The organism is Suttonella sp., assembly GCF_056855035.1.
This window is the reverse complement of the sequence record NZ_JBXGGR010000003.1, coordinates 1-40984: the sequence shown is the minus strand read 5'-3', so window position 1 is coordinate 40984 and position 40984 is coordinate 1. Positions and strand designations below refer to the sequence as shown.

Here is a 40984-nt window from a genome sequence, read left to right as displayed (position 1 = left end):
GATATTGAAATATTTTTCAATATTTTGAAAATTTTTATTGTCTCATTTTAATCTGAAGAAACTATACCAAAAGAAGGCTTGCAAAATTTAACGGTGTAAGCAAAAATTTCGAATGGCATTTGAAAGAATGCGAATGACGCTGGAAGCAGAGTATTGATGATTTAGAAAAACATTTATGGTCGCTTCTGCAATAAATTATACCAATCACTCTGCTAGTCTAGAGCCTTTTCAATTCTTCGACTATACGCAGAAAATAAAAAACCGACCGCATATGGGTCGGTTTTTAAACACGCTACAAACTTAGTGCTTATGCGCTTCTGCGGGCTTTTCCTCGCTTTTCGCTTCTTCGGCGGCAGGTTTTTCTTCCGCTGCTTTGCTGTCGCGTACTTCCACCACTTCCACTTTGCCTTCTTCGATGGCAGGGGTGCTGATATCGCTGACCGCCTCAGGTTTAGGAGCGGCAACCACTTCCACCAATTTCACATCAAAGACCAAAGCCGCGCCCGGCAAAATGCCTGCTGAAGGCTGACCGAATTCGCCGTAGCCTAATTCGGAAGGGATAAAGAAGGTGTATTCGCCGCCCTCTTTCATCAATTGGATGCCTTCCACCCAGCCGTCAATCACTTGGCTCACGCCGAAGCTGACCGGCTCTTCCGATTTGTCGAAGACTGTGCCGTCAATCAGACGACCTTCATAGGTAACTTTAACCGTATCGTCTTTACTCGGCTGCTTGCCTGTGCCTTCGGTTTTAACCACATATTGCAAGCCGGAGTCCGTGGTTTTCACGCCCTCTTTTTTCGCATTCTCTTCTAAGAATTTTTTGCTGGCTTCGACCGACTCTTTTTGTGCCGCTTCGATTTTTTCCTGCATTACTACTTGTACTTCTTTAGATAAGGCTTCCAAAGCGGCATTCATTTCATCATCAGTGAGGCGCAATTCTTTTTGCTCGAAAGCATCGCGGAACCCTACAACTACTGCATTGAAATTAATCAGTTCTTTAGCATCGCTGTTAAATTCCGACAAGGTGCGTCCAAAATCTACACCCACCGCATAGCCGGATTTTTCCGATTGGCTTTCCAAATTCGCCGCTTGCGCGCCGATTGCTGCCGCTGCCAAAGCCATTGCCAATACACTACGTTTCATAAAATATCCTCAATTATTTGTGAACCAGTCGGCGCAGTATCGCATATTTCGCCCTGCGCGAGTTTTACATAAGATTAACGCTTGCGCATAGTCAGCGTTTCGCCCTCGGCAATGCCGTAATCATTCAGCCATTGCAAGGCTTCCTGACCGTCGCCTGCCAGCCAAGCGTACACGCTGCCTTCGCGATAGCTGTATTCCCAAGCGGTCATATCTTTGAGCATCTGCTCGCGCCCCACATCAGACAGACGTTCGGCAAGCAGAATCTGCAAATAATTGACCGCGCATTCTTCTTGCACCGTGCCGCCGGCATCGGTGTGCAATTGATGGCGCCGCGCCTCATCCATGCAAATCCAATGCGAGGCTTCGTGCAAGGCGGAATGTACAGGGGTATCGGGGCGGATATAGAGCGTATCTTTGACCAATCCCGCCTCTGGCGCCCCCCAAAAACTGCCGGGGATTTCCGCATCAGGGGCTAAGATTTCGGTTTTCAAGCCGTAAATACGCAACAACGCCGCCAAAGCAGCGTTGTCAATCTCAGCTATCAGCTGAACGTTTACACTCATACCGGCTCGCCTAAACGCACCACCAGCACATCGCATTCCACGCCGGGCAGAATATCGTCTGCGGTCGCACCGAGCAAAGACGCCAAGCCCGTACGCTTATGTCGTCCGATAATAATCAAATCAGGCTTGCTGTTTTGCGCATAATCCAAAATGCCGCGTCGCGTGGATAAGGCGGTATCGATATGCACGGTGGCCTGCAAATCATGACGCTGCAACAACTCGCGGATTTTAGTCTGTGCTTGCGAAGTCAGCTCGTTTTCATCGCCGACCGGCACAATCGGCACGATTTCATAACCTGCCGCCAATACCGTTTCTTCCACAATATGCAAAACGCTTAAATGCGCGTCCTGCGTATGCAAAAGCGCTTTTGCGCGCGCAGCGACAATATCGCTGTCTTCGCGCAAATCCGTAACCAACAAAATATGTTTATATCCCAACATTTTTTCCTCCGACTGCGTTTAATGGCAGATTTTATTGTAGCATAGCCCTTCAATTCACTGCATAGGAATGCGTCATGCTCTCTATTCAAGCACTATGGGAAAAACTCTGGAACAATCGCGGTCCGCGCTCATGGCGTTGGGCAAAATTTTTACCCTTTGCCATTTTCCGTGCTTATATGAAAGAAAACATTGCCAAAGATGCGCAATCCTTGGTTTATGTAACCCTATTAACCCTTGTGCCGCTCTTGGCGGTTGCCTTCGCGCTCTTGCAAGGCTTCGGCTTGCGCGGCGTGATTGAACCTTGGTTGGAAGATTTATTTGCGCCGATGGGCGGCGCGGGTGCGGAAGTCGTCAATTATCTAATGGAATTCGTATCCAATACCAGCGCCGGCAATCTCGGCATCATCGGCGTGATTTTTCTCTTTTTCTCCGTTTTAAACATTTCGCAAAGCATCGAACAAGCCCTGCACGATATTTGGCGCGTGGAAAACGCCCGCTCGCTGCGCGCCCGCCTGATGGGCTATTTCACCACCCTTTTGCTCGCACCGCTTTTAATCAGCGCCATTATGACCATGATGCTGGGCATGAAAGACGCCTCATGGCTGCAGCCTTTTCTGCATATCCCCGGCATGTCCGCTCTCTTCAAATTACTGACCGGCTTTCTGCCGACCACCATGGTCTTCGTGCTGATTGCCGGCGTGTACTCATGGATTCCCAATTGCAAAGTGAGCTGGAAAGCCGCTTTTACCGGCTCGGCATTCTTTCTCTTGCTTTGGTATCCCGTCTCGAAAATGTTCAGCGTCTTCATTGCCGGCAGCGCCAATTATTCCGTGATTTACTCCAGCTTTGCCAGCGTGATTATTCTCTTGTTCTGGCTGCAATTTCTTTGGCTTATTTTCTTAATGGGCGCGAAAGTCGCCAGCCTTGTGCAAATCCCTTCCCTACTCTCGCCCTATAATGAAAACCAATGGTATGCCGACGAACAAATGAAACTCGGGCTGATGCTCTACGCGATTAGCCAAAACCGCTATAACCGCAACCAAAGCGCACCCGACATGGCATTTTTTAACCGCTGTACAGGCTCGACGCCCTATAAAATCCGCCTGATTCTCGACCGCCTGATTCAAGCCAAACTGATTAGCGAAGTCAGCGGCGAACCGCCGCGCTATATGCCCAGCAAACCCGCCGAACAATACCGCCTAAGCGAACTCTATCACGCTCTTGCCGCGCCCAAAGGCACATTCCCTGAATTTTCCGGCGCTTATCAGCAACTAGAACAAGAATTCCTCAGTCGTCTCGAGCAAAGCATGCCTAATGACGACAGTGAAAACCCCGTCAAACGCGACGAGGCGGAAGAATACCGCTCGCGCCGCCAAGCCCGCGAAGCCGCGCGTGCACAAAAAGCAGCCGAACGCGAAGCCTATTTCGCCGCCAAACGCGCGGCAAAAGCGGAGAAAAAAGCGCAGGGCAAAACGGCATGGTGGCGGTGGGGAAAATAAGCGGCAGACAATCGATTATTCCAGATGAATAATCCCCATTGCGTCCGCAATCAGTATCAGTACGAAAAATGCGATAAATACCGCCACATAAATTCCGATACCAATCAACACCGCCTTAGCCATGCTGCGGCGCGGATAATCATCGCCGAAGCGCTCCCGCACGGCAAGTTTATGCTTCTTGCCGACTCTCAGCCACCACAGAAGTAAGAGCACCAAGCCAATCACATTAGGAATTTTATCTCCGATGCTCGGCACAAAAACACTGAGAAAGATGATGACCGAGGAAAGCGCTATCATCGTATAAAACATGCTGCGATTTTCCTTGGCACCTTCTTCATCGCCCAAAGCCAAACAATTTTGCAGATGCAGATAACTGCCGAAAATCGGCGAAAAAAGCAAAGACCATAAACCGGCGGCATTCGGATTGAACAAAGGCGGCGCTTCTTCTTGAGTGATTTTCTGCAAATTAGTCGTCGGCGCCTGATAGGGATTGGCTTGCAATGTAGGCTTTGCCCTTTCGTCTGCCCTATGATTCTTATTTGGCGCAACATCCGTTTTCTCCGCCTGCGGCGCTACGGAAATCGGCTGCTGCTTGGCAGCCAAAGCCGCATCATAATTGCGCCGCCGCTGAGGGTCGCCCAAGGTATGCCGTATCTGCAAAAACAAAGATTGCAAATGTGAAGGAATCTCTCGCGCTGCCATTTCCGCCAAACGCTTGTCAATCTCTGCCTGCGTCGCGCTTTGAGGCAATTTGATGATGTCATAATAATTTTTACTCATGGCTTTTTCCTTTGCACTCTCTAAAAACTAATCCTTCCAACGATAAGCGCTGACGCCGAATTTATCGCCCAATTGCGTTTTCATGCGCAATAAAGCCTCTTTGGTTTTTTCCTCCACCACGCGCATATGATGACCGTTGGCATGAACAATCGTGTCGACGTTTGAAGCAATCATCACATGCCCCGGCACGAAAATTAAATCTCCGGCTTGTAGTTCCGTTCCCTTGACGCCTTGATGATGCAGCTGCATGAATTTCTGCTGCAAATCGCTGTCGCGCGGTAAATTGCGTCCGGCAAAGCGGTAGCATAATTGGCTTAATGCCGAGCAGTCCAAGCCGCCTAAGCCGCGACCGCCCCAGACATAGCTGCGCCCGATTTGTGCGCGTGCAGTGGCGACAATATCAAGCCTTTCCTGCAAATTCATCATATGCTGCTTATGTATCCAGCCGCCGTTAAGCACCTGCACATAGTCTTGCTCCTGCGCACTGACATAAAGCACGGAATCAATCGGCAAATAAGACAATAAGGGGCTTTTCATATCGGGATTACGCGTCATAGGAGCGGCAAAGCGCGTCCGCCAAGGGCTTAAGGCCGGCAACTGCTCAAGCTGGCGCAACATCGAGCCATGCACCCAGCCGCAATAAGCGTCAATCTGGCTTTGCACGAAATAAAAATCGCCCTGCTGATCGTGAACGGTCAGCGATTCGCCGTAAAGCATCTGCGTCAGCCGCGCCGATGCCGCTTCCGGCGCGGCAAAAACCCAAGCATCGCTGCTTTTGACTAAAGCATAGGCGCGGACAGGCAAATCGGTGCTTAGACGTTTATCCGCCAGCGTATGATCATCAAAATTAAATATATTCATCGTCATCTTCCTTATTAAGGCATTATTCGACCATTATGCCGAAAGAATGCCAAATCTGACAATTTGTTTAGGACTGAAGCACAATCTTCTCTACCCGACATTGCACTGCTCCGTCGGCAAAGCGCACGGAAATTTGCTCCTGCAACTGCACATCCTGCGCACGGCTGAGCACTTCACCCTGCGGATTCTCCACCACCGCATAGCCGCGCGCCAAGACCGCCAAAGGATTAAGCAAGGAAAGACGTTGCGCCAAGGCGTTAAATTGCTGCTGTTTTTGCCTTTGATAGCCGCCTTGCCGACGTTGTAAGGTCAGCGACAGATGCTGCAACTGCGCTTGTGCCGCCACTACGCGCGGCGCAAGCTGCACGCGCTCGAACCGTCCTTGCCGATAATGCAAATGCTGCTTTTCCAGCTGAAACCGTTGCTGCAAAGCTGCCACCAAACGTCGCTCTTTTTCCGCTACCGCATGATGTTCACTATCCAAACGACGCAAAGGCTGATGCGCCTGCAAACTTTGCGTCCAATGCGCTAATCTCTGTATTTCGCCGCTTAATCGTTTGTCAGGATGAGAAAGTGCCAAGCGCTGCGCCACATGCCTTTGCTGCCATGCCGCCTGTTGTAAGCGCCGCAGCATCGCCTGCTGCAAACGCCCCTGCAATTCATCGCTACGCTGCTGGCGTTGCTCAATCTGACGACGTGGATCTTGGCGCAGCAAACGCGCCTGCAATTGCCGCACAAAAAGCTGCTGTTGGCGGATAACTCGCGCCAAGTCTTGAGACAATTGCTGCTGCCGCCGCTGCAAATGCAAAACCTCATCAGCCAAAGGCGGTGAGACCATTTCAGCGGCGGCAGTCGGCGTTGCCGCGCGTCTGTCAGCGGCAAAATCCGCCAAAGTCGTATCCACCTCATGTCCCACGCCGCTAATCACCGGCAAAACACTTGCCGCCACCGCGCGCGCCAGCGCTTCATCATTAAACGCCCACAAATCCTCCAAACTGCCGCCACCACGCACTAAGAGCAAAACCTCACACTCTTGGCGGCGATTCGCCGCTTGCAAGGCGGCAATAATTTGTGCTGGCGCTTCCTTGCCCTGCACCATGCAGGGATAAATGACGATTTGCGCCGCAGGATTGCGCCGTTTCAAAGTATTTAACACATCATGCACCGCTGCGCCGCTGGGGGAAGTGATCACGCCGATGCGCATGGCGCGACGCGGCGGTTCGCGCTTTGTTTCTGCGGCAAATACTCCTTCCGCCTGCAAACGCTGCAAGCGCAATTGGTACTCGCGCTCCAATGCGCCCAAACCCGCCGGTTCCATCTGCGCGGCAATCAATTGATACTGTCCGCGCGGCGCATACAAACTCACCCGCCCCTGCAGCCGAACCTGCACACCATTGGCAATCTCCGCCCAATCCATGCGCAAGGCAAAGCGGCTGCCCTTAAACAAAGCGCAAGCAATGCTTGCCTGCGCGTCTTTCAAAGAAAAATACAAATGCCCCGAACTGGGGCGGCTGAGATTGGAAATCTCTCCTTCCACGCTGATACGGCTAAAGCCCGTTTCCAGCAAATCCCGCGCCGCCTCATTCAATTCGCTGACTTGATAAACTTTTTCACTCATGCGCGGACTCTTTTGTTGTCTGACGGGCACGCTCTTCCAGCGTATCGTCTAACAGCGGAATCATGGAAGGCGTATCCAAATCTTCAAATTGCCTGCTTTTCAAAGCCCAACGAAAAGCAAATACCGCCGCCACAACCAAAACCAAAGAAATCGGAATCAGCAAAAATAAAATTTCCATAAAAACCTCTTGAATAAATCCATACGCATCGCGGCAAAAATGGGAAAAGCAGCATTAATCATTATTTGGCAATAGCCAATCAGATAATGAGCGCATTCCCGCTTGCGTATAAGCCACTTTGTCAAAAGTCAGCGTACATTGACAAGTATTTTTCTCAGCGATGGCATGAATCAGCAAATCCGAAAAATCCGCTTTACTCTGACGATAAGCATCTAATACCTTAAGCAATAAGGTTCTATCTTCAAAAACGAATACCGGCATTGAAAACAATTCGGCTAGCACTCCGACAATGGCTTGGCGCGATTGTTTATAGGTACGGCTTAATACCCAAATCAATTCCACCACCACAATATTACTGATAAAGCCCTGATGCGTTTCTGTTAAATTTTCCAAAAACATACTGGCGATTGGGGATTGTGTTTCATCATCTTGGCAGATGTAGCGCAGCAATACATTCGTATCAATACCGACTAAAAACGCTTGTGCTTTATCTTTCTCCATATAGCGCACCCAATTCAATGCCGTGATTAATATCATCCATACCGGCTTGAATTTGCGTATTAATCATGCCTTTTAAGCGCCGCACATCGCCTTGCGGATAATTATCGGCTAATAAATGCTGTTGCTTGAAGCTATTGAGCATCAACTCGCTAACGCTGATGCCTTGTTTTTGGGCGGTTTGGATAATGATGGTTTCAATATGGGCGGGTAATTCTAAAGTAAGCATGGCGGCTCCTCGTTTTATGGACATGGCAAAGATAATTTTCATATCATTTCTTCTGTGAAGAAAGATATGGATACGCAACTATTTTGCAAAAAAATGCAGCAATTCCCCTGTAAAACTTAAAGACTATATGCTAAATCGGTAAAGCGCAAGATGCGGCTGCTTATGCTTAAGCCATCTCTTTCGGCGCAGGCATACGGCTGATGCGCAGGGCGTTCAGTACCACCAATAAAGAACTTGCCGACATGCCCAAAGCGGCAATCCACGGCGTGAGATAGCCGCAAATTGCCAGCGGCACAACCAAGGCATTATAAACACTCGCCCAAAACAGATTTTGCCGCATGATGCGCCGCGCGCGCTGCGCCAGCTCGAACAAATAAGGCAAGAGCTCCGGCCCGCCTTGCAGCAGCACAATATCCGCCTGCGTTTGCGAGAGCGGATTGGCTTTGCCCACCGCCACCGATACCGCCGCCGCCGCCATCACCGGCGCATCGTTAATGCCGTCGCCAATCATCAAAGCCTCTGCATCCAGACTCTGCAAATAATGCAATTTGTCTTGGGGCAGCATTTGGGCATGATAGTCGGCAATACCGCATATTTCGGCGATACGGCGCACATTTTCGCTTTTGTCGCCACTGGCAATATGCAGTTGATAGCCGCTTAATTTTGCCATGATATGGGCTAAATCGGCGCGCGGCGGATCGGCAAAAACAAATTGCGCCTGCAAACCTTGAGCATTCGCCAGATAAACCGCCACGCCTGTATCCGCTTGCAGGTTCGGCAGAGACAAATGCGAAAAGACTTGCCGTATCAATGCCGCATTGCCCACCGCCCATGTCTGCCCTTGGTAATCGCCGCATACGCCTTGCGAGGGCATTTGCTGCACATTATTCAGCGGCAAGGCGACAGCAGGGCTATGTCGGCTCATTGCCCAAGCAATCGGATGCGGGCTGTGCATTTGCAGGGATTTGACGATTTGCCACAGAAAATCCGCCTCTTGTTCATCGGCAAAATGCGCATCCATCAAGCGGAAATCGCCTTCGCTCAATGTGCCGGTTTTGTCAAAAAGGATATGCCGTACTGTCGGCAGACGGTCGAGCGTATCGCTTTGTTTAATCAATACACCGTGGGCATGGGCATGGTTCATGGCGGCGGTTAGGGCTGCCGGCGTAGCCAGCGATAAGGCGCAAGGGCAAGTCGCCACCAAAATCGCCAGTGCGATTTCAAATGCGCGTTCGGGCGCGATAAATTGCCACAGCACATAGCCGAGCGCCGCCAAAATTAAGACGGTGAGAATCGTCCAATTGGCAATTTCCTGATTACGCTCGATATGCACACTTTTATGCTGCTCCGCTCTTGCCATCAGGCGGCGGATGCCGGCAAGGGTCGTTTCCTGTCCGGTAGCGCTGACTTGCACGTCCACAGGACTGGCGAGATTATGACTGCCTGCCAAGACGCTATCGCCTACCGCCTTACTAACCGCCGTGCTTTCGCCGCTCAACATCGCTTCGTCAACCCGCGTGCTGCCCTGCACGATAATGCCATCAATCGCTATCGTCTGCGCCGGCAAGACACGAATCACGTCGCCGTTTTGAATCACCGCCAGCGGATAAAGGCGATAACTGCCGTCGGCTTCGCGCCGTTCCACCGCTTCGGGCAGCAGTTTGGCGAAGCGGATATCGTTCAGCCGCGCGCGGCGATGGGTCATAAATTCTAAAAAGCGACCGATAGAGAGAAAGAAAATAAACATGGTCACGGAATCAAAATAGATTTCCCCCTGCCCTATCAGCGTATGGTAAACACTGGCGAAATAAGCGCCGGCAATGGCAAAAGCCACCGGCACGTCCATATTCACGCGCCGCATTTTCAGCGCCGCCAAAGCATTTTTCAAAAACGGCAGCCCTGAATAAAAGAACACCGGCGTGGTACAGAGCAGACTAATCCAGCGCAGAAGCTGCGAATATTGCCGCTCGATGCCGTAATAATCGCCCGTATATAAGCCTGTGGCAAACATCATCACCTGCATCATGCCCAAACCCGCCACAATCAAACGCAGCAAATGCTGGTTGCGCAGGCGGTTTTGGCGGCGCTCGGTTTCTTCGGGGCTGAATAGATTCGGCACATAGCCCAATGAGGCAATGGCAGCAAGAATGTGCGAGAGTTTGACGTCTTCGCCATAGCGAATTTCCGCCCGCGCCGTACTGACATTCACGAAGACTTCTTCCAAGCCCAATTGTTCTTTCAACACGCTGCGAATCAGCCAAGCACAGGCGCCGCAATGAATGCCTTCGATATACAGATGAATTTCCGACTGCCCGTCTTGCTGATGCACATACTGTCTGGCAATTTCGGCAATATCGTAAGCCTGCCACTTGGCATCATTTTGGACTTGCGGACGCGGTGCGGCATTCTCGCGCACGGCATAATAACGGCTTAAATCGCAGCTGCTAATTAGCTCCGCTACCCCCAAGCAGGCATGGCAGCAAAATGCGCGTTCTTCTCCCTCAATCGTGGCGCGAACCGCCGTGCCGACCGGAATCGCTGCTTGGCAATGGTAGCAATGTTCGTTCATTTAATTGGCGTCAAGGGAAATCGGCAATTTCTGCCCGTTGACTTGTCCATGCGCTTCGCCGCTGATGCGCCATGTCAGAGCCTTGTCGGAGACTTGCACATACCAGCGCTGCATTTGCAAATGCTGCAAAATGGCGGGGTTGAGCGGATATTGACCTGCCGCATTGCGCGCGATTTCATAAGATTGGTCTTTGGCATCCAGCGTAGGATGTTCCAATTTCAACAGTAATACCGGCTCTTCACTGCCCTGCAAGGTCAAAATGCCTTGCGCGATTTCCGCCTGAATGCGCTGCGATTTGGCGGAAGCCGCCAATTGCCGCGGTGCCAAACCGTCTTTGTAATAACCCTGCATTACGGCGGATTCATCGCTTTTAATTGCTAGGACCAATGTCGCAATCGAACCCGCCACCGAAAACAGCGGCAGGAAAATCATCAGGATTAAAATATAGTTTTTATACCAAGGCAGCGGCGGCTTTTTCGCCGCCTGTATCGGGCTTATTTCACTCATCGTTTCAATTTTCCGGTAAAGACCGCTTCTTTGGCATGCACATTATCAGGCGCATCCTCAGGTGCCACAGTAAACTCAAATTTCGTCATCAATTTGCCGTTTAAAGAGGCTTGCGGCACATTCAAACTAACCACCATTTGGTGCACTTCGCTCGGCGCAATGCTAAATACCGCATTATTCTCGATTTCCGCATCGGGCAAACCGCGCGTGCCAATCATAAAGCGCCGCTCTTGCTCGCTCTTATTCAAGACCTGAATGGTGTAGGCATTTTGAATTTTACCACCGCGGATTTCGCGCGACAGCATATTGCGGTCGGCAATCACATCGATTTCCACATCGCTCTTGGTAATAATCATAAAAATAAACAGCACGAAGGCCAGGCTCAGCACTAGACCGTAACCCAAGGTTTTGGGACGTACAAAACGGGTCTTTTTGCCTTCCAAGGCATTGGTGGAGGTATAGCGGATTAGACCGCGCGGCGCATTGATTTGATCCATCATATTGTCGCAGGCATCGATACAGGCGGCGCAAGCAATACATTCCAATTGCAAGCCTTCGCGAATATCAATTCCTGTGGGGCAGACCTGCACGCACATGGTGCAATCGACGCAGAAACCGAGATGCTCGGGATTGTCGCGATCGGCTTTTTTCAAACGCCGGCGCGGCTCGCCGCGATTTTCATCATAGGCGATAATCAGAGTATCGCGGTCAAACATCGCGCCCTGAAAACGCGCATAAGGGCACATATATTTGCAGAATTGCTCGCGCACAATGCCGGCTTGCAGCCAAGTAAAGCCGCCGTAAAAGGCAATCCAAAAATAATGTGCCGGCGCTGCTTTAAGGGTAAAGAAATCCACGACTAATTCACGAATCGGCGTGAAATAGCCTACAAAGCCAATGCCTGTGCAAATAACCACCACGAGCCAAGAAAGATATTTACTGCCGCGTTTAAGCCATTTTTCCTTGCTCGTCCAAGGTTGGCGTGCTAATTTCAATTGCTCGGAACGGTTGCCTTCAAATTTCTGCTCCAGCCACATAAAGACTTCATTATAAACCGTGTGCGGACAGGCATAGCCGCACCAGACGCGCCCCAATAAAGAGGTGGCAAAAAATAAAATCAGCGCCAAGCCTAATAAGACAAAAGCCAATAAAATAAAATCTTGCGGCCAGATATTCAGTCCGAATACAAAAAAACGCCGCTCGCTCAAATCAAATAAAATCGCCTGCCGTCCATTCCATTGGAATAAAGGCAGAATGTGAAAAATGCCGAGTAAGACTAATAAGGATGTGATGCGCAGATTTTGAAAGCGTCCGCGCACAGGACGCGGTCTTATCTTGACGTGTTTTTCGTAAAGCGTTTGACTTGCCATGTTTACCTCATGATTTAACAAGCGGCGAAATTGATGTTATATAGAATAAACGCGCTGCGTTTTATGCCGCTTATGAAAAAAGCCCGACACAATGTCGGGCTTGTGCCTATAAATCATCTAGGCATCTTACTCTTTATTGCTTAATGAGTAAACGTAAGCAGCAACTACTTTAATGCGGCCTTCGTTTAACCATTCCTGCCAAGCCGGCATCACATTATTCACAGGCTTAACAATTTGCGCCTTAATATCTTCGATATTGCCGTCCACGCTGTAAAGCCAAATATCATCGGCTAAGTTCGGCCCGCCAAGCAAAGTGTTTCCTGTGCCGTCAGCACCATGACAGGCAATACAGGTTTGATCGTATAAGGTTTTACCTTCTGCCGCCAAAGTCGCATCAACGTCTTGATGACCGCCTAATTGACGAACGTAATGCGCCACCGCATCTAATTTATGCTCGTCATCCGGCTGCGGATTATTCACATCAATCAATGCGCCGCCTGCCGGCATACCTTGTCCGGGAATTGTGTTGCGGCCATGGGTAATGGTGGCAATCAAAGCCGCCTCGTCGCCGCCCCAAATCCAATCGCCGTCGGTTAAATCAGGATAGCCCAATGCAGCACCTTTGGCATTTTGTCCGTGGCAAACCGCACAGTTATTTAAGAAAATCCGCTGACCGGAAGCTACCGCCGCCGGCATTTTAGCCAGCTCTTCTATGCTTTTCTCCGCATATACTCTGAAATAGGTTTCCGAGCGTGAGTCATCTTCGGCTTTTTCCTGCTCATATTGTCCGACTTGCGACCAACCTAAAAAGCCTTGGAATTTATCGCCGAATGCGCCCGGATAAGCTAACAAATATACTGCGCCAAAAAGAATCATGGCGTAGAATAATACTACAATCCAACGCGGCGAAGGGTTATTCACCTCTCTTAAATCGCCGTCCCAAGTGTGGTCAATAATCTCACCGTCAGGCACATCTTCCGGTGATAGGCGCGTTGTCCAATATACAAAAACGGCATAACCCACGATATGTATAATCGTTACGATGCCAATAAAGAGCGCAACTGTCATGATTTTGTCCTCTTGTCTGATGTCGGATGCCGCGGCGTAATGAGTTCTGAATCATCATCTTTGAGCGCCAGTTTTTCGGCATCCTGATAGGGTTTTTTATTATCCGAAGTAGGCAGCATCGTCAGCAGGCAAATACCGATAAATGCCGTAAACACCACCACAGTAATAAAACTCCACATGTCCATAATTAACGTTTTTCCTTAAAGGCACGTCCCAATCCCTGCAAATAAGCCACCATCGCATCAAGCTCGGTTTTGCCTTGCAAAGACTCCACTACCCAGGCATCAATCTGCTCATTGGTCAACAAGGTATTGCCTGTTGCACCGCCGGCTTGCTCAGGGAAGTTTTGCGCCGTATAAGGTTCGCCCAATTTGATTTTGGTTTTAATGCTTTTTTGCGTTAAATCCACATTTGCCTCGGTATCTGCCAACCAAGGGAAGGAAGGCATATTCGATTGCGGCACGCGGCTGCGGGGATCAATCAAATGCAGCATATGCCATTCATCCGAATATTTGCCGCCCACACGCGCCAAATCAGGACCTGTACGTTTTGAGCCCCATTGGAACGGGCGGTCATAAGCGGATTCTTCCGCCAAAGAATAATGCCCGTAACGCTCGGTCTCCCAACGGAAGGGACGAATCATTTGCGAATGACAGTTATAGCAGCCTTCGCGTACATAGATGTTAAAACCCGCCAAACGCAGAGGATCGTAAGGTTTAACAAAAGTATTCTCGGCATCGGGACGTACCGATTTATCGTTAAGCAAAGGAACGATATGTACCAGTCCGCCCCAAATGACCGTTAAGGTAGAGAGTACGCCGAGCAATACGATGCTTTTTTCAACTTTCTCATGACTGAATTTCATTTTTTATTCTCCTTGTCGGCTTATGCTGTTTGCGGATTAGCCGTTTGCGCGCTGCGCTTGGCTTCGTCTTTGCGCGGCAAGGTCATCAAGCAGTTATAAGCCATTAAGCACATGCCTGCGAGGAATACCACACCGCCGATTAGGCGTACAAGCCAATAGATATACTTCTTATCTACGATTTCAAGGAATGAGTAGGTTAAGGTGCCATCCGGGAAAGTTTCGCGCCACAGCAAACCCTCCATGATGCCCGCCACCCACATAGACGTGGTGTAAAGCAAGATACCAATCGTTGCCAACCAGAAGTGAACGAAAATAAGCTTGGTCGAATACATCTCGGTTTTACCATACAAACGCGGCAGCATATGGTATAGAGAGCCCATGGTAATCATCGCCACCCAACCCAAAGCACCGGAATGCACGTGAGCAACCGTCCATTCGGTATAGTGTGATAAGGCATTAACCGTTTTCACTGCCATCATCGGTCCTTCGAAAGTACTCATGCCGTAGAAAGACAGTGCTAAGAACAGGAAGCGGATAATAGGGTCGGTAATCAATTTATCCCAAGCACCTGACAGCGTCATCATGCCGTTAATCATACCGCCCCATGAAGGCACCCACAGAATTACTGAAAACACCATACCCAATGATTGCGTCCAATCAGGCAAAGCGGTGTAGTGCAAATGGTGCGGACCTGCCCACATATAAATGGAAATCAGCGACCAGAAGTGCATGATGGAAAGACGGTAAGAGAAAATCGGGCGACCGGCTTGCTTAGGAACAAAATAATACATCATGCCTAAGAAAGCTGCGGTTAAGAAGAAACCTACCGCATTATGACCGTACCACCATTGTGCCATGGCATCGACCGCGCCGGAATAGACCGGATAAGAATAAATCCAATCGATTGGCAGAGCTAAGTTATTGAAAATATGCAAAACGGCGACCGCGATAATAAAGGCGGCATAGAACCACAAGCCTACATAGATATGCTTTTCTTTGCGCTGACCGATAGTAACAAAGAATACTGCTGCATAAGCCACCCATACGATGGTCAGCAGAATATCCAAAGTCCATGGCAATTCGGCATATTCTTTACCTTGAGAGTAGCCCAAAATATAGCTTAATACGGCTAAGACCAAGACTAATTGGAAGCCCCAGAAAGTGAAAGCAGCCAATTTGTCGGAGCATAGACGCACGCCGCAAGTACGCTGCACAATGTAATAAGAGGTGGCAAACAGGGCATTGCCGCCGAAAGCAAAAATTACGCCGCTGGTATGTACGGGACGCAAGCGTCCAAAATGTAACCAAGGAATATTTTCAAGAAAATGTGGATTATAAAGCTGATAAGCGATGATTACCCCGACGAGCATTCCCACCACTCCGAAAAGGATAGAAGCCCAAGTAAATTGCTTAACGACTTTGTAGTTGTAGGTTGTATCTACGGTCATGTCGCGCCTCATTTTGTAAAGTTAATGTCCAATGCAGCAGTGATGCTGCGTACTTGTCTAGATAACTAGCCAACTTCTAATTGGAAATGCCCGAGCTTTCCCAATTAAATAAGTATCGGCATCATAGCATGACTAAAAATTCATAACAATACATTCATTAATGTAGGTGTTATTTTTTAACCTTAAAAATCAATCGACTAACAGAACTCTTTTAGTTCTATTTGAAATCTCTCTCTTTTTACTAAAGAAATTTTTATAAGCAAGACTTAGTTAATAAAAAAGCGGCTGTCGCCGCTTTGGTTGCTTATGCTTAAAAATAGCGCAGCCACAAATAGATATGCGCTAATAAAACGGTAGCCAACATTAAGCCGAATCCGTATTTGACATATTGCAGCATACCGATAGGTTGCTTGGCTTTTTCTGCAAAAGCGGCGACGGTCAAATTTGCGCTGGCGCCGATCAATGTACCGTTACCGCCTAAACAAGCACCCAATGCCAATGCCCACCACACCGGTTGGAAGGTTTCTTGCGCAATATTCGCCCCTGCGGATTCCAGTAGAGGAATCATGGTTGCGACAAAGGGGATATTGTCTAAAATCGAGGATAAAACGGCAGAAACCCATAAAACGGCAAAAGCCATTTTCTCTACGTCGCCGTTAGTTGCCGCTATCAATTTGTCGCCCAAAATCGCCAACAAACCGCTGTGCTCAACCGCGCCCACAATGATAAACAAGCCCATAAAGAAGAAAATCGTTACCCATTCCACTTCGGAAAAAACATGATGAATGCTTTCGCCCTGCTTTTCCGCAGGCTGCTTACCGTAAGCCAGCAGCATCAGCAATGCTGCGCCAGACAAAGCCACCGTGCCCGGCTCGATATGCAAAGGATGCCCTACAATAAAGCCCAGCAAGACCAATGCAAACACCACTGCCGATTTTTTCAGCAAAGCCGCATCGTGAATCGCCTCTTTCTCATTAAAACGCATAATTTTCGCGCGAGCGCGCAAAGTAGCGGATAGGTGCTTGCGATAGAACAACCAAAAATAACCGCACAAAATCAATAGAATAATACTCACAATTGGCGCCATATGCACCAAGAAATCGCTAAAGCTCAAATTAACGGAGGAACCGATGATGATATTAGGCGGATCGCCGATTAAAGTCGCCGTGCCGCCCACATTCGCCGCAATAATCGTGGCGAATAAATAAGGGAAAGCGCGCACGCGCAATTGCTCGGTAATCAGCAAAGTTACTGGCGTGATAAGCAGCACCGTAGTAACGTTATCCAGCAGCGCTGAAAACACCGCCGTAATCACCACAATCATCAGCAAAATCCCCATCGGATCGGCGCGCACCATCTTCGCCGCCTTAATCGCCACATATTGAAACACGCCTGTTTTCGCCGTAATGCTGACCAACATCATCATGCCGATTAAAAGCCACAGCGTATTGAAATCCACCGCGTCAATCGCCTGCTGCTGATTGAGCAAACCGCAGTAAATCATCAAACAAGCGCCTAAAATAGCAATCACGGAGCGATTCAATTTCTCCGTAATCAATACGATATAGACTATCACCAAAATAATGCCCGACAACCACATCGGATTTATGCCAAAAATGGCAGCATGCTCATGCATGGCTTACTCCTCATCCCGCAAAGTCGCATAAATAGAATCCAGCACACCCTTGACCGTAATCACGCCTAAAAACTGACGGCTATCAGGCGCCAGCACCACCACATGATAATGATAGTGATACAGCAGATTCAAAGCCTCCATAATAGAGGTCTGCGGCGTGCAAGTCGGCACATCGTCTTCAAAAATATAATCCGTAATCAAAGAATCGCCGATTTCTTGCAAACGCTCCCCCAACTCATCCAGCGTGGTTTGCATAAACATCAAATCAAAAGGATTTTTCCCCTCTTTAATGCTCACGCTGCTGGGCAGCAAGAGCTTAATCAACGTCATGCTGGAAAAAGTGCCGACAAAATCGCCGGCATCGTCCACCACGGGCAAAAACCGCGTACCCACCTGTCGAATAATCGGAAATACTTCTTTAATCGTCATTTTAGGATGTAAAATTCTCGGCTCAGCAATCATGATGCTGCTACAGTTTGCGCTCATCTCAACCTCTCTTTTGATGAAAATCGCGCAAAATATAGCCGCCTTTGCAATCGGCAGCAAATTTATTTTTTAATACAAGTTAACAATATAATAATAAAAGTTTTTCATAAGATATGACTTAGATAAAAGCCAATAGCAAAGGCGCGAATGCGCCGCCGATATATACCAATAGCCACAGGGGAATGCTATCGCTAAGACGCCGCAATAAAGCAAAATAACCCCAGACATAGACAAAAACGACAAGAGCGAGCAAAGCGATATGCAGCCAAGGCATCTGATTGAATAAGAGATTCCACAGCACACTGAAAACGCTATAAGCGGCTGCCGATTGCCATGCTTTGCCGGTATTCGCCGCTTCTTGGATTTTGGCAAAAGCTAATAAGATCAAGACTTCTATCATCGCCGCTCCTCGTTTTTGGGAATTGAATATAATCCGCCCCTAACATAAGCAAAAAGGAACGGCTATGCAATTATTTATCCTGATTCGCGGGCATCAGGGCTCGGGCAAATCGACTTTCGCCGCGCAGAAGATAGCGGAATTTCAGCAACAGTATCCGCAGGCGGAGATTGTGCATATTGAAAATGATCTGCTGATGACGGATGCGCAGGGGGTGTATCATTGGTCGCCAGAGGCGGTGAAAGCAGCGCAGGCAAGGGGCGAGAGGATGATGCGCAGGGCTTGCGAGCATGCACGCACCAATCCGCAACAGGCGATGCTTATCATCAATTCCAACACCAATCAGACTGCCGGCACTTGTCGGATATGGCTGGAACAGGCAAAAAAATACGGCTTAAGCTGCGAAACCTATTGTCTGAGTAATTTTTTCTCAAATCGGCATGCGGTAGAAGACGAAGATGTGATTGCCGCCTATTTGCGGATTCGCCGACAGCGGCTCAGCGGCGAAATTGTCGTGCCTGCTGTGCGCGGTATGAGCGCGGAATTACGCGATTTAATGCGGCAGATGCAGGCAATCGGCGAGCATGATTTGCCTTTTGACGAGGCAAGGCAGACTTATGTCAGCGAGCAATATTTGCGCCTAGGACGGCTAAATTTTGTCAGCAAAACGTCTTCGCAATATCCTGATTTGCGGCTGCTGAAATATTCGCATCGGGTCAAGCGTTTTAATGCCGCCTTATTGGAAATGCGCGGTTTGGTACTGGATAAATACAATCACATTATCGTGCGCCCTTTTAAAAAGATCTTCAATTACAGCGAAAGACTGGCGGAAAACAGCCGCTTTCCCCTAACAATCGAGGATTCACACTGCATTGACGCCGTCGTTAAAGTCGATGGTTTTTTAGGCTGCTGCACTTTTGTCAATTTGCCGCCCGAACACCCTAGTTATGCGGCAAATTTCAATCGGCAAGTGCTGTATTCCACCGCCAACTCATTGGACGACTCTTATGCGCAAATGACGAAAAAGCATTGTCAGGCCTATGAAGCTCTATTCCGCAACTATCCTAACCATACCTTTTTATTTGAGATTAACGATGCCGCAGACCCACATACCATTCAAGAAGCCTCAGGCGAGACTTTAATCGGCGCGGTAGAGGTCACCGACGGCAAAATGTTCAACCAAGACCGCTTAGACGAAATCGGCGAAACCTACGCTATCCGCCGCCCTGCCCGTTTGCGCAATATCTGTTTCGGCGAACTCAAGGAATTATTGAAAACCGTACGGCATGAGGGCTTTATGGTCTTTGACGCGCACAGCCAAGCCTTGCTGTTTCAGCTCAAATCGCCCCACTACCTCATTTCAACATTCTTCAGCTACAACAAGAAATACAGGCTCGAAGACAGATTAAACAAACACCGCCTCGGCGAAGCATTTTATCCTTTGATTGAACACATTCAGGCGCAGCAAGAACAGTTCAATCAACTAAACGAAGCGGAAAAAATCGCTTGCATACGAAGTTTTTTACAAGAACCGCATTTTCTTTACCGCTAAGCGGCACAGCGCGAAAATGCCGCCGAATTAAGCGCTTTTATTGTCGCCGCCAGCTAAACAACGTATTATCGGCGACTTTGCTTATTTTGGAGGAATCATGGCTTATTGGTATCAAAAATCGCTCTTGGATTTGACCGATCACAGCGCGGAAGCAGTGCGCGAATTGCTCGAGCTGAGCGCGCAATTGAAAAGCGAAAAAAAAGCAGGAAGGGAAAAACGCCGTCTGCAAGGCAAAAACGTCGCCTTAATTTTTGAAAAAACCAGCACGCGCACCCGCTGCGCCTTTGAAGTCGCCTGCGCAGATCAAGGCGCTTTCAGCACCTTTTTATCCCCCGAACATTCCCAATTGGGCGCCAAAGAAAGCATTGCCGACACCGCACGCGTATTAGGCAGAATGTATGATGCGATTGAATACCGAGGCTTTGCCCAAGAAACCGTGCAAGCCTTGGCAAAATTCGCCGCCGTACCGGTGTATAACGGACTAACCGACCTCGCCCACCCCACGCAAATGCTGGCGGATTTGCTGACCATGCAGGAACACAGCGACAAGCCGCTGCAAGACATTGCCTTTGCCTATATGGGCGATGCGCGTTTTAACATGGGCAATTCCTTATTGCTCGCCGGTGCATTGATGGGCATGGACGTGCGGATTGCCGCGCCTAAAGCCTATCAGCCAAACGCGGAAATTTTGCATAAAGCACAGCAACTTGCCGAGAACAGCGGCGCAAAAATCCTCATCACGGAAGACATACAAGCGGCAGCGGCCGGCGCGGATTTTATCCATACCGATATTTGGGTATCAATGGGCGAAGACAAAAGCGTCTGGGACGAACGGATTCCTGCCCTAATGCCTTACCGCATCACGCCCGAAATCATGAAAACCGCCGGTGAGCATGCAAAATTCATGCACTGCCTGCCCGCTTACCATGACCGCAAAACCCCGACCGGCGAAGCCTTTTATCAGCGGCAAAAATTAGTCGGCATCGAAGTCGCGCATAATGTCTTTGAAAGCGCCGCTTCTATCGTCTTCGATCAGGCAGAAAACCGCATACACACCATTAAAGCCTTATTAGTCGCCACCTTATGCGAGCATTATCAGGCGTGAACGTCGATGCCTTGATTATCGGTGGTGGTGCGGCAGGCACTTATTGCGCCATTCATGCCGCCGCACGCGGTCTGCGCGTTGCGATACTGGAAAAAAATCCCGATATCGGCGCTAAAATCCGCGTTTCGGGCGGCGGACGCTGCAATATGACCAATCGCGACATCGCCCCGCATGCCTATCTCTCTCATAATCCCAATTTTTGCCGCTCCGCCTTGGCGCGGCACAGCCAATGGGATTTTCTCGCTTGGTGCGAAGCGGCGGGATTAAGCTATGAAGAGAAAACCCTCGGACAACTCTTCTGCCGGCAAAAAAGCCGAGGACTGATTGCCGCCCTGCAAGAGGCTTTAGATGCGGCACAAATTCCTGTTTACACCGATACTTGTGTAGACAGCATCAGGCGCGATGGACAAGACTTTTGCCTGCATACCTCGCAAGGTGTATTCCGCGCCCCGCAAATCGTACTTGCCTGTGGCGGACCAAGTTTCGCCAAATTAGGTGCCAGCGACCACGCTCTCGGTTTTGCCAAAAGCCTCGGCATTGCCAATTTTCCCTTCCGCCCTGCCCTTGTTCCTTTTACGCTGACAGAAGCCATGCCGCAATTAGCTGGCTTATCCTGCCGTGTCAGCCTGCGCACCGCACAATCGCCTACCTTTACCGAGCAACTGCTCTTTACTCATCGCGGACTCTCCGGTCCTGCCATTTTGCAAGTCTCGAGCTATTGGCAGAAAGGCGAAACCCTTCATCTGAATTTCCTACCCGATTGTCCCGCCGATGCTTTGGAGCAAGCCAAAGCGCAACATTCGCCGCAATCACTGACGCAATGGCTCAAACAGCATTTGCCCAATGCTTTGGCACAACACCTCGCCGCGCCTTATCCGCAGCGCCCGATTGCCGAACTTGCCGACAAACAGATTCAAGCCATCAGCCAAGCTTTGCAGGATTACCGCCTGATTCCCAGCGGCACGGAAGGTATGAAAAAAGCCGAAGTCAGCACCGGCGGTATTGATACGCGCGCCCTCGATCCGCGCACAATGGCGGTCAAATCGCAGCCGGGCATGTTTGTTATCGGCGAAGCCTTAGATGTAACCGGTTGGCTGGGCGGCTATAATTTTCAATGGGCATGGTCTTCCGCTTGGTGCTGCGCCCAAGCCCTAAACAAACATTTGTGAGCATTTGATAATATTTATCTCATTAGACAGTAAACATTCATCAGTAATTAATCGCTATAATCACGGCTCATTCACAAAAAAGCAAAGGAGCCTTTAAATGGCAGAAGATCGTGTAGAAGTTCTCGAAAAACAATTAGCCGAGATGAAAAAAGAATTTGCCTATACGCAAAAAGAGCTGAAATCATTTTTAGATAAAGCCTTAAGCGAAGCAGAGAACGTTTATGAAGACGGACGCGATGAAGCCGCTCATTTCTTTGAAAAAGCACGCCGCAAAGGGCGTAAAGCATGGAATGAAGTACAAAGCGTCGGCGGTGATTGGACGGACGAAATCTCTAGCTGCGTGAAAAAACATCCTTATTCCGTAGCGGCAGTCATCGGCGGTCTTGCTGTTTTCGCCACCATCATTTACCGCTGCGCCGAAGACAATACCTCGCGCGAATGGTATCGCCGCTGGCATTAAGCGCGAAACACCCAAAGAAAAACCCTGCCGAAATGCAGGGTTTTATTTTGATTGATTAAATGCTTATTTAATAAAATCGACATATTCTTGCATGATATCCTTCCAGATATTGAAGGTATTATCAAGATTGCGTTTCTCTACGCCATGCTTTAAGTTTACATCCCAATCCAAAGCCGGATCGCCGTCCGCATCAAGGAAAGCGCGGCCGAAGCGTTTGTTTTGGTTCCAATCATTGACCTTTTCCAAATCTACTTCCGAACTGTTTTCCCAAGCGGCGTCAAAAGTAATGGTCGTACATTTTTTTCCGTTTTCGCAATCATAGAAGATAATTTGATATTTTTGCCCTTCCATACGTCCTTGAATTAAAGGATCACCATGATCGTCATTAGACAATTCCGCGCTGCCAAAACCTTTGGCAATCTCTAAAATCTTATTCGGATCGGTTGCATCTACTGTTTCCGCCATCAGATTAAGGCTCACGGCACTTAAGGCAAGTAAGAGAGCTTTACGCATTTTCATATCCTCTGTTAGTAAAAAGAACGGACATTATAGCAAACCGCCTGCCGCTAACCAAGAAAGCAACTGTGTCTCATCCACAATCGCCACGCCAAGATTTTGGGCTTTATTTAATTTACTGCCCGCTTTTTCTCCCGCCAAGAGATAATCGGTTTTTGCCGACAAACTGCCGCTGATTTTCGCGCCCAGTTTTTCTAAAGCAGCCTTGGCTTCTTCGCGCGTAAAACGCGCTAAAGTACCTGTCATGACGATAGTTTTGCCCGAGACGGGACTATCGCTGACGGCTTCTTGCGCCTCAATGTCCTGCCACATAATGCCTTGAGCCTGCAAATCCTCCATCACGGCAAGATTGGCGTCATCTAAAAAGAAATGGCGGATATATTGCGCCATCACGGGTCCGATACCGTCAATTGCCTGTAATTGGGTTTCATCAGCTTGGATGAGCTCCGGCAGGCGGCGAAAATGCTGCGCCAGCAAATTCGCGCTGACCTGCCCCACTTCGCGAATGCCCAAAGCATAAATGAAACGCGCTAAAGTCGTCTGCTTCGCCGTCTCTAGCGCATTCATCACATTTTGCGCCGATTTTTCCGCCATGCGCGGCAAAGCCGCCCAATCGGCAAGGCTTAATTTGAACAAATCCGCAGGACTATGCACGCTGCCGTTTTCCACCACTTGCTCAATCAGTTTATCGCCCAGTCCCTGAATATCCATTGCTTTGCGCGAGGCAAAATGAATCAGCGCCTGCACGCGCTGCGCCTTGCAATGCAGACCGCCCGAGCAACGCGCCACCGCCTCGCCCTCGGGACGCAGCACTTCCGAACCGCAGACAGGGCAATGCTCGGGCATCGTAAAAGGCAGACTGTCGGCAGGACGCTTTTCTATCACGACCTTGACCACTTCGGGAATCACATCGCCCGCGCGGCGGACAAATACCGTATCGCCCACGCGCACATCTTTGCGCGCCACTTCATCGGCATTATGCAAAGTGGCATTGGTAACGGTTACGCCGCCTACTTCCACCGCCTGCAAACGCGCCACCGGCGTTACCGCGCCCGTACGTCCGACCTGCACGTCAATGCCTTCTACAAGCGTGGTTTTTTCCATCGCCGGGAATTTCCATGCAATCGCCCAGCGCGGCGCACGCGAGCGAAAGCCTAATGCCTGCTGCGCCGCAAAAGCATCCGTTTTAAACACTACGCCGTCGATTTCATAAGGCAATGCCTCGCGTTCGGCGGCCAGCTCGTCCATATATCGGGCAGCAGCGGCAACCCCGCCTGTCAAACTGCGCTGCCAATCGCAGACCGGAAAGCCGAAGCGGCGTAATTGCGCTAAGAATTGCGTATAAGTCTCGGGCAAAGCAAAACCTTGTATTTCGCCGTAACCATAGGCGAAAAATGATAATTTTCTTGTCGCGGTAATCGTAGCATCCAATTGGCGCAGACTGCCTGCGGCGGCATTGCGCGGATTGGCAAAGGTTTTGCCGCCCGAGGCAAGCGCGGCGGCATTTAAGGCAAAAAACGCCGCTTTCGACATATACACTTCGCCGCGCACTTCCAAAACCGCCGGCGGATGTTGCACCTGCAAACGCGCGGGAATATCGGCAATGGTGCGGATATTGGCGCTGACATCCTCGCCTGTTTCGCCGTCGCCGCGCGTGGCGGCTTGCACCAAAACGCCTTGTTCATAGCGCAAATTAATCGCCAAACCGTCAAATTTCGGCTCGGCGGAAAGCGGCAAGCCTTCGCCCAAACGTTCCTGCAAACGGCGGAAAAATGCGGCGAATTCTTCTTGATTAAACACATTATCCAAAGACAGCATCGGCACCTGATGGCGCACCGTCGTAAAACCTGCCGCCGCCTTGCCTGCAACGATTTGCGTAGGCGATTGGCTGTCGGCAGTCAAATCCTGCAATTGCTGCCGAATCTCTTGCTGACGAATCCAATTTTCTATATCGCCGCCTTGCGACTGCAAGCCCGCCAATTCCGCCTGCAAAGCCAAGCGCCGTTCTTCCAGCCATTGCTGCTCTTTTTGCGCCAGCTCGCGCAGCAGGGCATCGTATTGCGCATCGGCAATCTGCGGATTGTCTTCTTCGTAATAATGGCGGTTATGTATTTGAATTTCTTCGCGCAAAGCTGCCACTTCGGCAGCCAAATCTTCTAGCGCTGATGAGCGGCTAACCATTGTTCATAATCTCTTTGGAATTTTTCTGCCGCATGGCGGTAAGTAAGCAAGTCTTTGGCGGTTACTTGACGGCGTTCAAAATCGCACAAACGCCCGCCGCAAAGCTCCGCCATATCCTTGCTAATCGCCAGAAAATTTTCCCAATCTTTTACCGCATCGCCGCAATTGGGCAATTGCAAGACCAGCATCACGCCGTCAATCGGCGCCATATGCTCCAAATCCTGCGCAAAAATCCCCGGGCTATGGATATTGAGCATGCTGAATAAAATATCGCGTCCGTTTTCATTGAGCAATTCATATACGCCGCTGGGCGAACGTTGCAAACCGAAAGTTTTAACCAAAGCGGCAATGTCGTCGCCGCTGAAATGCTGACCGATGCGCGCCATAATGCTGAGCGGCAGATCAATCGTCGGCGCATCGGGCAGACTGTCTGCGGTCAGTAAAGCGGTTTTACCGAAGAAACCGGGATTCAGACGTGATGTTTTTTGCGCTTGTGCGCTAGGCAAAGGGGCTTGTCCTGCGCGCTGCAAAAGCAATTGCTCCAATTGCCGCTGGCGGCGCACATAAATGCGCCGCGCATGATACAAAAGCAAGAGCGCCAAGCCCGTACCCAGCAATCTGACAATCCACAACATCATTTCCTGACTCATTCACTCTCCCCGTTTCCCAAAGCATCTTCCAGCCTGAACATCAAATAATCGTCAATCGCATAACCCTCGCGCTCGGACAAAGCAAAATGACAGACGCTCCGTCCGCAGCGGTGCAAAGTTTGTCTATCGCCGCTTTCCAAATAATGCCATTTCGGCAAGGGCTTATTTTCATGACGCAGGCGGTAGGCGCAAGTCGGCGGCAGCCAACGGAAATCCTCGCGGGCAATCTCCGCCAAATTCAGGCAATCCGGCACTTTCTGCGCACGATTGGGATAATCGCCGCATTGCGCCGCCTCGATATCGAGCAGCGAACAAGCCACACGGGAGAAGTAAACTTCTCCCGTGTCAATATCTTCCATTTTATTCAAACAACACAAGCCGCAACCGTCGCAAAGCGCTTCCCACTCCTGAGCATTCAGCGCATCCAGCGGCTTGTGCCACCAAGGGCCGGTCAAATTAATTCAAGCCTTGAATATACAGACTCACCGCTTCGATTTGGCGCGGCGTCAATTTACGCGCCACATCGCGCATCATCTCATTCGGATCGTTGGCGCGCATTTCATCAGCCGTCAAAGTGCTGTCGCTTGCCTGCTGATCGGCATTCGCCGCATGTTGGAAATGCTGTAACTGCATACGGTTGTATTCGGCTTGCTGACCCGACAAAGCAGGGAAAGCCGCCGGCGGAATACCTGCTCCTGTCGGACCATGGCAAGCCGAACAAGCGGGAATGCCGCGTGCCAAATCGCCGCCGCGATACAATGCCTGACCTTCCGCCAACATTTCTTCCGGCGCATCGCCGCGTCCCTGCGTTGCCGCAGGCGGCAAAGCCAATGAAGCATAATAAGCGGACACGTCTTCCATTTCCTGATCGCTGAGCATCGCCGCCTGCGCGCCCATCACGGCATTGCTGCGTGCGCCGCTTTTAAAATCTTGTAACTGTTTCAGCGTATATTTGGCGCTCTGCCCCGCCAAACTCGGCCAAATAGGATTAGGCGACACGCCGCCCGCACCATGACAGGCCATGCATAAGGTCTCCGCCTTTTCCTTGCCGGCCTCTAGGTTTGCCTCGGCAAATGCCATCATACTGGCGCCTAATGCCAATATTGCAACTGCTGTTTTTTTCATAATTTGCTCCATGATGTTTCAACGCACAGAACGACACACAAAGCGTCGCTCTACGTGTTGCCCTGAATTGAAAAAAGTTATTAAGCCTCTCTCAATTCCATTATCCTACCTGAAGAGAGGTCTTTCAACTAGTAAGAAATTTTGATGAATTGTCTTGCGCGAATTTCCGCTATAATCCGCAGGCTTGTTTTTAAACATTCTACATTATATGCGAAATCCCTATCATCAGGCAAAATTTGCCTTCTCTGCCAATGCCAAAAAGCAGCTGCCCAATGATGCGAGGGCGGAAATCGCCTTTGCCGGCCGCTCCAATGCAGGCAAATCCAGCGCCTTAAACACCCTAACCGACCAGAAAAATCTGGCGCGCGTATCCAAAACCCCCGGCCGCACGCAATTAATCAACTATTTCTCACTGGCACAAACCGGCGATTATTTAGTCGATTTACCCGGCTACGGCTATGCAAAAGTGCCAGACGAAATCCGCAGCCATTGGGAGCGTTTGCTGGGCGATTATTTGCTCACGCGCGAAACTCTGCGCGGCATAATTTTGCTGATGGACAGCCGCCATCCGATGAAAGACTTAGACATCCGCCTGCTGGAATGCTGCGCCGAACGCCAATTGCCGGCGCATATTCTGCTGACCAAAATCGACAAACTGAGCAACAGCCAAGCCGCGCAGCAATTACAGGCGGTGAAAAGCGAAATCGTGAACTGGAACGCGCCTTTTAGCGTGCAAACCTTCTCTAGCCTTAAAAAACAAGGTTTGCCGCAGCTGATTACACAACTCAACCAATGGTTTGACTATGATTGCTGAACTGACCGGAAACCTTTCCCTATGGATACTGCTTGCGCTGTTCGCCGTCGGCGCCTTAGCCGGCTTTGTGGACACCTTAGCCGGCGGCGGCGGTATGCTGACCGTGCCCGCTCTGCTGATTTCCGGGCTTCCGCCTGATGCGGCACTTTCGACCAACAAACTGCAAAGCAGTTTCGGCACCTGCTACGCCGCTTGGTATTTTATCCGCCGCGGACATCTGAATTTCCGCAAACTCCTGCCCGGCATCGTCGCCTGCGCAATCGGCTCGGCATTAGGCAGCACCGTGGTGCAAATTCTGCCCAAAGATTGGCTGAACAATGTGATTCCCGTCTTATTGATTGTTGTTGCCGCTATTTTTATTTTCATGCCGGCACTGGGCAAAGTCGAACAGGAAGCCCGCCTGCCCATGAGTGCCTTTTTAATCGGCGCACTGGCACCGATTGGCTTTTATGACGGTTTTCTAGGCCCCGGCACCGGCAGCTTTATCCTGCTCTCCTTAATCGCTTTGCGGGGCTACACCCTGCAACACGCCACCATTGAAGCCAAACTGTATAACGGCACCACCAATCTTGTCGCCCTCTTCATTTTCATGCTGGGCGGCAAAATCATATGGCTTGTCGGCTTTGCCATGGCGGCAGGACAACTTATCGGCGCGCGCATTGCCTCGGGCATGATTTTAAGCAAAGGCAACAAACTTATCCGCCCCATGGTGATAACTATGTCCGTTCTTATGAGCTTGTATTTAATCGGTAAAAATTGGTTCCACCTTTATTGAAAAGCAAATTTAGGCGTAGTTATTCCTGTATACTAAAAAAACATTGCGCCGTCATTCGTAATATGACGGCGCAATGTTTATCCTAAATCGTCGAAGAAGTAGACATTTACACAAAGCGACAAGCCGACAATTATCGTATAGTTTCCTCAGATTAAAGCGTATCCTTTTAATCTGAAGAGACTATAGTTTTCTATTCTTCGACGATAAGCTCAAATCATTCCATCGCAGCCAAGGTATTGACCAGCCATTGCCAAAATTGCGCCACGCTTTCAATATGCACGCGTTCATCAGGAGAATGCGGCATTTCAATCGTCGGGCCGAAGGATGCCATTTGCCAATGCGGATAATGCTGCGCCAATAAGCCGCATTCCAGTCCTGCATGAATGACGGTAATCAGCGGCATTTTGCCTAAGAGTTTTTCGCCTTCGCGCGAGAGTACATCACTAATTGCCGAGCTGGGCGCGGGTTGCCAGCCGGGATAGGCACCGCTTAATACCGCGCTGCCGCCCGCCAAGCGGAAGAGATCCGCCATGCGCTCCGCCAAATCGTCACGCGCCGCATCGTCTAAAGAACGCAGCAGGCAATGCACCTGCAATTGCGTATGTTCGCAGCTGATTTTGGCAAGATTGGTCGAGGTTTCCACCAAGCCCGCCACCGCCATACTCATGCGATCCACGCCGTTCGGGCATAAATACAGGGTACGCAGCAGGTTTTCCTGTATTGCCGCCGTCCAGACCTGCGCCGGCTGTGCAGCAGGACTGAGTTCGATGCACACTGTTTGTTCATCCTCCGCCAAAGCACGTTTAATGACAGGAATAAGCACATCAATCTGCGCCTGCAATTGCGCTTGCGAGAGAGCAGAAGCAAAGAATGCTTGCGCTTCGCGCGGAATAGCGTTGCGCAAACTGCCGCCGCCCACTTCGGCAATCTGAATGTTGTCTGAAAGTTTACGCAGCAGGCGCAATAAAATTTTAATCGCATTGCCGCGCTGCTTGTGGATGTCGATGCCGGAATGTCCGCCTTTCAAACCGCGCACTTGCAATTGGAATCCCGCCTGCGTATTGGGAGCAAATGCCAGCGGCAGACTAAAGCTACCATCCACGCCGCCTGCACAGCCAATGCAGATTTCGCCCAATTCTTCGCTGTCCAAATTCAGCAGATAATCGCCTTGCAGCCAGCCGCCCTGCAAACCTTTGGCGCCGTCCATGCCGGTTTCTTCAGTCGCGGTAAAGAGAGCTTCAATCGGTCCGTGATCGAGAGAATTATCCGCCAATATCGCCAAGGCTGCCGCCGCGCCGATGCCGTTGTCCGCGCCTAAGGTGGTACCGCGCGCCTTGACCCATTCGCCGTCAATATAAGCTTGAATCGGATCACGGCTGAAATCATGGGCGCTGTCTTGGTTTTTCTGCGCCACCATATCCAAATGGCTTTGCAAAATCAAGCCTTTAACCTGTTCTTTGCCGGCGCTTGCCGCTTTGCGTACCAAGACATTGCCGGCGGCATCACGCTCCGCCCACAAGCCCAATCGCGCGGCTTCCGCCAATACGAAATCCTGCACTGCCGTTTCTTGATGCGAAGGGCGCGGAATCTGGGTCAATTGATAAAAATAGTGCCACAATCCTGCGGGTTTTAAGTCTTGAATGCTCATCATCTGCTCCTTGTCTTAACGAAAACGGCTTTTTAAAGGCGCGCTGGCTTGGGCGCGTCCCCATTGTCCGAAAATATGACCTTTTAGGCGCTCGATAAAGGATTCGTTCGCCTCATAGCTAATCTGCCAAATCTGGTGGCTATCGATATGTTCCAGCAAATAATCGTCGCTGACCTGCACGCGGTCAATCAAGCCTTTTGCCAATGCCTGACTGCCGTACCATGTCTCGCCGGTAGCAATCGCTTCCACGTCCAATTGCGGGCGCATGGCGGCAATATGATTTTTAAATAATTCATGCGTTTCTGCTAATTCTTTTTTGAATTGTGCGCGGTCTTCATCGGTATTTTTGCCAAAGACAGTCAAACTGCGCTTATGCTCGCCGGCGGTGTGCTGCTCATATTGAATATGGTTGCGGCTCAGCAATTCATGGAAATTCGGCACCGCCCCAATCACGCCCACCGAACCAATAACGGCAAAAGGCGCGGCGATAATTTCCGTGCCCACGCAAGCCATCATATAGCCGCCGCTTGCCGCGATTTTATCCACCGCCACCACCAGCGGCAATTCCTTAGCGCGCAAACGCGCCAATTCCGAAGCCGCCAGACCGTAACTATGCACAAAACCGCCGCCGCTTTCCAAGCGCAGCAAGACTTTATCTGTCTTTTCCGCCACTTGCAAAATGGTAGAAATATGCTCGCGCAAATCCGCCACCGCAGAGGCTTCCACATCGCCGTCAAAATCCAACACAAACAAACGCGGCTTTTCCACCTCATCTTGGGCTTTTTCCGCTTTTTTCAGCGCTTTTTCGCGCGCTTTCCATGCCTTTTTATCCAGCATCTGCGCATACAGCTGCTCGCGCCAATTGATGAACGTATCGTTAAGAGAAGTGATTTTGAGCTTATTCTCCTCATCATCGTCATCGCCGCCTTTCAGCGCCACTACCGCCGCCACTAACACAATCAGCAATACCACCGCCGTCAATCCCTTAGCGAAAAACAAGGCATAAGCCTGCCAAAATTCCATCATCATCGATTCTCCTGTTGCATCAATATAAAGCAAGAGCCAAAAAACAAGACATGCAGCAAGACAAAAACTGCCGTCTGCACATGAAAAATTCCCTGCGTAAACAAAGCCGCATGCGAAAAAGGCGAGAGCCAGCGCACAATATCAGCCGCCAGCGCCGGCTCGTAAATCAATAAAGGCGACAGCCACAGCAATAAAAGCAGCACCGCAGCCGCCAAAGCAGTGGTTACGCTATGGCGCAGGCGCAGACTTAAAAGCCATACCAGCGCCAAAACATAGAGACTCAAGAAAATTTGCGCCGCCGCCATGCCGTAAAGCAAGCCCTTATCCCAATCGGTCTTCAGCCCTAAAAAGCCGACCGACAACCAAAAAGGCAGGCTTAGCAACATTACATTCAACCATAAAATCAGCGCCTTGCGCCACAAAACAGCAGCAGCGGCGAAAGGCAGGGTCTGCCATTCATATTCCTGCGCCAAAGCGCGTGCGCCGAAAAATACCGTCCACAGCAACATCGCATTGAGCAAAAGCTGATTCACCGGCAGCAGCAGCATCTGCGTTGCGCCGCGACGATTTTCGAATTGCGCCAATTGCAAAGCCAAAGATTGATATTGTTGATAAGCCGAGAGAAAAAACAAAGCCAAAGCCAGCCACAAGCCTAATCGCAGCCATAAAGCGGCAAGACTGGATTGCAAATGCCATTCCTTACGCCATAAAGGACTCATGACGCCCTCCCCTGTTCCGCCTCAAGCGCCTCCGGCACAAACAATGCCTCTCTTTGTGCCTGCAAAGCCGCAGCCGGAAAATGAAAGCCCATGCGCAGCAAACCCGTTTGCCGGCTTAATTGCTGCATTTTTTCCGCCCGCGCCTGCGTATCTGTAAAAAAATAACCGCTGCAAGAGCCTAAGAGCTGCTGAGCATCAAGACAGCTTTGCGCCTGCTCGGCAGTTTCCCACTCGCACCATAGCCAGCATTCCTCTTTCGCCAGCAAAGGCAATGCCAGACAATAACCCTGCTGCAAGGCATAAACCCTGTCTGACAATGCCACGACTTCTTCCAAATCATGATGCACCAGCAATACGCCGGCAGACTGCACCACCTGCCGCAAGATGGTGCGCAGCGCCAATTTCTGCCCCATATCCAAGCCATTGCCCGGCTCGTCAAGGCACAATAAATCGGGCTGCCCCGCCAAAGCGCCGGCTAAGGCAACGCGCTGACGAAAGCCGTGCGAGAGATGTTTGCAGGGTGTTGTTAAAACGCTTTCCAAGCCGCAGGCGGCAACCGCCGCCAATGCCGCCGCCTTGGCATCTGCCACCGCTTGGCAATCGGCACTGCAATGAATAAAGGTTTCGACCGTCCAATCGGGATATAAAGCAGGTTTATCGCCCAGCCATACGATGCGCGGCATCGGCTGCGCATATTGGCGCTGCCCTGCTTGCGGTTTCTGCAAATTCGCCGCAATCGATAACAGCGTGCTTTTGCCTGCGCCGTTTTCCCCAATCAATGCCACGATTTCACCGCGCGCGACCTGCAAATCCGCGTTTTTCAATACGGTTTTATTGCCATGGCGGTGCTGAATGCGGTGTAGTTGCAGTAGGATTTCGCTCATAGAATGACAATCACTCGACTAAAAAGAGTACCTTAACTTCAAAATGAGACTTAAAGATGCGCATTTTGTCAGAAAAAGCGCGGAATAACCGCATTTTAAGGTTAAAAGACTATAAAAAAACCCGCTTAAAAGCGGGTTTTCCTCAAGAAGCAAAACCTTATTTGATTTTTGCTTCTTTATAAATGCAATGTTTACGCGCTACTGGATCAAATTTTTTGATTTCCATTTTTTCCGGCATATTGCGTTTATTTTTAGTGGTAGTGTAGAAATGACCTGTACCTTCTGAAGATACGAGGCGGATTTTCTCACGAACATTTTTTTTAGCCATGATTAACGTCCTTACACTTTCTCGCCGCGAGCGCGGATTTCTGTTAATACTGCATCAATACCGCGCTTATCAATAATGCGCATACCGTTGGCAGAGACTTTCAGTTTGACGAAACGGTTTTCGCTCTCCACCCAAAAACGGTGTTCTTGGATATTCGGAAGAAAACGGCGTTTCGCTTTGTTGTTTGCGTGTGAAACCGTGTTCCCGACTAAGGGACGTTTACCGGTTACCTGACAAATGCGTGACATGCCGTACCTCTGTATAAAGTCAATTAAAACTAATGGTGGCCAAGGGCGGAATCGAACCACCGACACGCGGATTTTCAATCCGCTGCTCTACCGACTGAGCTACTTGGCCGTTTAAGAAGGCGCGCATTAAACCGTATTTTGCCGATGCCGTCAAGCGCTTTTTAAAAATTTTTGCATCTTTGCAGCTAAAGTCTATTGCGGACGATATTCCTGCGGGCTGACGTTTTCATCGCCGAATAAAAAAGCCTCCATTTTTTCGCGCAAAAAGGCTTTGGTTTCCGGCTCGAAAGAAGAGAGGCGGTATTCGTTAATCAGCATGGTTTGCTGCTTGAGCCATAATTCCCAAGCCTCTTTCGATATGTGCTGAAATACGCGTTCGCCGATCTCACCCGGAATGGGTTTGCGCGGCAATTGCTCTGCTTCGCGTTGTAATTTTTGGCAAAAGATGGTCGCCATATAGCCTCTCCGTATCTAAGATTTCTCTATAGTCGAAGAATTGAAAAAGTATTACGGTGTTGGCTCAACTTGCCGTACGCTCTTGTACTGTCTGCGGCTCGCCGCCTTGTACTACTTTCCACTTCTCCGACTATACTATGCGGCGCGTATGATAGCGTAAACGGCGCGGTTTTGCTTGTGCGGCATGCTACACTGGCGCAAATTTTTCTCAAGAGGCAGAGATGGCTTTATTGATCGGTATTGAGGGTAGGCAGTTGCAGGCGGCGGATGAGGCGCGCTTGCGCCATCCTCAGACAGCAGGCGTGATTTTATTTACGCGCAATTTTGAAGATTTGGCGCAGCTGTGCGCCTTAACCGCCGCCATTCGCGCTATCCGCGCGGATCTGTTGATTGCGGTGGATCATGAGGGCGGACGCGTGCAGCGTTTTCGTTATGAATTTACGCACCTCCCCGAAGCCGCCGCTTTCGGACGCTATTTTGATCATGCGCCGCAGGGCGCCTGCGAATGGGTGCAGGCGGCAGGAGCAATTATGGGGTATGAATTGCGCCGCGCAGATATTGATTTCAGTTTCGCACCGGTGCTGGATTTGCAAGATGCGCAGTCCGATGTCATCGGCAACCGCGCCTTTCATGCCGAGCCTGCGGCGGTAGCGCTATTGTCTTGCGCTTTGCGCCGCGGTTTGCGGCAGATGGGCATGGCGGCAGTGGGCAAACATTATCCCGGTCATGGACGCGTGCAAGGCGATTCGCATCTGATGCTGCCCTGCGATAGGCGCGATTATGCGCTGCGCGAGGCGGATCGTTTTCCCTTTTACGCCAATATCCAAGACGGCATCGAGGCGATTATGAGCGCGCATATTATGCTGCCTGAAGACGACAAACCGGCGGGATTTTCCGCCCTCTGCCTGCAATCTTTGCGCGATATGGGCTTTGAAGGCGCGATTATCAGCGACGATTTGGACATGGCAGGCGCGAAATTTTTCGCCAATCCTGCCGAACGCGTGCAGGCGGCATTAGATGCCGGCGCGGATGCGGCGATGATTTGCAATACTTTTGCCGATATGGACAGCGCGCTGGCGCAAGCACTGCGTCTGCCGCAGCCCGAACGCAGCAAAGCACGCTTGCAGGCTCTACGCGCCCGAGCCCTGCCCACAGAGCGACTGGCACAAGATTATGCCGCCGCGGAAGAAATTTACCGCCGTCATCACGCACACACCCTAGCTATGGCATAATACGCTCTCTTTTTTAGGACCATCTTATGGCTGATAAACTTGTCGTCATTATTTTAAACAGCTCTTTGGAATCGAGTGCGGAATTGGTTGAGCCGATTTACCATGCCACTGTTGCCGCCTCGATGGATTACCGCGTAGAAGTGATTTTGGCCGGTCGCGCCGGCGAACTCGCCATGCGCGGCGCGGCGAATAAAATCCCCTCGCAGCGCAAACCCGATGAAACCATTTACGATTTAATCAAAGAAGCCTATCAAAACGGCGTAGTATTTAAAGTAAGCAAATTTGTCACCCAAGTTTGGAATGAAAAAGATTTGATTGCCGAAGTGAGCGAAACCGTAAGCAGCGGTTACATCATCGGCGAAATCATGAGCCCCAATGTCCGCACCCTGACCTATTAAACCTATGTTTCAACACACAGAACAACAAATAAAGCCCCGCTCTAGATGTTGCCTGAACAGGAAGAGATTACGCCTCCCCCACACATCATCCTTTATAAAAGATAAAGATTTCAAATAGTAAGGAATTTTTGATGAAAAATTTAACCAATAAAGAATTAGAAAACATCCTTCGCCACAGCGAATGCCTGATTAGCGCCGGCGAAATCAATGCCGCTTACGACCGCCTTGCGGCGCAACTCAATCTGCATTATGCAGGCTTGAACCCGATTGTCATGGTCGTGATGAACGGCGGACTGATTCCCGCGGGACAATTGCTCACGCGCCTGAGCTTTTATCATCGCATGGACTATCTGCACGCCACGCGCTACCGCGATAATGTCGGCGGCAAAGAACTGATTTGGAAAATGCGCCCCAGCGTCAATGTGAAAGACGAACACGTTCTACTCATCGACGATATTTTCGACGAAGGCATTACCCTGAAAGCCGTCTATGACGAACTCAAAGCGCAGCAGCCCGAAACCCTTTCCACCTGTACATTGATTAACAAAATTCACGACCGAAAAGTGCCTGATTTCCAAATTGATTTTGTCGGCACAGACGTTGCCGACCGCTACATTTTCGGCTGCGGCATGGATTATCACGGCTATCTGCGCCACCTGCCGGGCATTTACGCCCTGAAAGAAAATGCGCAGCTCTAAAGCCCTGTGGCTAATCCCGCTATGTCTGACAGGCTGCCTTGCCCAAGGCAGCTATCACAATCAAAACACCGTGCATTTCTCCCATAGCGGCAACAGCATCAGCGAAACCAGCTCGGGAAGCTACAGCCACATGGGTTTGCCGCCGGTCTCGGGCAGCCTTGCCGTACAAGGTTCGCAAGGCGCCGTTCTCATACACAGCCCCGCGCCGCCACCAGTATATGTTTACGACTACCCCCGAGATACCCGCCGCGTTTACAGCGATGGCAACACCACCATCAGCCGCGGCACCATCTACCCCGGCGACTGCAGACAAAACATCCGTCGGCACGGACGGATTTACAGCCGCCGCATTCCCTGCCCATACTAGGAGGTATCATGCAGAAAATCAGCCTATTACTCCTTAGCACCCTGCTTGCCGCTTGCAGCAGCACCATCGGGCAAGAGCGCGATTATCATGTGGAACATTATTTGGACGCCAGCACAGATAACAGCATCGCGCAATGGCGCAAAGCGCGGCAAATCGGGCGCGACGCGCTGGTTGCCATTTATCCCGACGGGCATTTTGAAATTGTGGAAGCCGTAACCCGCACGCGCTATATTTCTCCCAGCATGAACCCCTATGTGAATGATTTTGTGCAATGTTATCTGAATATGCGCGGCATTTATAAAGCCACGCCCGTTATCTTGCAAGCCCCCTGCGATCGCGATCCGGAACGCTGGCGGCATCGCGGTTTTCACGGCACGAACAGCGGATTCGGATTCGGCGGCTATCACGGCGTTAGCGTCGGCATTGGCGGCGGACACCGCAATATGGGTATCGGTATCGGCTTAGGTCTTTAAACTAAAGCAAGACGACAAAGCGCAAGCCGTACAGAGCATACGGCAAGGCAATGCCGTATCATTGTGATTGTAAGCGACTACAAATACATACAGCCATTGCGCATTCATCGCAATGGCTGTATGGCATCAGATTTCAAAAACGTTTTTATTCGCCTTCGGATTTATTGGATTTCAAGAGATTAAATAACATAAACAGCAGCAATACGCCGGCAAATGCCAATTTGCCCCAAACGCGCTCCCACATGCTCAATTTAGATTTGCCGTCATCCCAAGAAGTATCGGCATTCAGCAACCGGCTTAATTCCAACAAGGTTTCTTTGCCCACATCGCTGTAGGTATTCTCATCGATATAGCCGCAATAGCGTTCATCCCAGTTCCACACAGGGATAAACATAATGCTCAGCTGCTTATAGCAATAGCCGATATCCACGTATCTGCCTTGCACCTTCAGCTCTTCGATATCCGGCAAATCCGCTATACGCTTGATATGATCGCCATAGCCGAAAAATGCTGGTTTGGCGGCATAAGCAGGCATGACTGCCAGACTTAATCCGAATGCTAAAAGATATTTTTTCATTTTCTATCCTTTTGTTAATGAATCTGACATTATACAAGGATTATTCTCATTTCATACATCAAAAAAATACTAAAAATACTGCTTATTTTTTACTTTCTTGACACATATCAAGGCAAATGATTGCTGCGTAAGCGATTATAATGCCTTTCATTTTAATAAGAGGAGCTGACTATGAAACATTATCTGAACAAATTCTTATGCCTTGCCGCTTTCGCCGCAGTAAGCGCGATTGCCGCCCCGACTTATGAATACGCGCTGCTCGATCAGACAGGCAAGACCGTCACGCAAAAAGATTTCCCCGATCAATATCAACTGATTGCCTTTGGATTTACCCATTGTCCGGACGTTTGCCCCACCACTTTGTTTGATTTCAAACAAGTGCTGGCAAATATGCAGCAACCCGAACGCCTGCAAGCTATTTTCATCACTATCGACCCGCATCGGGACACGCCCGAAACGCTTGCCAAATACACCGGCTATTTTGACAAACGCATTCTCGCCTTAGGCGGTGAGCGGGCGGCAATTGACCAAACCGTTGAGAATTTCAATGCCACTTACGGCTATCAAATTGACGGCAAAAAAGTGGAATACGACAATCTGCCCAGCGACAAACCTTATGTCGTCTTCCATTCCACGTTGATTTATCTCTTGGATAAAGAGGGCGAATTATTAGATGTCTTTGATTATCAAAGCGGACACAAGCAATTGCTGGCAGGCATCGAAGCCAGTATCGCCGCTCACGAACAGCAATAGGAGATTGATATGAATAACTTTCTTCGTCTCTGCACGCTGATTCTCACCCTTGCGGCTTGGCAAACACCCGCGCAAGAACAATCCAAAGTCAATTTATACAACCCGACCCGCCATGCCTTTATTGCCGACACGGCAGTGCCCGCAATTGCCGTGGTTGATCTTGCCGAGCAAAAACAGATTGATTTGCTCAATCTGCCCGTGCAGGCAAAAGTCTTCGCCTCCAGCACCGATTCACATTATTTGGCTTTCAGCGACCGCATCGACAGAGCGGTGTACAGCCTGAATTTAAAAACACGCGAAATCAAACGCCATCCCACGCCCAGTACCGCTTACCGCCTGATTTTTATCCCCAACAGCAGCAAAATTTTAGTCGTGCTGTTTAAAAATATCGCGGTCTTAGACTTTGCCAGCGGCGAACTCAATGTGATTGAAAAAGACTTCCAAAGCCTTTACACGCGCTACAACATCGTCTTCAGCGTCTATAGCCGCACCGTGTGGGTAATGCAGGAAAACACGCCGATGATTTACCGCTACCGCCTCGATAAACCGCAGGAAGGCTGGTCGGAAATCACTATGGAAGGCGACAAAGGCTTCGGCATGGGCGCACCCAGTTTTGAAGACAAAGTCATTGCCTTCAACACCTATTATGCCGATGAAGGCTTCATTTACTTCAATGACAGCGGCAAAGTCATCCGTACCGGCAAAATGCACGATTCCCGTCATTTAAATGAAGCCATGGTAGAGCCTTATGTCGATAACGGCACGCGCCACGTCATCTTCGGCGACAAACGCGGCAATTTGAAAATCTATAATTTGGACAAAAGCGACGAACCGACGGAATATCAAATTTCCTTCCCGCCCAACCGCTTCCGCACCGGCTGGCTCGATCAATACCTGATTGTGGCAGGTGACCAGAACCTCGGTATTTATCCTTTTGAAGACATGGACAAAGGCACAGTCATCTCCTTCGGCTATGAAGAAAACGTCAATGACGTTTGGGTCAGCGGTGACAGCAAAACCCTGCTTTTCGGCACGGCGCGCAGCAACAAACTCGGCGTCTTCGATTTGCAACGCCAAGTCCGTCTGCCCGACATTCCCTTAAGCGGCATCGCCGAAGTCGGACGTATCCGCATGAATACCGCCAACACGGTTTGTTATTAACCCTCTACAGCACCGCCAAGCGGTGCTTTTTAATCGCTCATTATCATAAAAGCCGCACAGCCATCTTTCTGTTATGAAGAATAATCTTTACTAACAGGACAATAATCACAAAAACAAATAGACAAGTATTTTTCACAAACTTTTTGTCAAAAAAATTTAACAAAATTGACGCAAGTCAAGGCGCTAAATCGGCAGACTTGTAAAATGAAAGCCCTTAATCAACCCGTAAGGAGAAAATCATGAAAAAGCTATTCTTAGCGATGGCAGTGGCATCATTAAGCACCGGCGTATTAGCAGACACTAAAAGCACGCACACCGGCGGCTTAGAAGGTTATGAAGTCGGCAAACAAGCAGATATCGAAGCTTTAGAAGTTGTTACCCCAAAACTTCTGCCTGCACCGCTCGTTCAAGAGCATAGCTTGGAAGCACCGGCAAAACCGCGTTTGGTCAAATACACCATGACCATTCAAGAAAAAGAAATCGAAGTCGAGCCGGGCGTATTTATGTGGGCATTTACCTTCGACGGTCATGTACCCGGTCCGATGATGGTCGTTCATGAAGGCGATTACGTTGAATTGACTTTAAAAAATGCCGCTGATAACAAATTAGTGCATAACATTGACTTCCACTCTTCAACCGGCGCTTTGGGCGGCGGCGAATTAACCAACGTAGCCCCCGGTCAAGAAGTCGTATTGCGTTGGAAAGCCATTAAACCGGGCGTATTCATTTACCACTGCGCACCGGGCGGCGCGATGATTCCTTGGCACGTCGTGCATGGCATGAACGGCGCGATTACCGTCCTGCCTAAAGAAGGCTTAAAAGACAAAGACGGCAATCCTCTGAAATACGACCGCGCTTACTACATCGGCGAACAGGATTACTACATTCCTAAGAACGAAAAAGGCGAATTCATGCGCTTTGACAATGCCGCCGCTTCTTATGCGGACGACAAACGCGCCATGGATACCTTAATTCCCAGCCATATTGTCTTCGGCGAAACCAAAGGACAATTGCTCGGCGACAATGCCATGACTTCAAAAGTCGGCGAAACCGTCATGCTTTACCACTCGCAAGCTAACCGCCAAAGCTATCCGCACTTAATCGGCGGACACGGCGAATACGTCTGGGAACGCGGTAATTTGGCAGACGCACCGGCGCAAGATTTGGAAACTTGGGTCATTGCAGCAGGTTCGGCAGGCGCAGCCATGTACACCTTCAAACAACCCGGCACCTACGTTTACCTCAGCCACAACCTGATCGAAGCTCTGAACTTCGGCGCGATTTCGCAAATCCGCGTGGACGGCAAATGGGATAACGACCTGATGGAACAAGTCGTTCCGCCAAGCCCAATCAAAAACTAAGCCTTGATTGTGCTGATAGCCCGCCTAGCGCGGGCTATTTTTTCTGTAGCTGAAATAATATAGTCAACAAACAATTGAAACCTTAGTTTATTCATGTGATTAAGCCGATACACAAAAGCCATATGTTGTGCTGTATGAATTAACTATATAAAG

General features: G+C 50.0%; 47 protein-coding genes, 1 tRNA gene and 1 pseudogene. 16 read left to right on the top strand and 33 right to left on the bottom strand.

What is annotated here, in order from left to right:
• Positions 1–59: 59 nt before the first annotated feature.
• Positions 60–134 (top strand): annotated as a pseudogene (locus ACJHVI_RS00450) (IS1595 family transposase); the annotation flags it as partial.
• Between the two features lie 166 nt (positions 135–300).
• Here ACJHVI_RS00450 and ACJHVI_RS00445 read toward each other — a convergent pair.
• The 3 genes from ACJHVI_RS00445 to ACJHVI_RS00435 all read right to left on the bottom strand — a co-directional run bounded on the left by ACJHVI_RS00445 (position 301) and on the right by ACJHVI_RS00435 (position 2146).
• The gene (locus ACJHVI_RS00445; RefSeq protein ID WP_483182614.1) at positions 301–1143 is read right to left on the bottom strand and encodes an FKBP-type peptidyl-prolyl cis-trans isomerase; all 843 of its coding nucleotides are present in this window, start codon (positions 1141–1143) and stop codon (positions 301–303) included.
• 74 nt (positions 1144–1217) lie between these two features.
• Positions 1218–1706: a hypothetical protein gene (locus ACJHVI_RS00440; RefSeq protein ID WP_483182613.1), complete on the bottom strand. Its 489-nt coding sequence runs from the start codon at positions 1704–1706 to the stop codon at positions 1218–1220.
• Entirely contained in the window at positions 1703–2146 is a 444-nt protein-coding gene (locus ACJHVI_RS00435) for a universal stress protein (RefSeq protein ID WP_115218352.1), read from the bottom strand. Before ACJHVI_RS00435 ends, ACJHVI_RS00440 begins: the two co-directional genes overlap by 4 nt.
• A gap of 74 nt (positions 2147–2220) precedes the next feature.
• Here ACJHVI_RS00435 and ACJHVI_RS00430 point away from each other — a divergent pair, with 74 nt between their 5' ends.
• Positions 2221–3645, top strand: a complete 1425-nt coding sequence (locus ACJHVI_RS00430; protein WP_483182612.1) for a YihY/virulence factor BrkB family protein — start codon at positions 2221–2223, stop codon at positions 3643–3645.
• 15 nt (positions 3646–3660) lie between these two features.
• On the opposite strand, the gene ACJHVI_RS00425 is transcribed toward ACJHVI_RS00430, so the two are convergent.
• The 16 genes from ACJHVI_RS00425 to ACJHVI_RS00350 all read right to left on the bottom strand — a co-directional run bounded on the left by ACJHVI_RS00425 (position 3661) and on the right by ACJHVI_RS00350 (position 18158).
• Positions 3661–4425: a J domain-containing protein gene (locus ACJHVI_RS00425; RefSeq protein ID WP_483182611.1), complete on the bottom strand. Its 765-nt coding sequence runs from the start codon at positions 4423–4425 to the stop codon at positions 3661–3663.
• Positions 4426–4452: 27 nt separating this feature from the next.
• Positions 4453–5286 (bottom strand): C40 family peptidase, encoded by an 834-nt coding sequence (locus ACJHVI_RS00420; protein WP_483182610.1) that lies wholly within the window; start codon positions 5284–5286, stop codon positions 4453–4455.
• A 67-nt stretch (positions 5287–5353) separates the two neighbouring features.
• The gene (xseA, locus tag ACJHVI_RS00415) at positions 5354–6904 is read right to left on the bottom strand and encodes an exodeoxyribonuclease VII large subunit (RefSeq protein WP_483182609.1); all 1551 of its coding nucleotides are present in this window, start codon (positions 6902–6904) and stop codon (positions 5354–5356) included.
• The gene (gene ccoS, locus ACJHVI_RS00410) at positions 6897–7082 is read right to left on the bottom strand and encodes a cbb3-type cytochrome oxidase assembly protein CcoS (RefSeq protein ID WP_483182608.1); all 186 of its coding nucleotides are present in this window, start codon (positions 7080–7082) and stop codon (positions 6897–6899) included. Before ccoS ends, xseA begins: the two co-directional genes overlap by 8 nt.
• Positions 7083–7136: 54 nt before the next feature.
• Positions 7137–7619 (bottom strand): PIN domain-containing protein, encoded by a 483-nt coding sequence (locus tag ACJHVI_RS00405; RefSeq protein WP_483182607.1) that lies wholly within the window; start codon positions 7617–7619, stop codon positions 7137–7139.
• Positions 7570–7809: a hypothetical protein gene (locus tag ACJHVI_RS00400; RefSeq protein ID WP_483182606.1), complete on the bottom strand. Its 240-nt coding sequence runs from the start codon at positions 7807–7809 to the stop codon at positions 7570–7572. The genes ACJHVI_RS00405 and ACJHVI_RS00400 overlap by 50 nt, the downstream gene beginning before the upstream one ends.
• Before the next feature lie 166 nt (positions 7810–7975).
• Positions 7976–10378 carry a heavy metal translocating P-type ATPase gene (locus ACJHVI_RS00395; RefSeq protein WP_483182605.1) on the bottom strand — a complete coding sequence of 801 codons (2403 nt, stop codon included), beginning with the start codon at positions 10376–10378 and terminating at the stop codon, positions 7976–7978.
• Positions 10379–10885 (bottom strand): FixH family protein, encoded by a 507-nt coding sequence (locus ACJHVI_RS00390; protein WP_483182604.1) that lies wholly within the window; start codon positions 10883–10885, stop codon positions 10379–10381. It lies immediately after the preceding gene.
• Positions 10882–12255 (bottom strand): cytochrome c oxidase accessory protein CcoG, encoded by a 1374-nt coding sequence (gene ccoG / locus ACJHVI_RS00385; RefSeq protein WP_483182603.1) that lies wholly within the window; start codon positions 12253–12255, stop codon positions 10882–10884. Before ccoG ends, ACJHVI_RS00390 begins: the two co-directional genes overlap by 4 nt.
• A 126-nt stretch (positions 12256–12381) precedes the next feature.
• Positions 12382–13323, bottom strand: a complete 942-nt coding sequence (gene ccoP, locus ACJHVI_RS00380) for a cytochrome-c oxidase, cbb3-type subunit III (protein WP_483182602.1) — start codon at positions 13321–13323, stop codon at positions 12382–12384.
• On the bottom strand, positions 13320–13508 hold the full coding sequence (locus ACJHVI_RS00375; RefSeq protein ID WP_483182601.1) for a cbb3-type cytochrome oxidase subunit 3: 189 nt from the start codon (positions 13506–13508) through the stop codon (positions 13320–13322). Before ACJHVI_RS00375 ends, ccoP begins: the two co-directional genes overlap by 4 nt.
• A gap of 2 nt (positions 13509–13510) precedes the next feature.
• Positions 13511–14188 carry a cytochrome-c oxidase, cbb3-type subunit II gene (gene ccoO, locus ACJHVI_RS00370; protein WP_483182600.1) on the bottom strand — a complete coding sequence of 226 codons (678 nt, stop codon included), beginning with the start codon at positions 14186–14188 and terminating at the stop codon, positions 13511–13513.
• 20 nt (positions 14189–14208) lie between these two features.
• Positions 14209–15636, bottom strand: coding sequence for a cytochrome-c oxidase, cbb3-type subunit I (ccoN, locus tag ACJHVI_RS00365; protein WP_483182599.1), 1428 nt, complete (start codon positions 15634–15636; stop codon positions 14209–14211).
• A gap of 310 nt (positions 15637–15946) precedes the next feature.
• Complete coding sequence (locus ACJHVI_RS00360; protein ID WP_483182598.1) at positions 15947–17272, bottom strand: ArsB/NhaD family transporter; 1326 nt, start codon at positions 17270–17272, stop codon at positions 15947–15949.
• Positions 17273–17275: 3 nt separating this feature from the next.
• Complete coding sequence (locus tag ACJHVI_RS00355) at positions 17276–17758, bottom strand: CBS domain-containing protein (RefSeq protein ID WP_483182597.1); 483 nt, start codon at positions 17756–17758, stop codon at positions 17276–17278.
• A gap of 118 nt (positions 17759–17876) precedes the next feature.
• A complete protein-coding gene (locus ACJHVI_RS00350) occupies positions 17877–18158 on the bottom strand; it encodes a hypothetical protein (RefSeq protein WP_483182596.1) in 282 nt (93 codons plus the stop codon).
• A gap of 64 nt (positions 18159–18222) precedes the next feature.
• Between ACJHVI_RS00350 and ACJHVI_RS00345 the strand changes: the two genes are divergently transcribed.
• The 4 genes from ACJHVI_RS00345 to ACJHVI_RS00330 all read left to right on the top strand — a co-directional run bounded on the left by ACJHVI_RS00345 (position 18223) and on the right by ACJHVI_RS00330 (position 22441).
• Complete coding sequence (locus tag ACJHVI_RS00345; protein ID WP_483182595.1) at positions 18223–19707, top strand: RNA ligase; 1485 nt, start codon at positions 18223–18225, stop codon at positions 19705–19707.
• 97 nt (positions 19708–19804) lie between these two features.
• Positions 19805–20812, top strand: a complete 1008-nt coding sequence (argF, locus tag ACJHVI_RS00340) for an ornithine carbamoyltransferase (protein WP_483182594.1) — start codon at positions 19805–19807, stop codon at positions 20810–20812.
• The gene (locus tag ACJHVI_RS00335; RefSeq protein ID WP_483182593.1) at positions 20791–21981 is read left to right on the top strand and encodes a BaiN/RdsA family NAD(P)/FAD-dependent oxidoreductase; all 1191 of its coding nucleotides are present in this window, start codon (positions 20791–20793) and stop codon (positions 21979–21981) included. Before argF ends, ACJHVI_RS00335 begins: the two co-directional genes overlap by 22 nt.
• 97 nt (positions 21982–22078) lie before the next feature.
• Positions 22079–22441 (top strand): hypothetical protein, encoded by a 363-nt coding sequence (locus ACJHVI_RS00330; protein WP_483182592.1) that lies wholly within the window; start codon positions 22079–22081, stop codon positions 22439–22441.
• Positions 22442–22504: 63 nt separating this feature from the next.
• Here ACJHVI_RS00330 and ACJHVI_RS00325 read toward each other — a convergent pair whose 3' ends face one another.
• The 5 genes from ACJHVI_RS00325 to ACJHVI_RS00305 are packed head-to-tail and all read right to left on the bottom strand — an operon-like array spanning position 22505 to position 26913.
• The gene (locus ACJHVI_RS00325) at positions 22505–22954 is read right to left on the bottom strand and encodes a YbjN domain-containing protein (protein ID WP_483182591.1); all 450 of its coding nucleotides are present in this window, start codon (positions 22952–22954) and stop codon (positions 22505–22507) included.
• Positions 22955–22987: 33 nt separating this feature from the next.
• Positions 22988–25138 carry an NAD-dependent DNA ligase LigA gene (ligA, locus tag ACJHVI_RS00320; RefSeq protein WP_483182590.1) on the bottom strand — a complete coding sequence of 717 codons (2151 nt, stop codon included), beginning with the start codon at positions 25136–25138 and terminating at the stop codon, positions 22988–22990.
• A complete protein-coding gene (locus ACJHVI_RS00315; RefSeq protein WP_483182589.1) occupies positions 25114–25788 on the bottom strand; it encodes a cell division protein ZipA C-terminal FtsZ-binding domain-containing protein in 675 nt (224 codons plus the stop codon). The genes ligA and ACJHVI_RS00315 overlap by 25 nt, the downstream gene beginning before the upstream one ends.
• Positions 25785–26243 carry a YcgN family cysteine cluster protein gene (locus ACJHVI_RS00310; protein ID WP_483182588.1) on the bottom strand — a complete coding sequence of 153 codons (459 nt, stop codon included), beginning with the start codon at positions 26241–26243 and terminating at the stop codon, positions 25785–25787. The genes ACJHVI_RS00315 and ACJHVI_RS00310 overlap by 4 nt, the downstream gene beginning before the upstream one ends.
• Before the next feature lies 1 nt (position 26244).
• Entirely contained in the window at positions 26245–26913 is a 669-nt protein-coding gene (locus tag ACJHVI_RS00305; RefSeq protein WP_483182587.1) for a c-type cytochrome, read from the bottom strand.
• 208 nt (positions 26914–27121) lie between these two features.
• Between ACJHVI_RS00305 and yihA the strand changes: the two genes are divergently transcribed.
• Both yihA and ACJHVI_RS00295 read left to right on the top strand, forming a co-directional pair.
• Entirely contained in the window at positions 27122–27727 is a 606-nt protein-coding gene (gene yihA, locus ACJHVI_RS00300; protein WP_483182586.1) for a ribosome biogenesis GTP-binding protein YihA/YsxC, read from the top strand.
• Positions 27717–28502, top strand: coding sequence for a TSUP family transporter (locus ACJHVI_RS00295; RefSeq protein WP_483182585.1), 786 nt, complete (start codon positions 27717–27719; stop codon positions 28500–28502). The genes yihA and ACJHVI_RS00295 overlap by 11 nt, the downstream gene beginning before the upstream one ends.
• A gap of 214 nt (positions 28503–28716) precedes the next feature.
• Here ACJHVI_RS00295 and pepD read toward each other — a convergent pair whose 3' ends face one another.
• The 8 genes from pepD to ACJHVI_RS00255 all read right to left on the bottom strand — a co-directional run bounded on the left by pepD (position 28717) and on the right by ACJHVI_RS00255 (position 33811).
• Positions 28717–30150, bottom strand: coding sequence for a beta-Ala-His dipeptidase (gene pepD / locus ACJHVI_RS00290; RefSeq protein WP_483182584.1), 1434 nt, complete (start codon positions 30148–30150; stop codon positions 28717–28719).
• 15 nt (positions 30151–30165) lie between these two features.
• Positions 30166–31179, bottom strand: a complete 1014-nt coding sequence (sohB, locus tag ACJHVI_RS00285; RefSeq protein WP_483182583.1) for a protease SohB — start codon at positions 31177–31179, stop codon at positions 30166–30168.
• Positions 31176–31895: a hypothetical protein gene (locus ACJHVI_RS00280; RefSeq protein WP_483182581.1), complete on the bottom strand. Its 720-nt coding sequence runs from the start codon at positions 31893–31895 to the stop codon at positions 31176–31178. The genes sohB and ACJHVI_RS00280 overlap by 4 nt, the downstream gene beginning before the upstream one ends.
• Complete coding sequence (locus ACJHVI_RS00275) at positions 31892–32779, bottom strand: ATP-binding cassette domain-containing protein (protein WP_483182580.1); 888 nt, start codon at positions 32777–32779, stop codon at positions 31892–31894. Before ACJHVI_RS00275 ends, ACJHVI_RS00280 begins: the two co-directional genes overlap by 4 nt.
• A gap of 157 nt (positions 32780–32936) precedes the next feature.
• Positions 32937–33107, bottom strand: a complete 171-nt coding sequence (rpmG, locus tag ACJHVI_RS00270; RefSeq protein ID WP_072576824.1) for a 50S ribosomal protein L33 — start codon at positions 33105–33107, stop codon at positions 32937–32939.
• A gap of 11 nt (positions 33108–33118) precedes the next feature.
• Positions 33119–33355, bottom strand: a complete 237-nt coding sequence (rpmB, locus tag ACJHVI_RS00265) for a 50S ribosomal protein L28 (RefSeq protein ID WP_115218323.1) — start codon at positions 33353–33355, stop codon at positions 33119–33121.
• A 33-nt stretch (positions 33356–33388) separates the two neighbouring features.
• Positions 33389–33464, bottom strand: a tRNA-Phe gene (locus ACJHVI_RS00260).
• 83 nt (positions 33465–33547) lie between these two features.
• Positions 33548–33811, bottom strand: a complete 264-nt coding sequence (locus tag ACJHVI_RS00255) for an oxidative damage protection protein (protein WP_115218322.1) — start codon at positions 33809–33811, stop codon at positions 33548–33550.
• Positions 33812–34032: 221 nt separating this feature from the next.
• On the opposite strand from ACJHVI_RS00255, the gene nagZ reads away from it, so the two are divergent.
• From nagZ to ACJHVI_RS00230, 5 genes are all read left to right on the top strand, one after another.
• Positions 34033–35043 carry a beta-N-acetylhexosaminidase gene (nagZ, locus tag ACJHVI_RS00250; protein ID WP_483182579.1) on the top strand — a complete coding sequence of 337 codons (1011 nt, stop codon included), beginning with the start codon at positions 34033–34035 and terminating at the stop codon, positions 35041–35043.
• 26 nt (positions 35044–35069) lie between these two features.
• Complete coding sequence (locus ACJHVI_RS00245; RefSeq protein ID WP_483182578.1) at positions 35070–35441, top strand: DsrE family protein; 372 nt, start codon at positions 35070–35072, stop codon at positions 35439–35441.
• A gap of 131 nt (positions 35442–35572) precedes the next feature.
• Positions 35573–36139: a hypoxanthine-guanine phosphoribosyltransferase gene (locus tag ACJHVI_RS00240; RefSeq protein ID WP_483182577.1), complete on the top strand. Its 567-nt coding sequence runs from the start codon at positions 35573–35575 to the stop codon at positions 36137–36139.
• Positions 36126–36506: a hypothetical protein gene (locus ACJHVI_RS00235; protein ID WP_483182576.1), complete on the top strand. Its 381-nt coding sequence runs from the start codon at positions 36126–36128 to the stop codon at positions 36504–36506. Before ACJHVI_RS00240 ends, ACJHVI_RS00235 begins: the two co-directional genes overlap by 14 nt.
• An 8-nt stretch (positions 36507–36514) precedes the next feature.
• A complete protein-coding gene (locus tag ACJHVI_RS00230) occupies positions 36515–36979 on the top strand; it encodes a hypothetical protein (RefSeq protein WP_483182575.1) in 465 nt (154 codons plus the stop codon).
• 145 nt (positions 36980–37124) lie between these two features.
• On the opposite strand, the gene ACJHVI_RS00225 is transcribed toward ACJHVI_RS00230, so the two are convergent.
• Positions 37125–37556, bottom strand: coding sequence for a hypothetical protein (locus tag ACJHVI_RS00225; protein ID WP_483182574.1), 432 nt, complete (start codon positions 37554–37556; stop codon positions 37125–37127).
• A gap of 171 nt (positions 37557–37727) precedes the next feature.
• On the opposite strand from ACJHVI_RS00225, the gene ACJHVI_RS00220 reads away from it, so the two are divergent.
• The 3 genes from ACJHVI_RS00220 (at position 37728) to nirK (ending at position 40831) form a co-directional block, all read left to right on the top strand.
• On the top strand, positions 37728–38309 hold the full coding sequence (locus ACJHVI_RS00220; protein ID WP_483182573.1) for an SCO family protein: 582 nt from the start codon (positions 37728–37730) through the stop codon (positions 38307–38309).
• 9 nt (positions 38310–38318) lie between these two features.
• Positions 38319–39470 carry a YncE family protein gene (locus tag ACJHVI_RS00215; protein ID WP_483182572.1) on the top strand — a complete coding sequence of 384 codons (1152 nt, stop codon included), beginning with the start codon at positions 38319–38321 and terminating at the stop codon, positions 39468–39470.
• A 239-nt stretch (positions 39471–39709) separates the two neighbouring features.
• Positions 39710–40831 carry a copper-containing nitrite reductase gene (gene nirK, locus ACJHVI_RS00210; protein WP_483182571.1) on the top strand — a complete coding sequence of 374 codons (1122 nt, stop codon included), beginning with the start codon at positions 39710–39712 and terminating at the stop codon, positions 40829–40831.
• The last annotated feature ends 153 nt before the right edge of the window (positions 40832–40984 follow it).

Excerpts from the sequence above, each read along its gene's own strand:
- rpmG (WP_072576824.1), bottom strand. The coding sequence starts at position 33,107 with ATGGCTAAAAAAAATGTTCGTGAGAAAATCCGCCTCGTATCTTCAGAA.
- ACJHVI_RS00325 (WP_483182591.1), bottom strand. The coding sequence starts at position 22,954 with ATGCGTAAAGCTCTCTTACTTGCCTTAAGTGCCGTGAGCCTTAATCTG.
- ccoS (WP_483182608.1), bottom strand. The coding sequence starts at position 7,082 with ATGGAAATTTTATTTTTGCTGATTCCGATTTCTTTGGTTTTGGTTGTG.
- ACJHVI_RS00360 (WP_483182598.1), bottom strand. The coding sequence starts at position 17,272 with ATGCATGAGCATGCTGCCATTTTTGGCATAAATCCGATGTGGTTGTCG.
- ACJHVI_RS00295 (WP_483182585.1), top strand. The coding sequence starts at position 27,717 with ATGATTGCTGAACTGACCGGAAACCTTTCCCTATGGATACTGCTTGCG.
- ACJHVI_RS00220 (WP_483182573.1), top strand. The coding sequence starts at position 37,728 with ATGAAACATTATCTGAACAAATTCTTATGCCTTGCCGCTTTCGCCGCA.
- ACJHVI_RS00215 (WP_483182572.1), top strand. The coding sequence starts at position 38,319 with ATGAATAACTTTCTTCGTCTCTGCACGCTGATTCTCACCCTTGCGGCT.
- ACJHVI_RS00390 (WP_483182604.1), bottom strand. The coding sequence starts at position 10,885 with ATGAGTGAAATAAGCCCGATACAGGCGGCGAAAAAGCCGCCGCTGCCT.
- ligA (WP_483182590.1), bottom strand. The coding sequence starts at position 25,138 with ATGGTTAGCCGCTCATCAGCGCTAGAAGATTTGGCTGCCGAAGTGGCA.
- xseA (WP_483182609.1), bottom strand. The coding sequence starts at position 6,904 with ATGAGTGAAAAAGTTTATCAAGTCAGCGAATTGAATGAGGCGGCGCGG.
- ACJHVI_RS00240 (WP_483182577.1), top strand. The coding sequence starts at position 35,573 with ATGAAAAATTTAACCAATAAAGAATTAGAAAACATCCTTCGCCACAGC.
- nagZ (WP_483182579.1), top strand. The coding sequence starts at position 34,033 with ATGGCTTTATTGATCGGTATTGAGGGTAGGCAGTTGCAGGCGGCGGAT.
- ACJHVI_RS00275 (WP_483182580.1), bottom strand. The coding sequence starts at position 32,779 with ATGAGCGAAATCCTACTGCAACTACACCGCATTCAGCACCGCCATGGC.
- ccoG (WP_483182603.1), bottom strand. The coding sequence starts at position 12,255 with ATGGCAAGTCAAACGCTTTACGAAAAACACGTCAAGATAAGACCGCGT.
- ACJHVI_RS00440 (WP_483182613.1), bottom strand. The coding sequence starts at position 1,706 with ATGAGTGTAAACGTTCAGCTGATAGCTGAGATTGACAACGCTGCTTTG.
- ACJHVI_RS00445 (WP_483182614.1), bottom strand. The coding sequence starts at position 1,143 with ATGAAACGTAGTGTATTGGCAATGGCTTTGGCAGCGGCAGCAATCGGC.
- sohB (WP_483182583.1), bottom strand. The coding sequence starts at position 31,179 with ATGATGATGGAATTTTGGCAGGCTTATGCCTTGTTTTTCGCTAAGGGA.
- ACJHVI_RS00245 (WP_483182578.1), top strand. The coding sequence starts at position 35,070 with ATGGCTGATAAACTTGTCGTCATTATTTTAAACAGCTCTTTGGAATCG.
- ACJHVI_RS00225 (WP_483182574.1), bottom strand. The coding sequence starts at position 37,556 with ATGAAAAAATATCTTTTAGCATTCGGATTAAGTCTGGCAGTCATGCCT.
- yihA (WP_483182586.1), top strand. The coding sequence starts at position 27,122 with ATGCGAAATCCCTATCATCAGGCAAAATTTGCCTTCTCTGCCAATGCC.
- pepD (WP_483182584.1), bottom strand. The coding sequence starts at position 30,150 with ATGAGCATTCAAGACTTAAAACCCGCAGGATTGTGGCACTATTTTTAT.
- ccoP (WP_483182602.1), bottom strand. The coding sequence starts at position 13,323 with ATGACAGTTGCGCTCTTTATTGGCATCGTAACGATTATACATATCGTG.
- ACJHVI_RS00345 (WP_483182595.1), top strand. The coding sequence starts at position 18,223 with ATGCAATTATTTATCCTGATTCGCGGGCATCAGGGCTCGGGCAAATCG.
- ACJHVI_RS00230 (WP_483182575.1), top strand. The coding sequence starts at position 36,515 with ATGCAGAAAATCAGCCTATTACTCCTTAGCACCCTGCTTGCCGCTTGC.
- ACJHVI_RS00350 (WP_483182596.1), bottom strand. The coding sequence starts at position 18,158 with ATGATAGAAGTCTTGATCTTATTAGCTTTTGCCAAAATCCAAGAAGCG.
- ccoN (WP_483182599.1), bottom strand. The coding sequence starts at position 15,636 with ATGACCGTAGATACAACCTACAACTACAAAGTCGTTAAGCAATTTACT.
- ACJHVI_RS00330 (WP_483182592.1), top strand. The coding sequence starts at position 22,079 with ATGGCAGAAGATCGTGTAGAAGTTCTCGAAAAACAATTAGCCGAGATG.
- ACJHVI_RS00400 (WP_483182606.1), bottom strand. The coding sequence starts at position 7,809 with ATGCTTACTTTAGAATTACCCGCCCATATTGAAACCATCATTATCCAA.
- ACJHVI_RS00395 (WP_483182605.1), bottom strand. The coding sequence starts at position 10,378 with ATGAACGAACATTGCTACCATTGCCAAGCAGCGATTCCGGTCGGCACG.
- nirK (WP_483182571.1), top strand. The coding sequence starts at position 39,710 with ATGAAAAAGCTATTCTTAGCGATGGCAGTGGCATCATTAAGCACCGGC.
- ACJHVI_RS00315 (WP_483182589.1), bottom strand. The coding sequence starts at position 25,788 with ATGAGTCAGGAAATGATGTTGTGGATTGTCAGATTGCTGGGTACGGGC.
- ccoO (WP_483182600.1), bottom strand. The coding sequence starts at position 14,188 with ATGAAATTCAGTCATGAGAAAGTTGAAAAAAGCATCGTATTGCTCGGC.
- ACJHVI_RS00280 (WP_483182581.1), bottom strand. The coding sequence starts at position 31,895 with ATGAGTCCTTTATGGCGTAAGGAATGGCATTTGCAATCCAGTCTTGCC.
- ACJHVI_RS00305 (WP_483182587.1), bottom strand. The coding sequence starts at position 26,913 with ATGAAAAAAACAGCAGTTGCAATATTGGCATTAGGCGCCAGTATGATG.
- ACJHVI_RS00375 (WP_483182601.1), bottom strand. The coding sequence starts at position 13,508 with ATGGACATGTGGAGTTTTATTACTGTGGTGGTGTTTACGGCATTTATC.
- rpmB (WP_115218323.1), bottom strand. The coding sequence starts at position 33,355 with ATGTCACGCATTTGTCAGGTAACCGGTAAACGTCCCTTAGTCGGGAAC.
- ACJHVI_RS00355 (WP_483182597.1), bottom strand. The coding sequence starts at position 17,758 with ATGAGCGCAAACTGTAGCAGCATCATGATTGCTGAGCCGAGAATTTTA.
- ACJHVI_RS00335 (WP_483182593.1), top strand. The coding sequence starts at position 20,791 with ATGCGAGCATTATCAGGCGTGAACGTCGATGCCTTGATTATCGGTGGT.
- ACJHVI_RS00405 (WP_483182607.1), bottom strand. The coding sequence starts at position 7,619 with ATGATATTAATCACGGCATTGAATTGGGTGCGCTATATGGAGAAAGAT.
- ACJHVI_RS00235 (WP_483182576.1), top strand. The coding sequence starts at position 36,126 with ATGCGCAGCTCTAAAGCCCTGTGGCTAATCCCGCTATGTCTGACAGGC.
- argF (WP_483182594.1), top strand. The coding sequence starts at position 19,805 with ATGGCTTATTGGTATCAAAAATCGCTCTTGGATTTGACCGATCACAGC.
- ACJHVI_RS00420 (WP_483182610.1), bottom strand. The coding sequence starts at position 5,286 with ATGAATATATTTAATTTTGATGATCATACGCTGGCGGATAAACGTCTA.
- ACJHVI_RS00425 (WP_483182611.1), bottom strand. The coding sequence starts at position 4,425 with ATGAGTAAAAATTATTATGACATCATCAAATTGCCTCAAAGCGCGACG.
- ACJHVI_RS00435 (WP_115218352.1), bottom strand. The coding sequence starts at position 2,146 with ATGTTGGGATATAAACATATTTTGTTGGTTACGGATTTGCGCGAAGAC.
- ACJHVI_RS00430 (WP_483182612.1), top strand. The coding sequence starts at position 2,221 with ATGCTCTCTATTCAAGCACTATGGGAAAAACTCTGGAACAATCGCGGT.
- ACJHVI_RS00255 (WP_115218322.1), bottom strand. The coding sequence starts at position 33,811 with ATGGCGACCATCTTTTGCCAAAAATTACAACGCGAAGCAGAGCAATTG.